The sequence below is a fragment of the Ruegeria sp. L12 genome, from assembly GCF_056531745.1.
Map to the genome: position 1 here is coordinate 57,254 of NZ_JBQFMH010000007.1, position 56,757 is coordinate 114,010.

Genomic DNA, 56,757 nt, shown 5'->3' on the forward strand with positions numbered 1-56,757 from the left:
ATCCGCGTCCACACCGGTGTCTTCAACCTTAACAGCCTGTGCAGGTTCAGGGGCCGCGGCCACTTCCGGTGCCTCGGCTGTCACTTCCGGTTTGCGTGACAAAGGCGTTGTCAGCGACAAGACGACACCCAAAGCCAGCACAGACACCGCCCCGGCGCTCAGTCCACCGTAAAATCCGCCCATCGAAATCTCGCCTCTCGCGTTGTTTCGTGCCTCAACCGCCCCTGCGCCATCTTCTGCGGCGCTCACCTGCAGGCCGCCAAGTTGGGTATGTCCTCTTGACGCTGCCGCACAAGCCTGAGCATGTATGTTCCGACATCATACCGTGGCTAAGGGTTGCATCGCCAGCCTGAAATGCCCTTAGGAAGATAAGTGCCCAAATGCTGCTGCTGATCGACAACTATGACTCGTTTACCTACAACCTCGTTCACTATCTGGGTGAGCTTGGGGCCGAGATGGTCGTGCGCCGCAATGACGCGCTGGATGTGCAGGAAGCGATGGCGATGAACCCGGCGGGAATCCTGCTCAGTCCCGGCCCCTGCGACCCGGATCAGGCAGGCATCTGCCTGGCCCTGACCGAGGCCGCTGCCGAGACTCAGACGCCGCTGATGGGAGTTTGCCTTGGCCATCAGACCATCGGTCAGGCCTTTGGCGGCAAGGTCGTGCGTTGCCATGAAATCGTGCATGGCAAGATGGGCACGATGAAACACATCGGAAAAGGCGTGTTCGCCGGTTTACCCTCGCCGTTCGAGGCCACCCGCTATCATTCGCTGGTTGTCGAGCGTGAAAGCCTGCCCGATTGTCTTGAGATTACGGCAGAGCTGGAAGATGGCACCATCATGGGCCTGCAGCACAAAGAACTGCCGATCCACGGTGTTCAGTTCCACCCGGAATCCATCGCCTCCGAACATGGGCATGCCCTGCTCAAGAATTTCCTGAATGAAATGAAAGTCCCCGCATGAGCGACGCTCTGAAACCGCTGATCGGTGCTGCGGCCGATCGACCTCTGACCCGTGCCGAGGCTGAAGAGGCCTTTGGTATCCTGTTTGACGGTGCCGCGACACCCAGCCAGATCGGCGGACTGCTGATGGCCATGCGCACGCGGGGCGAGACGGTGGATGAATACGCCGCCGCCGCCGCTGTGATGCGCGCAAAGTGTAATGCAGTGAAGGCCCCGGCAGGTGCGATGGATATCGTCGGCACCGGTGGCGACGGCAAGGGCACCCTGAACATCTCGACCGCGACGGCCTTTGTGACGGCAGGCGCCGGGGTAACGGTTGCCAAGCACGGAAACCGGAACCTGAGTTCGAAATCCGGCGCGGCAGATGCGCTTGGCCAGTTGGGTATCAACGTGATGGTCGGGCCGGAAGTGGTTGAAAAGGCGCTGCAAGAGGTCGGCATCGGTTTTATGATGGCCCCGATGCATCACCCGGCGGTTGCCCATGTCATGCCCTCGCGGCAAGAGCTTGGGACGCGCACGATTTTTAACATTCTGGGCCCGCTCACCAATCCGGCTGGCGTGAAACGCCAACTGACCGGCGCTTTCAGCCGCGATCTGATCCGCCCGATGGCCGAAACACTGGGCCTGCTGGGCGCGGAACACGCCTGGCTGGTGCATGGATCGGATGGCACTGATGAACTGACGATCACCGGCATCAGCTGGGTCGCCTCAGTCGAAGATGGTGTTGTAAAAGAGGTCGAGATTCACCCCGAAGACGCAGGGCTGCCGGTGCATCCGTTCGAGGCCATAATCGGTGGTACACCCGAAGAAAACGCAGTGGCATTCCGCGCCTTGCTGGATGGACAACCCTCGGCCTACCGTGACGCGGTGCTACTGAACTCTGCCGCCGCCCTTGTCGTCGCCGATGCAGCCAGCGATCTGCGTGAAGGCGTCGCCATGGCGCGCGACAGCATCGACAGCGGCAAGGCCCGTGAAAAGATCAACGCGCTGGCACGCATTACACAGGAAGCCGCATGACCGAGACCGTTCTGGACAGGATCAAAGCCTACAAACTGGAAGAAGTCGCATCAGACAAGGCCCACAAGTCTCTGGAAACATTGGAATCCGAGGCCCGGAATGCACCGGAAGTGCGCGGGTTCGCCAATGCTCTGCACGACGCCACGCGCAACGGTTATGGCCTGATCGCCGAGGTGAAGAAGGCAAGCCCCTCCAAAGGTTTGATCCGCGCCGATTTCAACCCGCCCGCTTTGGCACAGGCCTATGAAGAAGGCGGCGCAGCCTGTCTGTCGGTTCTGACCGATACACCCAGTTTTCAGGGCGCAAAAGAGTTTCTGACCGAAGCGCGCGCAGCCTGTTCGCTGCCCGCGTTGCGCAAGGACTTCATGTATGACCCCTATCAGGTGGTCGAGGCGCGTGCGTTGGGTGCGGACTGTATTCTGATCATCATGGCGTCGGTCGAGGATGCACAGGCAGCAGAGCTTGAGCAAACCGCCTTTGACTGGGGTATGGACGTGCTGATCGAGGTCCATGATGCCGATGAACTTGAGCGGGCGACGCAGCTCAAAAGCCCGCTGATCGGGATAAACAACCGCAATCTCAAGACCTTCGAGACCACTCTTGATACAACACGTCATCTGTCGAAATTGGTTCCCGCAGATCGCACCATCGTATGCGAAAGCGGTCTGAGCACCCCTGCCGATCTGGCCGATATCGCCCGCTATGGTGCGCGGTGCTTCCTGATCGGCGAAAGCCTGATGCGACAGGACGATGTGGCACACGCCACCCGAACCCTGCTGGCAAACCCGCTTATCCCCGGAGTGATGTGATGCCGCTGACTCATTTCGATGCCCAGGGTCAGGCGCATATGGTCGATGTCTCGGACAAGGCCGTCACCGACCGGGTGGCGGTCGCGGCGGGTCACATCAAGATGGCGCGGGAAACTTTTGATCTTATTTCAGAAGGTCGCGCCAAGAAGGGTGACGTTCTTGGCGTGGCGCGACTTGCAGGGATCATGGGCGCGAAGAAAACACCCGATCTGATCCCGCTCTGCCATCCGCTGCCGGTCACCAAAGTGGCGGTGGAATTGACACTGGACCCGGATCTGCCGGGTGTTCGGATTGAAGCAACTGTCAAAACCTCGGGCCAGACCGGGGTTGAGATGGAGGCGCTGACCGCTGTGTCTACCGCCGCCCTGACCGTGTATGACATGACCAAGGCCGTGGATAAGGCCATGGAGATCGGCGGCATTCGCGTTCTCCTGAAAGATGGCGGAAAATCAGGGCGTTACGAAGCGACATGATCTCAGTCGAAGACGCCCGCGCCCTTCTGTTCGGTCTGGTTTCGCCGTTGCCCGCTGAAACTGTTCCTCTGATCGAAGCCGCTGGACGTGTTCTGACGCAGGACGTCTCGGCCACGCGCGACCAACCGCCCTTTGCTGCCTCGTCTATGGATGGCTATGCGGTCAAGGCAGCCGAAGTCGAGCTGCATGCCATGTTCAAACTGGTTGGCGAAGCGGCCGCAGGCAGGCGTTTCGATGGTACTGTCGGGCCGGGTCAGGCTGTCCGCATCTTCACCGGCGCGCCCGTGCCTGAAGGCGCTGATTTTGTCGTCATACAGGAAGATGTCGACCGGCGCGGTGATCTGATCACCATTGCCGATACGCCCGGCCCCAAACCCAACATTCGCCCGGCTGGTGTGGATTTTTCTGTTGGCGCGCAAATCACAGCGCCACGACAGCTCCGCCCCGAAGATGTTGCGTTGATGGCGGCGATGAACATCGCCTCGGTCCCGGTGGCGCGGAAACCTGTGGTGGCGCTGATCTCGACCGGAGATGAACTGGTGATGCCCGGAGAAGACCCGGGCCCTGACCAGATTATTGCCTCAAACACCTTTGGTCTCAAGGCGTTACTGGAAGAAGCTGGCGCGCAGGTGCGGGTGCTTCCCATCGCGCAGGACACCGTCGCCTCGCTGCAAACGGCCTTTGGTCTGGCGCATGGCGCGGATCTGGTTGTGACAATCGGCGGTGCTTCGGTCGGAGAATACGATCTGGTTGCGGATGTGTCCGAGGCATTGGGGATGGAGCGGTCATTCTACAAAATCCGCATGCGACCCGGTAAGCCGCTGATGGCAGGTCGTCTGGGGGATGCAGCGATGGTCGGTCTGCCGGGAAATCCCGTCAGTGCCATGGTCTGCGGCTATCTGTTCCTGATCCCGATGGTGCGCCACATGTTGGGGATCGAACAGGTTCTGAACCCGTTCCAATCTGCCCGCCTCTCCGCGCCGCTGACCAAGAACGGCCCGCGCGAACACTATATGCGGGCGGTTCTGGATGACACCGGCATTCGCGCCTGTGACGATCAGGACAGCTCGCTTCTGAGTGTTCTGGCGCAGGCCAATGCCCTGCTGGTGCGACAACCGCATGATCCCGCGCGCGATGCAGGGGATGAGGTCCATTACCTGCCAATCCAGCAAATCCGTTGACACAAAACGTGAACATGCGTAGAACAAAAGAAAACGCATGAGCGATGAGGTGCGAGCGATGCTGACCAAGAAACAATTGGATTTGCTGGAATTCATCCATAAACGCGTTCAGGCGGACGGTGTTCCGCCCAGTTTTGATGAGATGAAGGCCGCGCTGGATTTGCGGTCGAAGTCCGGGATTCACCGGCTTATCACCGCACTCGAGGAACGCGGATTTATCCGTCGCCTCGCCCACCGGGCGCGTGCGATTGAGATTGTGAAACTGCCAGAAAGCCTGGGTGGAGAGCCGACTGCAGCCTTCAAACCCCGCGTGATCGAAGGCGACCGCCCCGAAGGCCCGCGCCCGGCCAATTTTGAACCGGTCACGGTGGATGCGATGGAACTGCCGGTCATGGGCCGCATCGCTGCCGGTGTGCCGATTGAAGCGATCAGCCATGTCTCGCACCGGGTTGCGGTGCCGGGCACGATGATTTCCGGCAAGGGTGAACACTATGCGCTTGAAGTGCGCGGGGATTCGATGATCGACGCGGGCATCAACGATGGCGATGTGGTGGTGATCCGGGAAACTTCGGCCGCAGACAATGGCGATATCGTGGTGGCCTTGGTCGAGGATCAGGAAGCGACCTTGAAACGCTTCTTCCGCCGGGGTCACGCCATTGCGCTTGAGGCTGCAAACCCGGCTTATGAGACACGCGTATTGCCCGAGGACAAGGTCAAGGTGCAGGGCCGGCTGGTCGGTCTGATCCGCAGCTACTGACGAAGATTGGGCGACCACAACCGGTCGCCCGTAACCTCGGCGCTGCTCAGCAGCCGACCGTTCAAAAACGCCAGGCTGCCGGTGACACCAAGCTTGTCCAGATCATAGACAACGCAGTCGCCACTAAGGTCCAGCGCAACCGGAGCAATGACGATCTGCCCGCGCCCGCATTCTTCAAACGCAAGCGCGGCGCGTTTTCCGGTGAGGTGAACCAGCTCTTTGTCTCCGATCAGGTACCGCTGCACGCCGCGCGAGGCATTTGGCCAGCGCCCTGCCGCTTTCGGCTGATCGGCAGAATCACCATCATTCTCCAACCAGACCGACGCCACAAAGCCGCCGCCCTTCTCTTTGCTCAGGGCGCGACCCTGTTCGGTCATCACGCCGACGAGCCCTCCGGTCTGGGCGATCAGGGCCTCGGGCCGATGCCCCTGCCCCCACATCGCCAATGCGACGCAAACCGGCGCAACACCCAGCCACCGCGCACGGCCTTGCCAGAGGATGAGCCATAGTAGCGACACAGCCAGAACCGGCAGCACCAGAACCGGTGGGCTGGCAATATGGCTTTGTGCTCCGTCCAGGTCCGAGACCCACTCAGCTACCCAAAGGATCCATCGCAATCCCAGCCCCATGGCCTGAAGCGGCAGAGCTTCCAACCCGAAGGGTGCCAAAAGCGCCGCGACAACTGCCGCCGGAACAACCAGCGTTCCCATGACCGGCACCGACAGAAGGTTTGCCAACAGGCCGTAATGGGACAGTGAATTGAAGTGAGCGGCTCCAATCGGGGACGTCGCTAACCCGGCCACACCGGACGAAATCAACAACGCCCAGACCAGTCCCAGCCATTTAGGCCCGGGAAGCGGACCATGGTCACGCAACGCGCCGAACACTGCCACAAGCGCCGCAGTGGCCGCGAAAGACATCTGGAATCCCGGCCCCAGAAGAGTTTCTGGCCGCAGCGCCAAAACGATCAGCGCGGCCACGGCGACCGCCCTCAACGAAATTGCGCGCCGGTCCAGCAGCACTGCGCCCAACATGACGCAGACCATCACGAAGGCACGCTCGGTCGCGACATTGCCGCCGGATAAAAACAGATAGATGGCTGCGGCGCACAAGGCACAAATCGCCGAAAGTTTGCGGACAGGCAATCGCAAGGCAATGGTGGGAACGCAGGAAAGCCCCATCCGACAGGCAACAAACACAAACCCTGTCAGCAACCCCATATGCAGCCCGGAAATCGCCAGCAGATGTGCCAGATTCGAAGCGCGCAGCCTATCCAGCGAAGCCTGCCCCATTCCGCTGCGGTCCCCGGTGGTGACAGCGGCTGCAAATCCACCAACCTCACCGGGCAGCACCCGGCGCACATGATCCGATATCGCCATGCGCCATGCGGTGATCCGAACGCCTTCTACACCCTGATTGGCGGGTGCGATTGTCAGAACCGGAACGCGGGTATAGCCAACGGCACCCAGCCTCTGAAACCAAGCGTGACGGCGGAAATCGAAGCCCCCGGGTTCGACCGGGCCTTGTGGTGGCGACAGATGCGCCGTGGTCATCACCCTTTGCCCCGGCGACAGATGCGCCGGATCGCCAAGCAAGGATAGCCGAACGCGCCGGGGCCTCTGATCCGCAGGAACGTCCCCGATCCGCACCTGATCCAGAGTGACCCTCGGCGCGTCCGACGCAGAGCGGTCCAGCGCCACGACCCTCCCCTCAACCGGGCCATAGTAGCGCCATTGCAGAACCGGCTCTGCAACGGTGTGTGCCCGCGCCCCCGCAAGCAGGAAACCTGCCGCCACAAGAGCAACACCAATAAGCAACGGCGACCAAGCCGCCTGCATCCACCGAGCGGTTGCCGTGCAAACCAGCACCAGAACCGCCAGCCCGGCATAAAGCCCGGCATCCGGTTCGAACCGCAGGCTGAAATACCAGCCGATCCCAACCGCCAGACAGACCGGAGCCCACGGAAACAGATACCCGCGCTGGGTCAGTAACGCGGCCTCGGCCGGTGCCAGAACACGCATGGTTGCCCCCGTCCTTCGGGCTGGGTAGATAGGCGCCAAACTATGCCCGCTACGGTTACCAAAAGGTTAATCCACACAATGTCCGATCAGGTCGTCACCCGTTTTGCCCCCTCTCCCACCGGTTTCCTGCATATCGGTGGCGCGCGCACCGCGTTGTTCAACTGGCTCTTTGCGCGCGGGCGTGGCGGTAAGTTCCTGCTGCGGATCGAGGATACGGACCGCGAACGCTCGACCCCCGAAGCGACGGCGGCGATTCTGCAGGGTATGGAATGGCTGAGGCTGGACCATGATGGCGACGTGATCAGCCAATTCGAAGGCGCCGCGCGCCACGCCGAGGTAGCGCATCAGTTGCTGGCCGAGGGCAAGGCCTACAAGTGTTTCTCGACCCAGGATGAGATTGCCGCATTCCGGGATCAGGCGCGGGCCGAGGGGAAATCGACCCTGTTCCGCAGCCCGTGGCGCGACGCCGATGCCTCGACCCAGCCGGACGCGCCTTTCGTGATCCGCATCAAGGCCCCGCAGGACGGCACCACCGTGATCCGTGATCAGGTGCAGGGCGACGTGACCATCCGCAACGATCAGTTGGACGACATGGTCCTGCTGCGCTCGGATGGCACTCCGGTCTACATGCTGGCCGTTGTGGTGGACGACCATGACATGGGCGTGACCCATGTGATCCGGGGTGACGATCACCTCAACAACGCCGCGCGCCAGATGATGATCTATGAGGCGATGGGCTGGGACGTTCCGGTCTGGGCCCATATTCCGCTGATTCACGGGCCGGATGGCAAGAAACTGTCGAAACGACACGGAGCGCTTGGCGCACAGGAATATCAGGCGATGGGCTATCCGGCTGCCGGTATGCGCAACTATCTGGCGCGACTGGGCTGGAGTCATGGCGACGATGAGTTCTTCACCGACGCCCAGGCGCTGGAATGGTTCGATCTGGGCGGGATCGGCAAAAGCCCGGCGCGGTTCGATTTGAAGAAGCTGGAAAACCTCTGCGGTCAGCATATTGTCATCTCGGATGATGCTGCGTTGCGGCAAGAGATCGAGGCATATCTGGCTGCGGCGGCTCTGCCCGCTCTCACTCAAGCACAATCAGGTGATCTGGAACGTGCGATGTATTGCCTCAAGGATCGGGCACGGACATTCCCGGAACTTCTTGAAAAAGCACATTTTGCACTCACATCGCGCCCGGTTGAACCCGATGAAAAAGCGGCAAAGGCACTGTCGACTGTATCCGACGGTATACTGGAAGAATTGACGCCGCAGCTGCAAAATGCTAGCTGGTCTCGGAACGAACTGGAGGAGACCCTGAATTCCTTTGCGGAAGCGAAAGGGATTAAGTTCGGCAAACTGGCAGGTCCGCTGCGCGCGGTGCTGGCAGGTCGGGCGGTCACACCTTCGGTTTTTGACATGATGCTTGTGCTTGGGCGGGATGAAACCCTTGCACGGCTTTCTGATGCAGCGACCTGATCCCGGCTTCACATTCGGGTAACGCTGCTCCGTTAAGACCCGGACTGCGCCACCGCGCGCAGCTGTTGCCCGATTTGTCGGACAGCGAGCCGGCAAACGCACGAATGAGGAAGGGACATAAATGACCGATAGCCAAAAAACAGCGACCCTGACTGTCCACGGCAACACCTACGAATTGCCGATCCACTCACCCACTGCTGGCCCCGATGTCATCGACATCCGCAAGCTTTATAGCCAGGCCGATGTGTTCACCTACGATCCCGGCTTCACCTCGACCGCCAGCTGCGACAGCACCATCACCTATATCGATGGCGAAAAGGGCGAATTGCTGCATCGCGGTTATCCGATCGATCAGCTGGCCGAAAAGTCCCATTTCCTCGAAGTGTGCTACCTGCTGCTGTACGGAGAGCTGCCGGCGGCGAAAGATCTGGAGCAGTTTGAAACCACGATCACGCGTCACACCATGCTGCACGAGCAGATGCAGTATTTCTATCGCGGTTTCCGCCGCGACGCCCATCCGATGGCAATTATGGTCGGTGTGGTTGGCGCGATGTCGGCCTTCTATCACGATTCGACCGATATTGCGGACCCGCATCAGCGCGAGGTCGCCTCGCATCGCCTGATCGCCAAGATGCCGACCATCGCGGCCTGGGCTTATAAGTACCACATCGGTCAGCCCTTCATCTATCCGCGCAACGATCTTGACTATGCCTCGAACTTCCTGCGCATGTGCTTTGCCGTGCCTGCGGAAGACTATGAGGTGAACCCGATCCTCAGCCGTGCAATGGACCGCATCTTTACCCTGCACGCCGATCACGAGCAGAACGCATCGACCTCGACCGTGCGTCTGGCCTCGTCTTCGGGGGCGAACCCGTTCGCCTGTATTGCCGCCGGCATTGCCTGCCTCTGGGGTCCGGCCCATGGCGGCGCGAACCAGGCGTGCCTTGAAATGCTGGAAGAGATCGGCAGCGTCGACCGTATCCCCGAATACATCGCGCGCGCCAAGGACAAGAACGATCCGTTCCGTCTGATGGGCTTTGGTCACCGCGTCTATAAGAACTTTGACCCGCGTGCGAAGGTGATGAAGCAGTCAGCGGACGAAGTTCTGGACCTGCTGGGGATCGAGAACAATCCAAAGCTGCAAGTCGCCAAGGCGCTGGAAAAGCAGGCTCTGGAAGATCCATATTTCGCCGAGAAAAAGCTGTTCCCGAACGTGGATTTCTATTCGGGCATCATCCTCGAGGCGATGGGCTTCCCGACCTCGATGTTCACTCCGATCTTCGCGCTGTCGCGCACCGTTGGCTGGGTCAGCCAGTGGAAAGAGATGATCGCCGATCCGCAGAACAAGATCGGTCGTCCGCGCCAATTGTATCTGGGCGAAACCACCCGGGATTACGTGGATATCGAAAAGCGCTGAGCCGTCCTGCGGCTTACACCACAGAAACATGCGACAAGGCCCCGGTTTTCGGGGCCTTTTTGCTGTGGTGTTACCGAAATGTAGCCCTCGACTCGAAACTCGCGCAAACGCGGTGCGCCTGCCTTTGCAGCGGGGATCACTCTGCCTAATGTCCAGCACAGCTTTTGATAGGCCGTTGGATTCATGCGCATACCCGTATTCTGTCTCGCTCTGCTGTTTGGCACCCCTGTGGCTGCGCAAACCCTGCTGGAAAACGCCTTCAAGAACGCCCAACGTGAATACGCGGCGGGCTCGCTGGCTGTTCTCAGCCTGGTGGGCATTCCCGATGACTCGGCCAGCGCGATCTCATTGCAATCCAACACCGGTGATCGCGAGTATGATTTCAAATCGGCGCAACTGGGCGGCGGGTTTCGCCTGAGCGAGGGTATCCCGCTCTATCTTGAGGGCTATATCGGGTATGCCCGCTATGACCCGGTGTTTACCTTCGGCGATACGGGCGAAACGACAGCCGTACCGCTGAAATGGACCAGTCTCGCCCTCACCGGCGGTATCGGCTATCAGTTCGATCTGGGCGAACGCTGGAAGCTTACGCCGATGGCACATATCTCGGTCGGGCGCACGCAGTCCGATGCCTCGGTCGGGGCGCAGGTCATTGCCAACCGGCTGGGACTGGAGCGTGATTTCGTCGAAAGCGGTGGTCTGTGGGCCGGCGGTGCCGGTGGCTCACTGACCGTGGATTATGACCTGCCACTTGAAAACGACCGCGAATTCGAGGCCAGCTTGCGATATACGCATATCGAGTACTGGCCCATCGGAGACGACGAGGACCTGCTGATCGAATCCACCGCGGCCAATGCGGTTCTATGGGCCCGGTATCGTTTTCCCACCGGCAAACAGATGTTCGGGCGTCCGGTGCGCTGGGTTGGCGATCTGTCCTTTTCCTATCTGCTGGGCGATCAGGCCATCGTGCTTGGCACCGACTGGCTGGCGCGTGTCGGCGGCGGGGTTGAGGTTGATCTGTCCGACACCTGGGTGCCGTGGGTTACCACAACCCGGCTTATGGTCCGTTATTATGGCAGCGATACGGTCAATGGCTTCACGGTTGGGCTGGGGATCAGTTTCTAGAACAGCGACAGCTGATCACCCGGCTGCGGTGGCGGCGCAAAATGTGCGGTACTGAGGGGCTGGGACTTGATCGCAAGGCCCAGTCTTTTGCAGGCGGCCTTGAACCGCTGGGCAATCATCTGGGCATAGGTGCCCTCGCCCCGCATCCGGTGCCCCCATCGCGGATCATAATCCCTGCCCCCGTGCATCTCACGCAGCCGCGCCATAACCTTCGCGGCGCGCGCTGGTTCATACTCGTCCAGCCAGTCTTGCCACAGGGCCGACACCTCGCGCGGCAGGCGCAGCATGATCCAACTGGCGGCATCCGCGCCAGCCTGCCGGCCTGCTTCAAGCAACTGCTCAAGCTCATGATCCGTCAGCCCGGGTATAATGGGCGAAGTCATGACCCGCACCGGCACCCCCGCTTCGGTCAACCGGCGGATCATCCGCAACCGGCGCAGCGGAGACGGCGCGCGCGGCTCCATCCTGCGCGACAACCCGGCATCCAGCGTGGTGAGGGAAATACCGACCCGCACCAGATTTTTGCGGGCCATAGGACCGAGTATGTCCAGATCACGTTCAATAAGCGCGCCTTTGGTGACGATCCCGACCGGGTGCTGAAAGTCGCTGAGAACCTGCAGACAGGCCCTTGTGATTTCTCGGTTTTTCTCGATTGGTTGGTAGGGATCGGTATTGGTCCCCAGCGCGATTGTCGCCACTTTGTAGCGACGCGCCGACAGCTCTCGCCGCAGGACTTCCGCAGCGTTCGGGCGAGCGACAAGGCGCGTTTCAAAATCAAGCCCCGGCGACAATCCCAGATAAGCGTGGCTCGGGCGGGCAAAGCAATAGACACATCCGTGCTCGCATCCGCGATAAGGGTTGATTGAGCGGTCGAATGGCAAATCCGGTGATTTGTTGTAGGTGATGAGAGTCCGCGCAACCTCGTCCCTGACCTCGGTTCGCAACGGCGGCAAATCCTCGGGCAGGTCCCAGCCATCATCCGTGGATTCGGTCGCAAACCGTTCGAACCGGCCAACGTCGTTTGACGCCACCCCTCGCCCCGGATGCTTTGGCTGAATCAACATTTGTTCACCTTATGTTCTCTTTCAATGATTAGCTGACCGCGCACGGGCTGGCAAGGCATACAAAGATCAGGGTTATGCGACCAATCCGGCTTCAACAGGGAACAATTCGGGACTTAGCCACCAGAAAATGAATGGACTGCAGGATGATCTTGCAAAAAAATCGGTCGCCCGGAGTCACATTTCAACATATAGGTCGGTCTCAGAACGGCCAAGGTCGCAATCGTCACAGTACATCTGCGACGAAATCGCCAAACAGGAAAAAATTGCCACCACGGGCCACAAGCCCGCCAAGCTCAGGGAAACGCCCCATGTCCGATGAAGAAGACATCGTACTGTCCGAACTCAACGACGACGAACTTGTCGAACAGATGTTCGATGACCTCTATGACGGTCTGAAAGAGGAAATCGAAGAAGGCACCAACATCCTTCTCGAGCGCGGCTGGACGCCTTACGACATCCTGACCAAAGCACTGGTCGGCGGTATGACCATCGTGGGCCACGACTTCCGCGACGGCATTCTGTTCGTGCCCGAGGTTCTGCTGGCCGCAAACGCGATGAAGGGCGGCATGGCCATCCTCAAGCCGCTGCTGGCCGAAACCGGCGCGCCGCGCGTTGGCAAGATGGTCATCGGCACCGTCAAAGGCGACATCCACGACATCGGTAAGAATCTTGTGTCGATGATGATGGAAGGCGCAGGCTTCGAGGTTGTCGATCTTGGCATCAACAACCCGGTCGAAAACTACCTGGAAGCGCTGGAAAACGAAAAGCCCGATATTCTGGGCATGTCCGCCCTGCTGACCACCACCATGCCTTACATGAAGGTCGTGATCGACACCATGGTCGAGCAAGGCCTGCGTGAAGAATACGTCGTTCTGGTCGGTGGCGCGCCGCTGAACGAAGAATTCGGCAAAGCCATTGGAGCAGACGGCTACTGCCGTGACGCCGCTGTGGCCGTGGAAATGGCCAAGGACTTCATGTCGCGTCGGCACAACCAACTGGCCGGCTAAGGCACAGACTATACTGTGAAGCAGGCCGTCCTAACCGGGGCGGCCTGCTTCGTCTCAAAGGTCGCGTACCTATATATCAGGTAGCCAGGTGGAGAGATCAGATGACCGACGCACCATTGCCAGATGATGACAGCCTGACCCGCGAAGGCTATGCCGCGCCGCGCGTGACCGAATCCATCCTTCTGATCGCCTGTGGCGCGTTGGCGCGCGAGATACTGGACCTGAAGGAGAGAAACGGCTGGGATCACATCGCGCTGACCTGCCTGCCCGCCATCCTGCACATCCACCCCGAAAGGATTACGCAAGCGGTTGAGGATGCCGTTGCCAAACATCGCGACAGCTACGACCGGATTTATGTCGTCTATGCCGATTGCGGCACCGGGGGCTTGCTGCAGGCCGCATGCGAAAAGCTGGGCGTCGAGATGATCCAGGGCCCCCACTGTTATTCTTTCCTCGAGGGTAATCAGGCCTTTGCCGCCCATGGCGATGACGAAACAACCGCGTTTTACCTGACCGACTTTCTCGCCCGGCAGTTCGACGCTTTTGTTTGGAAGCCTCTGGGTCTAGATCGTCACCCAGAGCTGCGGGATATGTATTTCGGCAACTATACCAAGCTGGTCTATCAGGCGCAGACCGACGATCCCGACCTGACGCGCCGCGCGCAGGACTGCGCCGACCGTATGGGGCTGGAGTTCGAACGCCGCCTGACCGGCTATGGCGATCTTGAAGTCACGTTGTCGGAATGGGCCGCGCGCGGGAAATCCGGCTGACGGTCAGGCGCTGGCCAGCGCAACCTCGCGAATACGCTCGATCATCGACCGTAGCCCGTTTGAGCGTTGTGCCGAAAGGTGATCGTGCAGACCCAGCCGCGCCAACTCACCACCTGCATCCACTTTGCTGACGTCTGCGACGGGCAGCCCGTTGTAAAGCTTGCGCAGCACCGCGATCAGGCCACGCACAATCAGCGCGTCGCTGTCACCGTCAAAGTGAAACTGGCCATTCGCGATGGTCGGGTGCAGCCAGACCTGACTGGCACACCCGGTCACTTTGGTCGCCGGCACTTTCAGCGCCTCGTCCAGAGGTTCCATCGCCTTGCCCTGCTCGATCACATGGCGATAGCGGTCTTCCCAGTCTTCCAGGAATTCGAAATCCTCGACAATCTCTTCAAAGGCGGGCGTTGCCATGGTGGGCTGTCCTTGCGTTACGCGATCACAAATGTGAACTATGCCCGGCTTTCCCCGCTGTCCAGTCCCTTGCGTGCCTTTTCAAGACACAGAATTTGCGCTAACCCCTTGGGTGTAAAGTTGCGCAAAGTGTTGGGTCCATGCACAAAACTCTGTCTGTACTATTGGTCGTTGCGATGTCTGTCTCTGCCTGCAGTGGTTGGAGCAATTCCCGGGCAAACCCGTCGAACTGGTTTGGCAGCAGCACCCCGGCCCCGACCGAGGTTTCAGCCGATGACGCAAACGCCCTTGTCCCGCAACAGAGCGATGCACGTGGGCTGTTCGCGCGGCCCGAAGCTGAAGACAACAGCGTACCAATCACCGTAATCGATGAACTGCGCATCGATCCTACCACAACGGGCGCGATCATCTACGCCTCGGGAACGGCGATCCGGCAAGGGGCTTTTAACGCTCAACTTGCACGCGTGCGGTCAGAAGAGCTGAGCAAAAATGGGGTGATGGAGTTCACCTTCCGCGTGGATTACCCGGAATACGCCACGGCTCAGGGCAGCGCGCGTTCGCGCATGGTGTCCGAGGCCGTCACCGTAAGCACGCAGGATCTGGAAGGTATTCGGTTGGTTCGGGTCGTGGGTGCGCAAAACGCGCTGGAATCGCGGCGCCGCTAAAGCGATACGACGCGCACCGTCTGACCTTTGGCGGCTAGGGCGATCTTGCCATCGCACAGTTTCAGCGCGTCTTCTCCGAACACCTCGAACCGCCAACCAGATAGCGCAGGCACTTCACGCTCACCCGCTGCGATCTGATCCAGATCCGCGCTCGAGGCGATCAGCTTCGCCGCAACCCCAGCACTTTCGGTCTTGGATTTCAGCAGCACCCGCAGCAGATCGGCCAGTGCCGGGTTGACCTTCAGCTTGTCGCGGCTGTTATCCACCTTGGGCAACTTGTCTGGCGGGCAATTCATACCGCGTTTCACCGCCGCCAGTATTCCATCCGCAATCGCACCCTTCCGCGCCTCGCGCAACAACATGCGTGAACCGCCCAGATCCGATGGGGTTTTGGGTTTGATCGAGGCCATCTCGATCAACGCGTCATCCTTGAACACCCGGCTGCGCGGGACGTTGTTCTGCTGCGCATAGGCTTCGCGGAACTCAGCCAATTCCCGCACCACCGCCAAAAACTTGGCCGAGTTGGTGCGCGTCTTGACCCGGCGCCAGGCTTCCTCGGGGCGGATATCGTAGGTCTCGACACGGGTCAGGATACGCAACTCTTCCGCCACCCAATGATCCCGCCGGGTCTTCTCCAGCTCAGCGGCCAGATATTCGTAGATCTTCCGCAGATGCGTCACGTCCGCCAGCGCATAGGATTTTTGCGCATCGGTCAGCGGACGCCGCGACCAGTCTGTGAACCGAGAGGTCTTGTCGACCCCCTCCTTGCAGATCTTGCGGACAAGCGTCTCGTATCCGACCTGCTCGCCAAATCCGCAGACCATGGCCGCCACCTGAGTATCGAACAGGGGCGTCGGGAAAACACCGGCATCGACCCAGAAAATCTCAAGATCCTGCCGGGCGGCGTGGAAAACCTTGACCACGTTTTCGTTGCGGAACAGCTCATAAAGTGGTTCCAGCGACAGGCCCTCGGCCAGCGGATCAACCAGCACCGCGCTGTCCTCGTCTTCGGACGGTACCGCAAGTTGCACCAGACAGAGTTTTGAATAGTAGGTCCGTTCGCGCAGAAATTCGGTATCTACGGTGACGTAGGGATAGTCCGCAGCAGCCGCACAGAATGCAGTCAGCTCTTGCGTCGTTGTCAGGGTTTTCATGCGCCGTACTATTCTTGCTTTTATGGTTCTTGTGACTGCCCGTTTGGTCCTCGTCCCGAGCGATATGCGACCATAAGACGAATATTCAGCGCATGTAAATCACCCCGGCAGGTCAGGGCAAAAGAACCGGTTCGGTGTTGCCCTGAGAATACCGCCGCAGAACTGCAGGATAAAGCTTGTGTTCCCATTCCAGCACACGCGTGGCCAGCGTTTCGGGCGTGTCACCGGCTTCGATTACGACGCGCGCCTGACCCAGAATCGGGCCGTCATCCAGCGCGGCGGTCACTTCGTGAACAGTGCATCCATGCTCGGAATCCCCCGCCTCGATGGCGCGGGCATGGGTGTTCAGACCCTTGTATTTGGGCAGCAGTGAGGGGTGGATGTTCAGCATCCGCCCCTGAAAGCGCGAGACGAAATCCCCGGTCAGAACCCGCATGAACCCGGCAAGACAGACGATATCGGGTTCGGCCTGCAACAAAGGTTTCAGCAATTCAGCCTCAAACGCCGCCCGATCCTTGCCAAAAGGCCGGTGATCAACGGCGGCAGTCGGAATTCCAAGGGCGGCCGCCTTTTTCAGGCCGCCTGCCTTGGCATCATTGGACATGACCAGACAGGGCCGCGCGGGATGGTCGCCGGTCATGCTGTCGACCAGAGACAGCATGTTCGAACCGCCACCGGAAATCAAGATGGCGACGCGCTTATGGCTCACAGCAGCTTGCCCGAATAAACGACGCCCGCCGCATCGGTGACGGTCCCGATCCGCGAGACGGTTTCACCTGCGTCTGCCAGCAATGCCTCCAGCGCTTCGGCCTGATCCGGCGCGCAAACAACGATCATGCCGATGCCGCAGTTGAAGGTCTTGAGCATCTCTGCCTCGGCAATCCCACCGGTTTCCGCCATCCAGCGGAAGACGGGCGGCAAATCCCATGCACTCAGATCGATCTGAGCGCCCAGCCCTTCGGACAGCACACGCGGCAGGTTTTCGGTCAGACCGCCGCCGGTGATATGTGCCAGCGCGTGAACGCCCCCTGCACGGATCGCGGCCAACGCGGGTTGTACATAAAGACGTGTTGGGGTCAGCAGTGCCTCACCCAGCGAGCCGCCACCGAAGGGTGACGCCGAATCCCAGCCAAGCCCGGACATCTCGACCAGCTTGCGCACCAGCGAATAACCGTTGGAATGCAGCCCGTTCGAGGCCAGCCCCAGCAGAACATCGCCCTGCTGCACCCCCTCTGGCAGTGCCGTTCCACGCTCCATCGCGCCGACCGAGAACCCGGCCAGGTCGAAATCTCCATCCGGGTACATGCCCGGCATCTCGGCGGTTTCGCCACCGATCAAGGCGCAGCCGGACTGCACGCAGCCCTCGGCGATCCCTTCGATGATCCGCGCAGCAGTGTCGGTGTCTAGCTTTCCGGTGGCGAAATAATCCAGAAAAAACAGCGGCTCGGCACCCTGACAGATCAGGTCGTTGACGCACATCGCCACCAGATCGATACCCACACCATCGACAACGCCAGTATCGATGGCAATCCGCAGCTTGGTACCGACACCATCGGTCGCGCCCACCAAAATCGGATCTTCGTACCCGGCCGCCTTGAGGTCGAACAGAGCGCCAAAACCGCCCAGACCACTCATCACCCCTGATCGGTTGGTGCGCTTGGCTGCAGGCTTGATCCGGTCGACCAATGCGTTCCCCGCATCGATATCGACACCCGCATCGGCGTAGGTGATTCCGTTCTTGCCCGCTGTCATGGTCAATCCCTCATGAGTGCTTTGCGCGCGGGTTATTCGATTGTGGCCGATGTTGCAACGGTCAGGCTTGACGCGGGCCCTGATCGTGGTACCCAAGGCGTCATGGCGGGCCTGTAGCTCAATTGGTTAGAGCAGAGCGCTCATAACGCTTTGGTTGCGGGTTCAAGTCCTGCCGGGCCTACCAAATCACCGCCCTATGACAATATCCGCGCATAACCCACCCAGCTTTTTGCTGCTGCCCAGCCGCAAGGTGCCGCCATGCACGCGGGCGATATCGGCGACGATGGCCAGGCCAAGACCGACGCCGCTGCCCTGATTCTGATTTCGCGCGGGGTCGAGCCGGGTAAAGGGCCGCACCGCTTCGGTGCGCTGTTCGGGCGGAATACCGGGGCCGTCATCCTCGACCCGGATGCGCAGGGATTTTGGTGTCAACGAAAGGCTGACTTCGGCCTTGCTCCCATAGCGGATCGCATTCCCGATCAGGTTTTCAACCGCCCGGCGCATAGCGGTCGGGCGCAGCATGGCACTGCCCTGCCCTTCGACGGACACCAGTTCAACCTGCTGACCAGCGCGCTGCGCGTCATCGACGATCTGGCTCAGCCAGGTTTCGGGCGTAACCGACTCGGGTGCGCTTTCAGCTGTCCCGCGCGAGAAATCAAGGAACGCATCCAGCAGGGATTGCATCTCATCGACGTCCTGCAGCAACGGCGCCGCCTCATCCTCGGGCAAGAAAGACAGGCCCAATTTGAGCCGCGTCAGCGGGGTGCGCAAGTCATGGCTGACCCCCGACAGCATCAGGGTACGCTGCTCGATTTGCCGCTCGATCCGGGCGCGCATGTCGACAAACGCGCTGCCTGCGGCCCGCACCTCGATGGCGCCGCCGGGGGTGTAGGGCACGCTGCGACCATGTCCAAAGGCCTGCGCCGCATCGGCCAGCCGCGTGATCGGCCGCAACTGATTGCGCATATAGAGGAACGAAATCGTCGTCATCAGACCGGCAAAGAACACCATCGTCACGATCAACTGATGCGGAGCAGTCGGCGACAACCGCCGCCTGTCAAAGCCCAGCTCGAGCGTCCCCAGATCGGTCGTCAGGTACAACCGGACCTCTTGTCCGTTGGGCAGCTCGATTTCCTCAACCTCGGGAATGCGCGCGTGCAGTTCGGCATCCACCTGCGACGCGACGAAATCATACCAGCGCCGGGTTCCATTCTGCGGCATTTCGTTAAGGTCCAGAAAACGGGCTGACATATCCAGAACCGATAGGTCCTTTCGCACTGCAGCCAAAGCCTGCTGCTGGGTTTCCGCCCCCTTCATTCCATCCACCACGAGCAAGACTTCGCGCGCGGTGGTGCGGGTCATCTGAGCGGTGACTTCCTCAAGATGTTTCTGCAGAAAGGCGATGGCGACCACCAACAAGACAACGATGACCGGGAGCACCAGAATCAATGCGGCGCGCGCATAAAGGCTGCGCGGCATATAAGGTTTGAGCCATTGCAACAACATGCGCTAAACCTAGCGGGCTGCCCGGGCAAGAGGAAGAGGTCACGATGCAAGCCCCCGACGATTTCAACCCTGCGCCAGGGCAAGTTCACGCGCTGTCACCGGGCCTGCGCCGGGTCCTTGCCCCCAACCCTTCGCCAATGACCTATCGCGGGACAAATACCTATCTGTTGGGGAACAGCGACATTGCCGTGATCGATCCGGGGCCGCTGAGCGATGCGCATCTGCAAGCCATCCTCGATGCCCTGCAGCCCGGCCAGCGGATAAGCCACATCTTTGTCACCCATACCCATCTGGATCATTCACCGCTGGCTGCGCCGCTTTCGGCCCGCACCGGTGCGCCCGTTCTGGCCTTTGGCGGCCCACAAGCCGGTCGTAGCGACGTTATGTCCATGTTGGCCCAGAACGGGCTGGCGGGCGGCGGCGAGGGAATCGATGCCGATTTCCGCCCTGATATCGAACTCGAAGACGGCGCGCATGTTTCGGCTGATGGCTGGCAGCTTGAGGTCATCCACACGCCCGGTCATCTGGGCAATCATATCGCGCTGGCATGGGGGGATATCTGCTTTACGGCTGATCACATCATGGGCTGGGCCAGTTCGCTGGTCTCGCCCCCCGACGGGGACCTGACCGATTTCATGGCCGCCTGCCACCGCCTGCGCGCGCGGGAGTGGTCGGTTTTTCACCCCGGCCACGGCGCGCCCGTCACCGATCCCGCCGGGCGTTTGGATTGGCTGATTGACCACAGATTGCAAAGAGAAGCGCAAATTCTGGGCGTCCTGGAACAAGGTCCTACGACACCGTCAGAGCTTGCGCAGCGAATCTATACCGAAACCCCCGCCGCCTTGCTGCGCGCGGCCGAGCGGAACGTCTTTGCTCATCTGGTCGACCTGACCGGTCGGTCCCGGGTTGCGCCCGAAGGTGACCTTTCCGAAAGCGCTCGTTTCAGGCGCATCGCTTGAACAAGAAATTTTTTGCAAGCCATGCGCTTCGCCTCTGGACGGCGAAAATCCGGGTTGTTATATGCGCGTCAGTTCCGGCGTAGCTCAGCGGTAGAGCAGTTGACTGTTAATCAATTGGTCGTAGGTTCGATCCCTACCGCCGGAGCCAAATCACCCTAAATTCAGCCAAATTCGCGCCTTGGGCGACCGTCGATTTTTGCGTGGAAATTTTCGATGAAAAAACTCCACGATCCCTCTGGACGTCGCAGAAACAGGTTGCTATACGGCGCGAACCGTTCCGGCGTAGCTCAGCGGTAGAGCAGTTGACTGTTAATCAATTGGTCGTAGGTTCGATCCCTACCGCCGGAGCCATTCTTCCCAGATTGGCACTTACCCCATCAGCGCATCGCTGAAATCAGCGCGCAGATTGCGTTTCAGGACCTTTCCGGTCGCGTTTAGCGGCAGCGCATCGACGAATACAACCTTGTCCGGCACCTGCCATTTGGCGATTTTGCCATCAAAGAATGACAACAAATCCTGTTCGGTCGGTTCTTCGCCTTCTGCCTTCACGGCAACCAGCAAGGGCCGTTCATCCCATTTCGGATGTGGCACCCCCACAACGGCAGCGGTCGCCAGTTGCGGATGCGCGACGGCGATATTCTCCAACTCGACCGAGCTGATCCATTCGCCGCCTGATTTGATGATGTCCTTCGACCGGTCGCGGATGGTCATGTACCCGTCCGGGTCCAATGTCGCCACGTCGCCGGTTGCGAACCAGCCCTCTTGCAGCAAGGCCTCATTCTGCATGTGGAAATAGCTGTCCAGCACCCAGTGGCCGCGCACCATCAGATCACCCTGTGTCTCTCCGTCATGGGGAAGATCGTTGCCGTCATCGTCAACGATTTTCAGTTCAACCCCAAAGGGCGGACGACCCTGGCTTTCACGCAGCTTGTGCTGGGCCTCGATGGGCATATCCAGATGTTTGGCCATCGGGTAGTTCGTTGTGCCAAGCGGACTCATCTCGCTCATCCCCCAGGCGTGGACAGTATCCACGCCATAGGTCTCGCGGAAGGTTTCGATCATCGAGGGTGGACATGCAGCACCGCCGATCACGGTACGATTAAGGCTTTCCAGCTTCGTTCCGCATTTCGCAGCATGGGCCAGCAGGCCCTGCCAGATCGTCGGCACGCCCATTGCCAGCGTCACACCATATGTATCGATCAGATTGACCAGCGCTTCGCCATGCAGGCCCGGCCCCGGCAACACCATGCGCGAGCCGGACATGGCACTAGCATAGGGCGAGCCCCAGGCGTTGACGTGGAACATCGGCACCACCGGCATCACCACATCCATGGCGGAATAGCCGATCACGTCGCGCGTGTTCGATGCGAAGCTGTGCAGAACTGTAGACCGATGCGAATAAAGAACACCCTTGGGGTTGCCCGTCGTGCCGGAGGTGTAGCAGAGGCTGGAGGCGGTGTTCTCATCAAAGCTGGGCCACGCGTAATCCACATCACCGGTTTCAATCAGCTCGTCATAGAAAAGAAGCCCCGGCACCTGAGACAGCGCGGCCTCATCCCGCGCGCCCATCAGCACGAAATGCTGCACCTCGGTCAGATGCTCTTGCAGCGCAACAACTAACGGCAGGAAAGTTGCATCAAAGAACAGAACCCGATCCTGTGCGTGGTTGATGATATAGGTCAGCTGTTCCGGGAACAGGCGGGGGTTGATCGTGTGGCAGACAAAGCCCGCGCCCGAAACCGCATAGTAGATCTCAAGATGGCGACGGTTGTTCCACGCCAGCGTGCCTACGCGATCCTGCGGCTGCAGCCCCAGCTTTTCCAGCGCTGAACCCATCCGATGGGCGTTCCGCGCAATCCCGGCCCAGTTGGTTTCGGTCACGGTTCCGTCGGTCTCGACCGAGATGATCTCGGTCTGGCCGTGATAGCGTTCGGCGTGATCAATCAGCGACGAAATCAGCAAAGGCTGCGTCATCATCTGTCCCAGCATGGACGTCCCTCCCATCGTCGGCGCCAGACTGCGCCTTTGTTTCTTGGCAACAACCCTGCCAAGAATTCAATTGTCTGACAATAAGAGAGTGCGACCGGGTGTCGCGTCAATCGCGATGACGCAAGGCGAATTCGACCAGCGCGGCGGTGGACCCGTCCTTGCCCTCGGTCCCGACCTCGCCATCGACGATCGGCCCCAGCGACGTCGCCAGTTCCTTGCCCAGCTCTACGCCCCATTGATCGAACGAGTTGATGCCCAGCAACACCCCTTCGACAAACACGCGATGTTCATAGAGCGCAATGATCTGGCCCAGCACGAAGGGCGTCAGTTGCGGGTAAATCAATGTGGTCGATGGCCGGTTGCCGGGAAAGACGCGGTGTCTTGCCTGACGTTCCAACTCACCTCCGGTCAGGCCCTTGTCTGCCATGCGCGACCGGGCTTCCTCAAGCGAACGACCCCGCATCAGCGCCTCGGACTGGGCCAGACAATTGGCCAGCAGCAGCCGGTGATGATGGGCCAGTTCGGGCTCGTGCCCTTCGGCAGCCACCATGAACTCGCACGGGATCACGTCGGTACCCTGATGGATCAGCTGATAGAACGCATGCTGCCCGTTGGTTCCGGGCTCCCCCCAGACCACCGGGCCTGATGGCAGGGTCAGATCGCTACCATCCATCGCGACGGATTTGCCGTTCGATTCCATCTCAAGCTGTTGGAAATAGGCCGGAAGGCGCAGCAGGCGTTGATCATAGGGCAGCACGGCGCGGCTGGCATGGCCCAGCACCTGACGATGCCAGACACCCACAAGCGCCAGCATCACCGGCATGTTCTCGGCCCATTCTGCCGCGCGGAAATGCAGGTCCATCGCCTGCCCGCCCCGCAAGAACGCATCGAACGCGTTCGAGCCGACGGCAATCATCACCGGCAGGCCGACCGGCCCCCAGACCGAATAGCGACCGCCTACCCAGTCGGCAAATCCGAACACGCGTGCCTCGGGGATGCCAAAGGCGGCGGTTTTGTCGACGGCGCTTGAGACGGCTGCGAATTGTTGCGACGAATCGCCCCCGCCCTCCGCCATCCATGCCCGCGCAGTGCGCGCGTTGGTCATGGTTTCGATCGTGGTGAAGGTTTTTGAAGCCACAATGATCAGCGTGCGCGTCGGATCAAGTGTGCGCAACGTATCCGCGATATGCGCGCCATCCACGTTCGAGACATAGTGCAACCGCGGCCCATCGTGATACGGCGACAGCGCATGGGTCGCCATGACGGGCCCCAGATCTGAGCCACCGATGCCGATATTCACCACATCGGTAAAACTGCCCCCTGCTCCCTGAATCGCGCCTCCGCGCACTTCCTCGGCGAAGACACGCATCCGCTGTAGCGTGGTGAGCACCTCGGGCATCACATCCTGCCCGTCAACCGCGACCGGCCCGCCATCGAGGTTGCGCAGCGCCGTGTGCAGAACGGCACGATCCTCGGTCTCGTTGATCTTCTGACCAGAGAACATGGCCTCGCGACGCGCGGCCAGCCCGGCCTGATCGCAAAGCGCAATCAACTCTGACCGGATCGACGCGTCGATCTGCGTTTTCGAATAGTCAAACAGCAGATCGCCCGTGGAGGCCGAAAAACTCTGCGCCCGCGCCGGATCAGTCTTGAACAGATCTTCGATGCGATGATCTCGTGTCAATGTGGCATAGGTTTTGAGGCTCTCCAATTCCATCGCCCCTACTCCGCCCAATGCACGGTCATGCCGCTCAGTACGGCGGCAATCGGGGCGTCTTCGGGGGGCAAGGTCATCGCCCGTTCCAGCGCGTCGCGTTTGGCGGTGCCAAAGATGATCAGGTGTTTTGACAAAGCCCCGTCCAGAACCGGGGCGGTCAGCGTGATGCGTGCTTCGGGCTGTACATCGGTGCGGGCGACGGCCAGCGTGGGCGCATGGCTGTTTAAGGCAGCCTCCAGTCCCGCCATTCCCGGAAACAGTGAGGCGGTGTGCATGTCCTCACCCATCCCAAGAACCAGAACCGAAAGCGGCAGAACCGGGTTTATCAGGCTTTCGATCTCGGGCAGAACGTCCTCGGGCTCGTGCCCCTCAACGTAAAGCGGTACGTATTGCGCGACCGAGGCGCGGCTGGTCAGCAAACGTTCCCGGATCAAACGTTCGTTCGAACGCTCGCTATCCCCGGGAACACAGCGCTCATCCGTGGGCAAAACACGCACCCGATCCCATTCCAGATCGGCAGCGCAAAGGCCATCAAAGACCGGCCCCGGCGTTGTGCCACCGGGAACCGCAAGCGAGACCATATCATGGTGCAGCAAGGCGGATTCGAGGTCTCCGGCCAGATCATTGGCGACATCGATCGCCAGCATGTCACGGTCGGCATATTCTTTGATATTCATGGGTTAATCCCTTGCCAGCGGCGACCATCTCGTTTCATCAGCAATTCGGCGTCGCCGGGGCCGGTGCTGCCACTTTCATAGGGTTTGGGCACATCGCCGCGCGCTTCCCACCCGGCGATGATCGGGTCGGTCCAGGCCCAGGCAGCCTCAACCTCATCGCCCCGCATGAAAAGGGTCTGGTTGCCGCGAATGACATCCATGACCAGCCGTTCATAAGCATCGGGCGGATTCTGGCTTTCGGGCCCCAGCGCCTCGGCAAAGCTCATGTCCAGCGGCACGTCGACCAGTCGCATGCCACCCTGACCGGGTTCCTTGATCGTCACTTTCAGCGTGATGCCTTCGTTGGGCTGAAGACGGATTGACAGCGCGTTGGCATGGCGCCCGGCCTCTTCCCCGAAGATCGAATGCGGCGCGTCCTTGAACATCACATTGATGACCGACGACCGCGCCACCAGTTCCTTGCCCGTGCGCAAATAGAACGGTGTGCCTGCCCATCGCCAATTGCTGATATGGGCGCGCAAAGCCACGTAGCTTTCCGTGGTCGAGCGCGGATTTCCAACTACCTCGCGATATCCCCGACCAGCAGCGCCTCCGGCAAACTGGCCGCGTACGATATGGTGCGGCTCCACCGAATCCAGCGCCCGGATCACCTTGAGCTTTTCATCCCGCACCGCGTCGGGATCGAATTTTGCGGGTGGCTCCATCGCGATCAGGCACAAAAGCTGCATCAGGTGGTTCTGCATCATGTCGCGCATGGCGCCTGCGCGCTCATAATATTCTTCACGCCCGTCAATACCGACCGTTTCGGCCACGGTGATCTGAATATGATCGACATACTGGCTGTTCCAGAGCGGCTCGAACAGCATATTGCCAAAGCGGACGGCCATCAGATTCTGAACCGTCTCTTTGCCCAGATAGTGATCGATCCGGTAAATCTGACCTTCGTCAAAATGTGCGGCCAGCGTTGCATTCAATGCCCAGGCACTCTCCAGATCGCGGCCAAACGGTTTCTCAACCACAATTCGCGTCTGATCGGTCGAAAGATCATGCGCCTTGATCTGCTCGGCCAGCGGACCGAACAGGCCCGGCCCGACCGAGAAATAGAAGGCCCGCACGCGATCCGTCTGCAACTTGCCAGCCAATTCTGCCCACCCGTCATCAGACAGGGCGTCCAGCGAGACATAGTCGACCCGCTGCATGAAACCTTGAAGCGCCTCGGCATCCCCGGCCTGCACCGGCACATGCTGATGCAGCGATTCGGAGATCATATTGCGAAACGCCTCACGCCGCAGATCCCCGCGCGCGGCACCGATGATCTGCGTGCCTTCCGGCCATTGACCGGCACAATAGCGTCGGAACAGCGCCGGAACGATCTTGCGCTGCGCCAGATCGCCGGTTGCACCGAATATGACCAGATCGAACGGGTCAACAGGTATGACACGAGAAACCATGGGTTTTCCTTACCTTGCCGCTCGGGTCATGTCCAATGTTAGCGCAATCATAAATCAACAATCTTTCATCATCAAAACTCCGTCAGCAACGGTCCATCGCACTTAACTCTCATGACGCAAGAGGTTAAGTCAGTTCGGCAATTGCACAGAACCGGATACCGGAATGAAAGACAACGCCCCTCAGGTCGCCAATATCGGCAAGTTTCAAAACAGCTTGGTGACAGCAGACGGTCAGACCCGCGCGTCGGTTGCGCTGACCCACCCCGAGACGTTGTGGTTCAACACCGGCACCTTGTGCAACATCGAATGCGTGAATTGTTACATCGCCAGTAGCCCCACCAACGATGCCCTGGTCTATATCTCCGCGGATGAGGTGCGCGACTATCTGGATCAGATTGACGCGCGCAACTGGCCCATCCGCGAAATCGGCTTTACCGGCGGCGAACCTTTCATGAACCCCGAGATGATCGACATGACGCGCGCCGCGCTGGAACGGGGGTATGAGGTTCTGATCCTGACCAATGCGATGCTCCCGATGATGCGCCGCAAGATGCGCGACGGGTTGCTGGAGCTGCAGCAAACCTATGGCGACAAGCTGACCCTACGCGTTTCGGTCGACCATTATCGACCCGAACTTCATGACGAGGAACGCGGCGCGGGCAGTTTTGACAAGACCGTCGCGGGGATGCGGTGGCTGCGCGATAATGGCTTCAGGATGGCCATCGCCGGTCGTACCGTCTGGGGCGATACCGACGCCGAAAGCCGCGCCGGGTATGCTGCATTCTTTGCCGAACACGGGTTTGACATTGATGCCGGGAACCCGGGTCAGACTGTCCTGTTCCCGGAAATGGACGAAACGGTTGAAGTGCCCGAAATCACCACCGCCTGCTGGGGTATTCTGGACAAGTCCCCCGATGCGGTGATGTGCGCCAGCTCGCGCATGGTGGTGAAACGCAAAGGCGCGCATAGCCCCGCCGTACTGGCCTGCACCCTGTTGCCCTATGCGCCGGAATTCGAATTGGGCACGACACTGGCCGAGGCCGAGGCCGAGGTGCACCTGAACCACCCGCACTGCGCCAAATTCTGTGTCTTGGGCGGGGCAAGCTGTTCAGCCTGAAGGTCAGTTGACCCGGAACTCCCCCACCATGTTGCGCCATTCCCCCGGCGCGATCATCTTGCGATGCGTGAAGCGGACCGAATGCAGCGGTCCCTCAATCTCTTTTTGCCAGAATTCCACGAACTCAAACAGCTTCGGATGATCCGGAGCGAGGTCGTAATCCTGCCAGATGAACGTGTTCAGAACGTGAATATAGTCGGGCATGTGATAGAAGAATTCCGCCGTCGTCAGCCCGTACCCTTTGAGCATCAATTCGGTTTCATTTTGCGTCATGCAGACCTCCAAACTTGTTGCAAGGTCTCTTCAGGGTAACACGGAACTCTCCTAATACTTAGATAACAATATGTTACCCTCGTGTTACCGCGGTATTTTTCGCGAAATGATCAGCTTGCTTGCACCTTATGTGCCGGGTCTGATAAGGTGCATCCACAAGATATAGACCCAAAACAAGATACGGGCAGTTCACGTGAGCGATACGCCAGAAACCCCAGAAAACATGGACGAAACCCCGCCCGAGCGCCCGGCATATGACGGCCCGACGGTCTCCATCGAATCCGAGATGCGCACATCGTATCTCGATTACGCGATGTCCGTCATCGTCAGCCGCGCGATCCCCGATCTGCGCGACGGGCTGAAGCCGGTGCACCGGCGGATTCTGTACGCCATGCACGAGACGGGGAATACCCACGACAAGGCCTACCGCAAATCGGCCCGCCCGGTCGGCGATGTGATGGGTAAATACCACCCGCATGGTGACTCAGCCATCTATGACGCGCTGGTGCGGATGGCGCAGGATTTCTCGATGTCGCTGCCACTGCTGGACGGTCAGGGCAACTTTGGCTCGATGGACGGGGATAACCCGGCGGCCATGCGGTATACCGAAGTGCGCATGGACAAGCCCGCCGCCGCCCTGCTGGCCGATATCGAAAAAGAAACGGTCGATTTTCAGGACAATTACGACGGCAAGGACAAGGAACCGACCGTCCTGCCCGCCCGGTTCCCGAACATGCTGGTCAATGGGGCCGGTGGTATCGCTGTGGGTATGGCCACGAACATCCCGCCGCACAATCTGGGCGAAGTCGTCGATGCCACGCTGGCGTTGATCGATGACCCGGACCTGACCTCAGAACAACTGATCGAATACGTCCCCGGCCCCGACTTCCCGACCGGCGGCGTGATGCTGGGTCGGTCTGGTGCGCGCAAAGCCTATCTGGAGGGTCGCGGCAGCGTCATCATTCGCGCCAAGACCCGAGTCGAAGAGATCCGCAAGGACCGATACGCGATTGTCGTGGACGAGATCCCCTATCAGGTAAACAAGGCCTCGATGATCGAAAAGATCGCCGAGGCAGTGCGTGAAAAGCGCATCGAAGGTGTAAGCCACGTGCAGGACGAATCCGACCGCAACGGCGTGCGTGTCGTGGTCGAACTGAAACGCGATGCAACGCCCGAAGTGGTGTTGAACCAGCTCTATCGCTTCTCGCCGATGCAGACGTCCTTCGGCTGCAACATGCTGGCCCTGAACGGTGGCCGACCCGAGCAGTTGACCCTGCGCCGATTCCTGACCTCGTTCATCGACTTCCGCGAGGATGTCGTGGCCCGCCGTACCGCATACGATCTGCGCAAAGCGCGCGAACGCAGCCACATCCTGTGTGGTCTGGCCGTGGCCGTCTCGAATGTGGATGAAGTGGTTGCCACCATCCGCTCATCGGCAGATGCTGCCGAGGCGCGTGAAAAGCTGATGACCCGCCGCTGGCCCGCCGCCGAGATCGAGGGCTATCTGCGCCTGATCGACGATCCTCTGTCCAAGATGAACGATGACGGCACCTATAACCTGACCGAAGTACAGGCCCGTGCCATCCTCGACCTGCGTCTGCAGCGCCTGACCCAACTGGGTGTCAAGGAGGTCACGGACGAGCTGGAAGAACTGGCCGCCAAGATCAAGGAATACCTGGATATTCTGTCCTCGCGCGAACGCATCATGTCGATCATCGGTGATGAACTGCGCGACGTCCGCGAAAAGTTCGCCGTCGACCGTCGCACCGAGATCGTCGACTGGTCCGGCGACATGGAAGACGAGGACCTGATCGAGCGTGAGGACATGGTCGTGACCGTCACCTCGGGCGGTTACATCAAGCGCACGCCGCTGGCCGATTTCCGCGCCCAGAAACGGGGCGGCAAGGGCCTGTCGGGGATGCAGACCAAAGAAGAGGACGTAGTCACCAACCTCTTCGTGGCCAACACCCACACGCAGCTGCTGTTCTTCACCACCGATGGCATGGTCTACAAGCTCAAGACCTGGCGCCTGCCGCAATCGGGGCGGACCGGCAAAGGCAAGGCGATCGTCAACATCCTGCCGATCCCCACGGGCGTTTCCATCGCGGCGATCATGCCGGTCGATGTGCCGGATGAAGAGTGGGAGAACCTGCAGATCGTCTTTGCCACCAGCGCAGGCACCGTGCGGCGCAACCGGCTGTCGGATTTCACCAACGTCAAGCGCAACGGCAAGATTGCGATGAAATTCGAGGATGAGCACGCCGACACCAAGCTGATCAACGCGCGCATCTGTTCCGAAGATGACGATGTGATGCTGGTCACCAAATCCGGTCGCGCAATCCGGTTCCCGACCACGGATGTACGGGTGTTCAACAGCCGCGCATCGGTCGGGGTGCGCGGTGTGCGCCTGAATGGCTCGGATGAGGTTGTGTCGATGTCGGTGATCCGCCATTTCGAGGCCACCTCGGACGAACGTGCCGCTTATCTCAAGATGCGCCGCCTGATGGCCGGCATCACCGACGAGACCGAGGCGGACGAGGACGAAGGCAACGCCGACAGTGTGCTGCCGCAGGAACGCTATGCCGAGATGTCGGCGGCCGAGAACCTGATCCTGACTATCACCGCAGGCGGCTCGGGCAAGCTGAGTTCGTCGCATGACTACCCCGTTCGCGGACGCGGTGGCATGGGTGTGGCCGCGATGGATAAGGCGATGCGCGGCGGCGAGCTGGTGGCGTCCTTCCCGGTAGAACTGGACGACCAGATCATGCTGGCCACCTCCAAGGGTCAGTCGATCCGGGTGCCGGTCGAGGGCATCTCATTCCGGTCCCGCAGCGCGGGCGGTGTGCGGGTCTTCAACACCGGCAAAGGCGAAGAAGTTGTCAGCGTTGCCTGGATCGCCGATCAGGGTGACGAAGAAGCCGAGGAATAACAAAGCACTACAGAAATGTAACAAAACGCCCGTTTCGCGGGCGTTTTTTACGTTCTGGCACACATTCCCGCCAACGGCCCGGAGGGCAAGCTTGCCCGGGACCGATCACAAGCCTAGCTTTTTATTATGTGGTCTTTCGCCCATATCCGCCCCGCCTACAGCCGTGCAGAACGCATAAGCGACGGTGTAATACATGTGCTGGGTGTATCTTCGGCAATTATCGCGGTTCCGGTGCTGATCGTCATGACGGTCTTTTACCGCTCCGATCCCGCGGCGGTATTGGGCGCTTCGATCTATGGGGTCACGCTGGTCCTGATGCTGACCTTCTCGGCGCTTTACAACATGATCGAACACGACGAGTGGGCAGATGTCCTGCGCCGTCTCGATCATTCCGGCATCTACGTGAAAATCGCCGGAACTTATACGCCCTTCCTGCTGCTCTCGGCCTCGCAACCACCGGGGTTGTTGCTGGGGTTGTGGTCGTCCGCAACGCTGGGTTCGGTTCTGAAGATGATCGACCCGAACCGGTTCCGCTGGTTCGGGCTGGTGCTTTATCTGCTGATGGGCTGGGCCGCTGTCTGGGCGGGTCAGTCCATGCTGGCCGAGCTGTCTCCAGGCACATTGACCCTGATGATTGCCGGGGGCCTCATCTATACCGCTGGCGTGGTCTTTTATCTTCTGGATTGGCTGCCCTATCACAACACGATCTGGCACGTATTCGTGCTGGCCGGAAGCGGCTTGTTCTTTGCCGCCGTCGCTCTGCGTATCGAAATGGTGCCTTCAGGGCCCGTCTGAAGCCGCGGGATGTACCAGAGTCAAAGACCGTAGAGCGCCCCGAATTTGTCCTCCAGATACGTCAACAGTGGCTCCGGCCCCGGCTCTACCCCGCTGGCGCGCCGAATGATCTCGCGCGGGGCGTAAAGCCCGCCATGTTGCTGCACGTGCTCGCGCAACCAGCTTGTGGCGCCTGAGGTATCCCCATTAGCCAGTTGCATATCCAGCCCCGGCACCGCGCCCCGCAGCGCCTGATACAGACACCCGGCATAGACATTGCCCAGCGAATAGGTCGGGAAATAGCCAAACAGGCCAACCGACCAGTGCACGTCCTGCAAACACCCGTTCGAAGGTTTGTCGACCGCATAACCGAAATCGGCTTTGAAGCGGTCATTCCAGGCGGCCTCAAGATCGCCAACCTGCAGATCACCGGCCATCAATGCGCGTTCCAGATCGAACCGCAGCATGATGTGAAGGTTATACTGCACCTCATCGGCCTCGGTGCGGATGTAACCGTTATGGACACGGTTGACGGTGGCATAGAACGCATCCGCATCGGCGATGCCAAAATCGCCAAACGCCTCTTTCATCTGCTCAAACAACCATCCGGTGAACGCGCGGGAACGGCCCAGCTGGTTTTCATAGATCCGGCTTTGGCTTTCATGCACACCCATCGAAACGCCGCTGCCCAGCGGGGTCAGCAGATAGTCAGGGTCGATGCCCTGTTCATAGGCGGCGTGGCCGACCTCGTGAATGGTGGAATAGAAACAGTTGAACGGGTCGGTCTCGCTGGTGCGGGTGGTGATCCGAACGTCCAGACCGCTGCCCGAACTGAACGGATGCACCGCCTTGTCGACGCGTCCGTTGTTCAAGTCATAGCCAAACGCCTCAGCCAGATTTTGCGACAGTCGCATCTGGGTCAGTTCATCGAAGCTGCCGGTCAGAGCCACAGGCTCGGGTCGATCCAGAACGGCGGCTCGCAAGGCAACCAGTCGCGGGCGCATTTCGTCAAAGATGGCGGCTATCTGGGCGCCGGTTGTATAGGGCTCATAATCCTCGACCATGGCGTCATAGACGTCGCCGCCCTGCGCCAGAGCTTCGCCTTCCTGACGTTTCAGGGAAACAACCTCGCTCAACACCGGAAGGAAGGCAGAGACGTGTTCGTCCGCGCGCGCCTGCGCCCATTGCCCTTGTGCCGCCGATGTCACACGCGCGATGGCCGTTGCCAAATCTGCGGGCACCTTCACCGCACGGTCATAAGCGCGGCGGATTTCACGCAGCTGCGCCTTGCCGATCTCATCCTGCGGTGCGGCCTGTTCCAGCCAATCGGCCACACGCGGGTCCGAGCGGCGGGCGTGCAGCACGGCCTCGATCGCGGCCATTTCCTCGGCCCGTTGCGGCGCGGCCCCGCGCGGCATCACGGTTTCCTGGTCCCAACCCAGCCGTCCGGCAATCTGGCCCAGGGCAGAGGTTTCGCGCTGAAAGGCCATCAGGTCGTTGAATGCTGTCATAGGATCAAACTCCGCGCACAGATGTTGCGATGGGATAAGCCGTCAGGAACCGCGCACGCAGGATCAGGGTCCAGACGACCACGGCCATGAACTGGTGGAAAATGGCGATCTGCCATGGCGCTGCATAGACAACGGTAACGATGCCCACGACCACCTGCAGCGACAGGGCTGCGAACATGGCGTTGAAGGCAAAGCGCGTCTGCGGATGCGCGCTGCTGCCGCCGCGCCGCCAGACGATGATGGCGAAAATGAACAGCAAATAACCTGTACACCGGTGGATGAACTGCACCAGACCGGGGCTTTCGAAGAAATTGCGCCAGATAGGCTCCAGCATGGTGGCATCCGGCGGCAGCAGCTGCCCGCCGATCAGCGGCCAGTCAGTGTATGATCTTCCGGCGTCGATCCCTGCCACCAGCGCGCCGATGAGTATTTGCAAAAAGGCAAAATGCATCAGGCCGGTCGACAGCGAGAACAGTTTAGCCTCTTTCGCGCGGCGAGCCTGCATCAGGTCACGTTCTTCGCGCCCCAGTTCAAAGATATACCACGCCAGAAACCCGAGGATGACAAAGGCCAGCCCCAGATGCACCGCCAGACGATAACTGGCCACAGCGGTCATGCCTTCGCCCTGCGTCACGCCCGAGGCGACCATCCACCAGCCGACCGCGCCTTGCACGCCGCCCAGAGCGCCGGGGATCAGCAGCTTGCCGGCCCATCCTGTCGGAATTTTGCGCGCCGCAAGGAAACCAAAGAAACCTAGGGCCCAAACGAGGCCGATCACACGGCCAAGCTGTCGATGGCCCCATTCCCACCAATAGATGGATTTGAAATCGTCCAGCTCCATCCACTGGTTCTGGATGCGCCACTGATCAATTTCTTTGTATTTGTCGAACTCGGATTGCCAGTCGGCCTCATTCATCGGCGGGATGGCCCCGGTAATTGGCCGCCATTCGGTGATCGAAAGTCCACTATCGGTCAGGCGCGTCAGGCCACCGACGGCAATCATGATCACCACAAGCGCAAACAGGATCATCAACCAGACACGGATCGCCCCGCGCGCACCACCGCGCCCACGGTCGATCATGCCGGGCTGAACCGCTTCCTGTTTCTGGTCGCCCGAGACCTCTTCGAAGATGCTGCGCTTGCCACTCATGCTGGCCTCATGTCTTTGATTTCGTCGCAAGCTAGGGCCAAGGCGGGCCGAGGTCCAGCCTCAGCCCTTATCCTTCCAGCGGACCATCTGCCGCATGATCCCGTGCAACATCTGCACGTCAGACCGCGTCATCCGCATCCGCGACCACAAATTCCGCAGATTGGTCTTCATGCCTTCGGCCTTTTCGGGCGGATAGAAGAACCCGGCCTCTTCCAGCCGGTCCTCGTAATGTTCGACCAGCTTTTCAACCTCGATGCCCGTCGCCCAGTCACCCTTGCCCAGATCGGTCGCTTCGTGAACAACGTCTCCGGTTTGGCGCATCCATTCATAGGCCGTCAGCAACACACACTGCCCAAGGTTCAATGAGGCATATTCCGGGTTCACCGGCACCGAGATGATGGCATTGGCCTTGGCGATATCCTCATTCTCAAGCCCGGCGCGTTCGGGGCCGAACAGCACGGCCACTTTCTCGCCCGCCGCCACCTTCTGCGCTGCAAGCTGCATCGCACGCTCCGGGCTGTAAACCGGCTTGGTCAGCCCGCGCTGCCGTGCCGTGGTGGCAAATACGAACGTCGAATCCTCCAGCGATGCGGCCAGATCGTCGAACAACTGCGCCTCGTCCAGCAATCGCCCGGCGCCGCTGGACATGGCGACCGCTTTGGGGTTGGGCCAGCCGTCGCGCGGGGACACGATCCGCATCCGATCCAGCCCGAAATTCCACATCGCCCGCGCCGCGGCACCGATGTTTTCGCCCATCTGCGGGCGCACCAGAACGAAGGAAGGCTGGGATGTGTCGCTGGGCATGGCTTACTCCAAAAAACTCCGCCTGCTCTAATGGCCGCGCCCGGCAAGGGCAAGCCGCCCCGGCTTGTTCCGCCGCCAAATAGACGCCCGGCAAGCATAAAAGTTTGCTTCCCCCGCCCAATCCGCTAAACCCCGCCAAAGAATGAACACCGAAGGATGCGCCATGGACACCCCCGAGCAGCCGCAGATTTACCTGATCACGCCTCCGACCATCGAGCTGAGTACGTTCACGAACAAGCTGGCAACCGTGCTGGACGGGGCCGAGATCGCCTGTATCCGTCTGGCCCTGGCTGGCAGTGACGAAGACACCATCGCGCGCGCCGCCGATGCCTGTCGCGAGGTGGCGCATGCGCGCGATGTGGCCATCGTGATTTCTAACCATGTTCTGCTTGCGCAGAGGCTGGGACTGGACGGGGTGCATCTGGATGACGGCGCGCGCTCCATCCGGGCAGCCCGTAAGGAACTGGGCGCGGACGCCATTGTCGGCAGCTTTTGCGGGGCCTCCAGCCATGACGGCATGACCGCAGGAGAAGGCGGTGCGGATTACGTTGCCTTCGGTCCGGTCGGTTCCGCCACCCTCGGTGATGGCACACAGGCCGAGAAAGACCTGTTCCAATGGTGGTCCGAGATGATCGAAGTCCCCGTTGTGGCCGAAGGCGGCCTGACCACTGATCTGGTCCGAGACCTTGCCGCCTGTACCGATTTCTTCGGCATCGGAGACGAAATCTGGTCGCAGGACAACCCGCTGGACGCGCTGAACTCTCTGATAGCCGCAATGCGCTGAGGGATGTGAGCGTTAACCCTTGCACCCGCGCCGGGGCTGCGGCATGACACGAGGCATGAACAAGAACAGCGAAATCCTGTGTATCGGCTCGGTCCTGTGGGACGTGATCGGCCGGTCGGCCAGCGCCATGCGTCAGGGCTCGGACGTGCCGGGCCGCATCACCCGCCTGCCCGGCGGCGTTGCTATGAACATCGCCATGACACTGGTGCGGTTCGGTATGACCCCTACGCTGCTGACGGCTATTGGCCGCGATGCCGAGGGCGACGAGCTGGTTCAATCCTGCGCGCGCCTCGGGATGGTCACCGATCACATCTATCGCTCGCAAGACCTGCCGACCGACAGATATATGGCCGTCGAAGGGGCCAACGGATTGATCGCCGCGATTGCGGACGCGCATTCGCTTGAAGCCGCCGGTGCCAAGATCCTGCGCCCCCTGATGTACGGGCCGCTGGGCTATGAGAACACGCCCTTTGAAGGCCCGATCGCATTGGATGGCAACCTGACGCTGACCCTGCTGGAAGAGATCGCCCAAAGCCCGGCCTTCGCCAAAGCCGATCTGCGCGTCGCGCCTGCCTCGCCCGGCAAGGCGGAACGCTTGTTGCCCTTCCTCAAACACGCCCGCGCGACGCTGTATGTAAACCTTGAAGAGGCCGGACTGCTGTGCCAGCGCGAATTCACCGATTCCGAGAGCGCTGCCAAGGGCCTGCTGGACCGCGGTGCACTGCGGGTGCTGGTGACCGATGGCGGCAGTTCAGCCTCTGTCGGGGATGCTGATGGCGTTCTGACCCAAACACCCCCATCCGTTCTGGTCACCCGCGTGACTGGCGCAGGGGATACTTTCATGGCGGCCCATATCGCGGCGGAGGCAAACGGCGCAGATAACGACTCGGCCCTCACCCGCGCCCTGCATGCCGCCGCAACCTATGTTTCCGGAGAAACCCCACTGTGATCACCCTGCACTATTCCGCCGAGGTCCGCGCCGCCAAAGACGCAGGCCAAGCCATCGTGGCGCTGGAAAGCACCATCATCACCCATGGCATGCCCTACCCTCAGAACATCGAGGTCGCGGCACAGGTCGAACAGGATATCCGCGATGCAGGCGCGGTTCCGGCCACAATCGCCGTGATCGACGGCGTTCTGAATATCGGCCTCGAAGCCGACCAGCTGAGCGCGCTGGGTCAGGCGCAAGGCGTCGCCAAACTGTCGCGCGCCGACATGGCCGCCTGCCTCGCCACTGGCGGCACCGGCGCCACCACGGTCGCGGCCACGATGATTGCCGCGCATTATGCTGGCATCGAGGTCTTCGCCACCGGCGGCATCGGTGGCGTCCATCAGGGGGCCGAAACCTCGTTCGATATCTCCGCCGACCTGCATGAGCTTGCCCAGACCCCGGTTACGGTCGTGGCGGCGGGGGCCAAAGCCATCCTCGACCTCGCCAAAACGCTTGAGGTTCTGGAAACGCTCGGCGTCCCTGTCATCGCGCATGGACAGGATGAATTCCCCGCCTTCTGGTCCGCGAAATCTCCGCTCGCGACCCCGCTGCGCATGGACGCCACCGCCGATATTGCCAAAGCTCATGCCACCCGCCGCGCGCTGGGTTTGCCCGGTGGTCAACTGGTGGCCAACCCGATCCCGGACGCCGATCAGATCCCGTCCGACGAACTGGCCCCGATCATCGCCTCGGCCCAGTCCGACGCCGAAGCGCACCGCATCACCGGCAAGGGCGTCACACCCTATCTGTTGCAACGTATCTATGAACAGACCGAGGGTCGCTCCCTCATCGCCAATATCGCGCTGGTCCGCAACAATGCCCGTCTGGCTGCCGCCATCGCGCGCGAGCTGGCCAAATCGGCACCGTGACCGGGGGCCTATTGCACCCGGGCCCTTGACTGCTTAACTAATCCGCAAAACCACTCAGGACCGCAATGAATACGCCGTTTGACGAAGAACCCCACCGCCGCTCTGGCCTGCTGAGCAGTCTGCGCGCGTCTTTCCTGACGGGTATCGTCGTCATTGCACCGGTCTGGTTGACGATCTGGCTAATCTGGTCGGTGGTCGGCTGGATCGACAGCGCGGTTCTGCCGCTGATCCCGCAGAAGTTCCAACCGTCAGAATATGTTGGCATCAATCTGCGCGGTGTCGGCGTGGTGATCTTCCTGATCTTCACCGTCATCGTCGGCTGGATCGCCAAGGGCATTCTGGGCCGCTCACTGATCCACTTCGCCGAAAGCGTCGTCGACCGGATGCCGGTGGTCCGTTCGGTTTATTCCGGGATCAAGCAAATATCAGAAACGGTATTCGCCCAGACTGAACGGTCCTTTGAAAAGGCCTGCCTGATCCAGTATCCGCGCCGGGGCATCTGGGCGATTGGCTTTGTCTCGACCACCGCCCGCGGTGAAGTGAGCGATCGCGCCGAAACCGGGGGCGAATTGCTGAGCGTGTTTGTCCCCACAACCCCGAACCCCACATCCGGTTTCCTGCTGTTCTTCCCCGCCGAAGACGTGATCCTGCTGGATATGACCATCGAGGACGCGGCGAAATTGGTGATTTCGGCGGGTCTGGTCTATCCCAACGAAAAAGACCCGACCGAACCGCCCGAATAATCAACCAAACATTGCGGGCAGATCGACGGTGCTGCGCTCACCCAGATCGTCCTTGTGCAGGCTTAGAAACTGATCCGCCGCAGCGCGCCCTGCGCGTTTCAACCGGTTCAGCACAACCGGATTCGGCACGATCTTGGTCGCCGCCGACAGATCGTTCATCAAGGCGTCATCGGCGATCATGTGAACAAGCACCCGGCTCATCTCGCCCGCCTTCAATTTGCCCTCGGCCAGCAGGCGCTGAACGAAATTGATTGCGCGCAACTCGCGAAACAGCGACGAGTTGAAGCTGATCTCGTTGACCCGGTTCTGGATCTGGTGTGGTGTTTTGGGAACCTCATCCCGTTCCAGCGGATTGATGTTCACGATCACCACGTCATCCGGAAAACCTGCATTGAACAGCGGATAAAGCGCCGGGTTGCCCGTATAACCGCCATCCCAGTATGCCTCGGTCCGACCGGATTTCGGATCATAGATTTCAACCGCCTGAAACAGGTTGGGCAAACAGGCCGAAGCCAGAATGGCATCGGTCGAAATCTCCTCGCCGGTGAATACCCGAATCTTTCCGCTGCGCACGCAAGTGGCGCAGACAAACAATTCCGGCCCCTCATCAGCACAAATCTCATCAAAGTTGAACCGGTCGACCACCGGCGTCAGCGGGTTGCGATAAAACGGCCCATAAGCATAGGGCGACACCAGCCGCGACCACGCCTCGGCCATCGAAAACGGAACCGAGTATTCCAGCGCCTGCGCGACATGAGCGGGCTCGATGCCGCGCATCCAATGGGCGATCCGCATATCTCCGACGGCCCCCATGCGCTTCCACAAACCGTTCAGGCTCTCACGTGCGCCGTCACGTCCTGCATGCACCATCCCGGATTTGAACGCCGCCCCGTTCAGCGCCCCGGCCGAGGTTCCGGTGATGGCCGCAACCTCGATATCCTCTTCATCCAGCAGCCGATCCAGAACTCCCCAGGTGAATGCTCCATGCGCGCCACCACCTTGCAAAGCCAGATTTATCTGTTTCACCGGATCCTCCCTTCATCTGGCCAAAAATATCCCGGGGGTGTGGGGGCAACGCCCCCACTGAAAGTCACAGCGCTGTCCAGCCCCCATCGACCGAAATCGTTGTCCCGGTAATCTGCGCCGCCGCATCCGAGCACAGGAAAATCGTGGTTCCACCCAACTGCTCGACCGTGGCAAACTCTTTCGATGGCTGCCGTTCCAGCAGAACGTTCTTCACCACATCCTCACGGCTCATGTTGTATTCTTTCATCGTGTTGGGAATCTGCGCCTCGACCAGCGGGGTCAGCACATAGCCCGGGCAGATCGCATTGCAGGTGATCGGTTCCTGCGCAGTTTCCAGCGCCACGGTCTTGGTCATCCCGACCACACCATGCTTGGCCGCAATATATGCCGCCTTAAAGGGCGAGGCCGTCAGACCATGGGCCGAGGCGATATTCACGATCCGCCCCCAGCCCGCCGCGCGCATCATCGGCAGCGCCGCTGCCATGGTGTGGAAGGTCGAGTTCATGTTGATCGCGATGATCGCATCCCACTTGTCAGCCGGAAACTGATCGATCGGGGCGACATGCTGAATGCCCGCATTGTTCACCAGAATGTCGCAAGCGCCCGCTTGCTCGATCAGGGCGCGGCATTCATCCCCCTTGGACATGTCCGCCTTGATATAGCGCGCGTTGGTTCCCGTCTCTTGCCCGATTTCGGCGGCCAGCGCGTGATCTTCCTCCCGGTCGGTGAATGAGTTCAGCACCACATTCGCCCCGGCCTTCGCCAGTTCGCGGGCGATGCCCAGCCCGATCCCTGAATTCGATCCCGTGATGACGGCTGTTTTGCCCGACAGACTCATGACACTTTCCCTTCTGGATTCCATTTCGTGGACACAGTGCCATGCTGCACCTGCAAAGAAAACGGGGAATGATGACGGGTTTGTTTCCCGGCCCGATTGGCCAAAAAAAACGCCCGCACGAAGCGGGCGTTAAGTTATTGAGGCAGGTTTCATACAGGCAAGAAACCTATCGAGCAGTGCATCCTTTATAAGCAATTCTGCGCCTTCGTCCAAGCTAAAAGTTTGAAAACAGGAAAAATCATGGCTACGATGAATCCCAAACAAAATAAGGCCAGAGCAGGATTGTTTCCAAAATGAGCCCCGATTATCTCCGCCCCGTCCGACCCCTTGTCGCGGGAATCACCTGCATTTTTGCGGCCTCTCTGGCGTCGGCAGAATCGGTCCATGGCATAGCTATGTATGGCGAACCGGCCCTACCACCGGATTTTGTGTCGCTGCCCTACGCAAATGCGGACGCACCCAAGGGCGGCAAAGTTGTGTTCGGAAATACCGGCGCCTTTAACAGCTTGAACCCGTTTGTGCAAAAAGGCACGTCACCCTGGCAGTTGCGATTTTGGACCCATGAAAGCCTGATGGGCCGGTCCTGGGACGAACCTTTCACTCTTTACGGGTTGTTAGCCGAATCAGTTGAAACGGCCAAGGACCGCTCCTGGGTCGAATTCACCCTCCGTGAGAATGCCGCATTTTCAGACGGATCACCCGTCACTGTTGATGATGTGATCTGGTCGTATGAGGTTTTGGGCACCGAAGGGCACCTGCGCTATCGCGGGCTCTGGGGCAAAATCGACAGTATCGAACAGACAGGCCCGCGAACGGTGCGCATCACCTTCAACGAGCCCGACCGCGAACTGGCGCTGATCGCCGGTCTGCGCCCGATCCTGCAAAAGGCGCAATGGGAAGGTAAGGATTTCGCCAATGCCTCGCTTCATGACATCCCGATCGGGTCGGCCCCCTATGTCGTGGATGACTATGAGGCCGGGCGCTATGTCACCCTGCGGCGGAATCCCGATTACTGGGGCGCGGATATTCCCTTCCGCAAAGGCACAATGAACCTCGATGAAATGCGGATCGAATTCTACGGCGATGCGACCGTACTGTTCGAGGCCTTCAAGGCCGGTGAACTGACCGCCGTGCGCGAATTCAACGCCGACAAGTGGGACACCCAATACAATTTTCCCGCCGTTCAGCGCGGCGATGTGATCAAGACGGAAATTCCGCACGGCAAACCTTCGGGCATGACGGGCTATGTCATGAACACACGCAAAGCGCCGTTCGATGACTGGCGCGTGCGCGAGGCGTTGACGCTGGCCTTCAACTTCGAGTTTATCAACGACACCATCACCGGCGGCGCACAGCCCCGGATCACCTCGTATTTCTCGGGTTCGGACCTTGCCATGCAACCGGGGCCGGCGACAGGCCGGGTGGCCGAGCTGCTGCAACCCTACGTCGCCGACCTGCCACCCGGTACACTCGAAGGCTACACACCACCCGAGGGCGACGGGTCGGCCCGCAACCGCGCCAACCTCCGCAAGGCCGCAAAACTGCTGGCCGAGGCGGGCTGGACCATTCAGGACGGCGTCTTGCGCAATGACAAAGGAGAGCCGTTCACTATCACGGTGCTGCTGCAACAGGGCGACAGCGACAATATGACGGCGATGGAGATCTATACCCGCGCGCTGGAACGTCTGGGTATTGAGGTGACCATCGAACAGGTCGACAGCGCGCAATACACCGGACGCACCGCCGAGCTGGATTTCGACATGACCATCTTTCGCCGAGCTCTGTCGCTGTCTCCGGGCAATGAGCAGCGCCTGTATTGGGGCAGCGAGAACGCTGACTCGCCGGGCACGCGAAACCTGATGGGTGTGGCCTCGCCTGCGGTCGACGGGCTGATCGATGCGATGCTGGCCTCGGAAAGTCATGAGGATTTTGTTGCCGCCACCCGCGCATTGGATCGCGTGCTGACCGCCGGTCGCTATGTCATCCCGATCTGGAGCTTCGATGTCGGGCGCATTGCCCACGCGAAACAGCTGAAGCAGCCCGAAACCTTGCCGATCTATGGTGACGGGCCGGAATATATGCCTCAGGTCTGGTGGTATCAGGATTGACGCACCCATTATATTTCCATATTTCATGAATTATGGAAATAGAGATTTATGTCAGACTGAGCGCCCTTGCGCACCCCAAACGGCTGGACCTGTTCCGGTTGCTGATGCGCCGCTATCCGGATTCCGTCCCGGCAGGTCAAATCGCCGAGGCACTGGCGCTGAAACCCAACACGACCTCAACCTATTTGGGCGCGCTCAAGGCTGCGGGTTTGATCGAACAAACCCGCGCTGGCACGTCGTTGCAATACACCGCCAACCTGTCCGCCGTGCGTGGTCTGTTCGACGGTCTGTTGGGGGACTGCTGTCAGAATCGCCCCGATATGTGTCTGCAACCTTCCAGTGAGCCTTTGGTGGTTCAGCCGAACCGAGTGATGAACGCCCTCTTCATCTGCAGCGGAAACTCCGCCCGCTCGATCATGGCTGAGGCCATTCTGAACCGTCAGGGCAACGGGTTGTTCCGTGCCTTTTCTGCCGGAACCAGCCCGTCAGAGGGGCCGAATCCGAACGTGCTGGAGCTGCTTCAACAGAAGGATTACGACATCTCCGATCTGCGCTCGAAATCGCTGGATGAGTTTGCATCCAAAGACGCGTCAAAGATGGATTTCGTCTTTACCGTCTGCGATCACGCCGCCAACGAGGCTTGCCCCGCTTGGCCGGGCCAGCCGATCAGCGCCCATTGGGGCCTGCCCGACCCGGTCAAGGCCCAGGGCACCGGGGCGCAAAAGCAACTGGCGTTTCAACGGGCCTATGGTTTGCTGCACAATCGTCTCACCGCGTTTGCCAGCCTGCCTTTTGAAACGCTCGATCGCATTTCATTGCAACACAAGGTGGACGATATCGGCCGCATGACTGGCTGATCCCCTCGCAAACTAAGGACATCCAAATGAACATACTGGTTCTCTGCACCGGTAATTCCGCCCGCTCAATCCTGCTGGAATCGATCTTCAACCACACCAGCGGCGGGCGCGTGCGCGCCTACTCTGCCGGATCGAATCCGACCGGCAAAGTGCATCCGCAATCGCTGACGCTGCTGGGCAGCGAAGGCCACGATGTCAGTGACGCCCGATCCAAAAGCTGGGATGAATTTGCTGCCGAAGGCGCACCCGAAATGGACATGGTGATCACCGTCTGCGGTTCGGCCGCCGAGGAAACCTGTCCCGTCTGGCCCGGTGCTCCGGTCCGCGCTCATTGGGGCGTCGAAGACCCTGCCGCCGCGTCCGAGGCCGATTGGGACGCGGCCTTCCGCACCGCCTATGATATTCTGGGTCGCCGCGCCGAGGCCCTGCTGGCCCTGCCCATCGAGACCATGGACAACGACGAGCTAACCGCTCAACTCAGTCGTATCGGAGAGATCACATGAATGCCCGTCAGTATTTTGCTGAATTCCTCGGCACCGCATTCCTGCTGATCGGGGTCGTCGGATCGGGCATCATGGCGCAGACGCTGGCGGGCGGGAACATCGCGCTGGCGCTTCTGGCGAATGCAATTGCGACCGGCTGCATGCTTTACGCCATCATCACCACGCTTGGCCCCGTCTCGGGCGCGCATTTCAACCCTGCAGTGACGCTGGCCTTCGCTTTGCGTGGTGAACATCCCTGGCGCGCGGTCGCGCCCTATATGCTGGTCCAGATCGCTGGCGGCATCGCCGGCGTGTTGGCCAGCCACTATATGTTCGACCTGCCGATTCTGCAGAGTTCAGAAACCCTGCACCGCACTGGATCGCACCAATGGTTCTCGGAGATCATCGCAACGCTGGGCCTGCTCTTTGTGATTTTCGGCGGAATTCGGCACAAACCGGACACGGTACCAGCGCTTGTGGGTCTCTATATCACCGGCGCCTATTGGTACACGTCTTCAACAAGTTTTGCGAATCCGGCTGTTACCATCGCAAGGGGCTTTACGGATACATTTGCCGGGATATACCCTGCGCATATCCCGATGTTTATCTTAATGCAGATAATTGCTGTATTTATCGGGTATGTATTGCTGAACTGGCTGTTTCAGCCAGAAGAATAACGGACCGGCCGCCACTCACTAAACAGCAGGTCCGTGCGCCCGTTGCGGTTTTGCCGCAGCGGGTTTTTGTCTCTGGTCGACCAATTGACACCCTGCGACATTTTGTCATGTCCGCAGCATCGCCCCCCGCTCCGTAAGCTGGCTTGGGGGAGAGCTATCCTGAAACACCAACAAAGGAAGGCTCGCAGATGCTAAACTGGGCTGATCTGGCGCAAAACTGGGACGCGTCGTATGAGCGCGCTAAACGCAGGTTTCCAAACCTGCGGGACACGGACATGGCGCGCGTTGGCGAAGACCGCAAACAGTTCGAGGCCTATCTGGCCGAGCGCCATCATTTGACCGTAAACGAAGCACGCGAAGAGCTTGAGGATTTCCTGTTCACCGAAGCGCTGAACCGCGAGGCGGCCCAATCCTTAAGTAAGTGACGTCACCCAAAGGATCGTGGCGTCCTCATCACTGACCGAGATGACATTGTGCCCCATGCTGCCATCGTAATAGGCACTGTCGCCCCGGCGCATCTCGACGGGTTCATAGAATTCGGTAAACAGGCGCACCACACCGGTCAGAACGTATAAGAATTCCTCACCATCATGACGCACCCAGCCGTCGAACTCCTCCATCGACCGTGCACGCACGCGGGCGCGATAGGGCAGCATCTGCTTTTTGGTCAGCGTTTCGGCCAGCAGCTCGTGTTCATAGGTTGCGGTCGCGTGTGCGGCACCTTCCCCCATCTTGGTCACGGACATACGGCCAATCACCTGATCCCGCTGCGGCGGCGTGAATAGCTGTGGCACCGAAATCTCCAGCCCCGTCGCCAGCTTTTTCAGCGCGTCATAGGTCGGGGACATCTGGCCGTTTTCGATCTTGCTGAGCGTCGACCGCGCCAGTCCCGCCTGCGTGGCCGCCTGTTCAAGCGTCCAATTCCGTGCCTTGCGCAGTTCGCGCACCCGCGCGCCCAGATCGACTGGCTCAAGCTCGGTGCTGATGCCGTTGTCGCGCGCGATGCGGACGATGGAGTTATGATCTTTCGTGGTCATGGCTCTTTCTATAGGCCCAGCCCGCGCCGCTTGCAACGCGCCGCAACCAGCGATAGCCGTGGGCCATGTTGTCGATCTTTGATCAGGGACCCTTCGCGCCCTGCCCCAGCCCGTTCAATCTGGCCGCGCATGTGCTGCGCCATGCCAATGACTGTGCCGACAAAACGGCTCTGTCCGTTCTCGGCCCGCACTCTGCCAGTGACTGGAGCTATGCAGAGCTGCAGGCTGCGATCCTTGGCACCGGAACCGGCCTGCTGGACGCGGGGCTGACGGCCGGAGATATCGTGCTCATGCGGCTGGGCAACACGGTCGATTTCCCGATTGCCTATCTGGGTGCCATCGCGGTGGGGCTGGTTCCGGTTCCGACCTCGTCGCAGCTGACCCAGACGGAAACGGCAGCCATCATCAAAGACCTGAACCCGGCTGCGATCCTGCGCGATCCCGACGTGCCCTGCGCCCCGCATCCGCGTCAGATCACCCTGTTCGATCTGACCGAGATGCGCAGCCTGCCCCCGGCGCAGTTCGAGATGGGAGACCCAGACCAGATGGCCTATGTGGTCTATACTTCGGGCACCTCGGGCAAACCTCGTGCGGTCGCCCATGCGCATCGGGCGATCTGGGCGCGGCAGATGATGGTTGAGGGCTGGTATGGGCTGACGCCATCCGACCGGCTGTGCCATGCGGGCGCGTTCAACTGGACCTATACGCTGGGCACCGGGTTGATGGACCCTTGGACTATTGGTGCAACTGCACTGATCCCTGAGCCCGGGACCGACACCTCGGATCTGGCTACATTGCTGAACACCCACAAGGCCACGATCTTCGCCGCCGCACCCGGCGTCTATCGCAAGATACTGCAGGACCCGGCACGCGTAACCCTGCCCAACTTGCGGCACGGCCTCAGCGCGGGCGAGAAACTGTCGCACCACCTGCATGAGCTTTGGCTGCAGACCACGGGCACCGAGCTTTATGAGGCTTATGGCATGTCCGAATGCTCGACCTTCATCTCCTCCAGCCCAAGCCACCCGGCACGCAGAGACGCTCTGGGCCAGCCGCAGCCCGGGCGCCGTGTCGCCATTGTCGGACCGGACGGCCCGGTCCCGCAGGGGCAAGAAGGCACAATTGCTATCCACCGTAATGATCCCGGCCTGATGCTGACCTACCTGAACGCCCCCGAAGAGGCACAGGCTCGTATGACCGGCAACTGGTTCTTGACCGGCGATCAGGGGGCGATGGCGGCGGACGGGCAGATCACCTATCTTGGGCGCGATGACGACATGATGAATGCGGGCGGCTATCGGGTGTCCCCGGTCGAGGTCGAGACCGCCCTGTCCACCCATCCCGGCATCACGCAGGTCGGCGCGGCGGCGGTCGAGGTGAAACAGGATGCTTCGATCATCGTTGCCTTCTACACCGGCCCCGAAGAACTGGACGCGGACGAGCTGCGCGCCTATGTGTCTGACAAGCTGGCGCGCTACAAACAGCCACGCGCCTTTGTCCACCTGCCTGCCCTGCCCACCGGAGGCAACGGCAAACTCCTGCGCCGCGCCCTGCCGGCCTATTTCAAGGCGACGCCCGAATGACACAGACCGTAAAGCTCGACATCATGTCCGACCCGATCTGCCCCTGGTGCTATATCGGCAAGACTCATCTGGACAAGGCGCTGGCCGAAGTGCCGAACCACCCGTTTGTAATCGAGTGGCACCCCTTCCAACTGAACCCGGACATGCCCGACGCAGGCATGGACCGGCGTGAATATCTGGAGCGTAAGTTCGGTGGCAAGGACGGGGCTGTCCGCGCCTATGCGCCCGTGGTCGAACATGCCGAAAACGCCGGTCTGAAGATCGATTTCGAGGGCATGAAACGCACCCCCAATACGCTGGACGCCCACCGCCTGATTCATTGGGCCGGGATCGAGGGCAAACAGAACGCAGTGGTCGACGCGCTGTTCAACGCCTATTTCGTCGAGGCGCGAGACATCGGCAACCATGAAGTTCTGGCCGATATCGCCGACAGCGCCGGTATGGATGCTGCCGTGGTGGCGAAACTGCTGAAATCGGACGCCGACCGAGAGGATATCCGCACCCGCGATTCGCATTCCCGCGAGATGGGCGTGAACTCGGTGCCCACCTATATCGTGGCCAATCAACATGCGGTTCCGGGCGCGCAACCGCCTGAACTGTGGGGCAAAGTGATCGCCGAGATCATGTCTCAGAATGAGGCTTCTCCTGCAGAATAGCACATACCTCTGTGCATTCCTGATCTAGTCCAACCCGCGGCAGCGTGATAGCGCTGCTGGGAAGGAGCTCCCCATGACCAATCGCATGTCCCGGGGCGAATTCATTGCGCTGGTCGCGATGATGTTCGCCACGATCGCCTTTTCGATCGATTCCATGCTGCCCGCCCTGCCCGAGATCGGGGCAGAGCTCAGCCCCGGTGACCTCAACAAAGCGCAACTGATCCTGACGTCTTTTGTTCTGGGTATGGGGATCGGCACCTTCTTCACCGGGCCGATATCCGACGCGGTCGGGCGCAAGCCGGTCATCTTTGGCGGTGCGGCATTGTATATTCTTGCCTCTGCCGTCGCCTGGGCCAGCTCGTCGCTGGAACTGGTGTTGGCTGCACGCGTGGCCCAAGGCCTGGGTGCCGCCGGCCCGCGCGTTGTCGCGATGGCTATCATCCGTGACCTCTTTGCCGGGCGCGAAATGGCCCGCATCATCTCAATCGCGATGATGATCTTCACGCTGGTTCCGGCAATCGCGCCGCTGCTGGGCGCGGGTGTTATCGCTCTGGTCGGGTGGCGCGGTATCTTTGCGTCCTTCATCCTGTTCGCGTCGATCATCATAATCTGGATGGCGCTGCGCCTGCCCGAATCCCTGGCCCCCGAAAACCGCCGCCCCTTCCGTCTGCCGCTGATGATCGCAGCTGTACAAGAGATGATAGCCCACCCCACCGTGCGCCTGTCGATCCTTGTGCAGACGCTGTGCATGGGGCTGCTGTTCACCATGCTGACCATGGTGCAGCCGATCTTTGATGTCATACATGACCGGGCCGAAAGCTTCCCGTTCTGGTTTGGTGTGGTGGCGCTGTTCTCTGGCTCGGCCAGTCTGCTGAACGCCGCGCTGGTTGTCCGTGTGGGCATGCGCCGGATGGTGACCTGGGCCCTTGGCGCACAAATCCTGATCACAAGCGGCGTCATCTTCCTGAACATGACCCCATTGTCGCCCGACACCTCGTTCGGCCTGTTCGTAGCCTGGCAGACGTCAATATTCTTTATGGCAGGCGTGACCATGGGCAACCTGAACGCGATCGCGATGGAGCCGATGGGCCATATCGCAGGCATGGCCGCATCAGTAATCGGCTCAATCGCAACGGTGCTGGCGGCAGCGATTGCGGCCCCGGTCGGATTGCTGTTCGATGGCTCGATCACACCACTGACGACCGCCGTTCTAATCATGTGCATCCTTGGCTTTGGATTGATGCTGCATATGGGACGGATCGAAAACAGACTGCCCGCCTGATCTGTGCAGAGCGTATGAATCGCGCTAACCTGCCTGCATTCTGTGGGGAGGGGATTCATGAGCGACTATTACAATCTGGGCACATATTCCTGTGCGGTCAGCACGTCATCACCTGAGGCGCAGCTCTGGTTCGATCGCGGGCTGGTCTGGACCTATGGTTATAACCATGACGAGGCGGTTGCCTGTTTCCAGAAAGCCGCCGAGCACGACCCCGACTGCGCCATGGCCCATTGGGGCGTCGCCTATGCGGCAGGGCCGAACTACAACCTGCCGTGGGAATTGCGCGACGAACAGGGCCAAACCAAAGCGTTGGCGACTGCCTATGACGCGATGCAATGCGCGATGACTTTGCTGGACAAATGCACGCCGGTCGAGGCGGCGCTGATCCGCGCGCTGCCTGCCCGGTACCCGCAGCGGGACCCGGCCGAGGATATGCACCGGTGGGACTATGATTATGCCGACGCCATGCGCTCGGCTTTCGCTGATCACCCGGACGATCTGGACCTGCGCACGATTTATGTGGAATCGCTTCTGAACCTGACCCCATGGCAGATGTGGAACCTGAAAACCGGGCAACCCGCCGAAGGCGCGGCCACGCTCGAGGCGCAAGAGGCGCTGGAAACGGCGATGGCCGAAGACCCGGCGGCGATGTCGCATCCCGGTCTTCTACACCTCTATGTCCATCTGATGGAGATGTCGCCGACGCCGGAAAAAGCCCTGAAGGCAGGGGATATCCTGCGCACTCTGGTGCCCGATGCGGGGCATCTGGTACATATGCCAACCCATATCGACGTGCTCTGCGGCCACTACCAAAACGTCGTCCATTGGAACGCGCAGGCCTCGGTCGCCGATCTGAAATATTACGAGCGTGAGGGCGCGTTCAACATTTACACCGGCTATCGCCAGCACAACTATCACTTCACCATCTATGGCGCTTTGTTCCTCGGCCAGATGGAACCGGCCCTGCGCGCCAATCAGGGCCTGTGGGACACAACCCCCGAAGATATGCTGCGGATCGAAAGCCCGCCCATGGCGGACTATTTCGAAAGCTACATGTCGATGGGCCCCCATATCCTGATCCGCTTTGGCCAATGGGAAGAGGCGAAGGCGCTGGCATTGCCCGAGGACCCTGATCTCTATCGCACGCTCACCGCGACCACGCATTACGCCCGCGCCATCGCCCATGCGGCCACCGGCGAAGTGACACAGGCCGAATCCGAAGAACAACTGTTCCTCGCCGCCAAGACCTGCGTGCCCGAGACCCGCCGCCTGCACAACAACCGTGTCATCGACCTGCTGGAGATCGCAGCCGAAATGCTGCGCGGCGAGATCGAGTATCGCAAAGGCAATTACGAGATCGCCTACGCTCATCTGCGCCGCTCGGTCGAGTTGGACGATACGCTGCCCTATGACGAGCCCTGGGGCTGGATGCAGCCCACCCGCCACGCGCTGGGCGCGCTGTTGTTTGAACAGGGCCACGTCGCCGAGGCCGAAGCTGCCTATCGCGAGGATCTGGGTCTTGGCGGAGCGCTCAGCCGTGCCTCGGTTCACCCGGACAATGTCTGGAGCCTTAAGGGGTTGCATGATTGCCTGAAGGCACGTGGTGAGACGGTGGAAATCCGCCAGATCAAGCAACGCCTGGATCTCGCGCTTGCCCGCGCGGATCGTGCCGTCGGTGCATCATGTTTCTGCGCCCAGGCCGCGATGAGGGCCGCTGAATGAAAGTGACCCTTCTGGTGGCAAGCCTGCTGATCGCTGGCCCGGCCCTTGCGCAGCGCCAGACCTTTCCGCCCGTCGATGAGGCGGACAAAAACCCTTCATTGGTCGCATTCCGCGCCGACCTGCTGGCGAAGATCATGGCGCGCGACACCGACGCCGTCACCGCCGCCGCCTGCCCCGACATTTATCTCAGCCATGGCAGCGCCGGTGGCCCGGAAGAGTTTCACACCAACCTCACCGTCCCCCCGGAAACGCTTGGCGAAGAATTTCAGGACGAAGCCGCAGAGCTTCGCGAATATTACTGGACGCAATTGCAGGAAACGCTTTCGCAACCGGGATATTTCGACGATCAGGGCGAATTCTGGATGCCGCATCACTGGCGGATCACCCTGCCCGCTTCGGTGGACCCGTTCACGGCCTTCTTTGTCTCGGGGGAAAACGTCACGCTGCGCCAGACCCCGTCGCGCGGTGCGGCTATCCTGGCGCTGGTCAGCCATGAGATAGTGATCGTGCCTGACTTTCAGCCCGATGCGGAATACCAGAAAATCCGGCTGACTGACGGAACACCGGGCTACCTGCTCAGCGATTTTCTGACATCAATGGTCGGTTACCGCGCCGCGTTGGTCCAATCCGACGCGGGCGAGTGGCAGCTTTGCACATTCGTGACCGGCGACTAGGCTTTGGCCTTCTTCTTCTCGGCCACGACCTTCTCGGCCAGATCGCGGGCGATCGCAAAGGCCCCCTTGATCTTGTCGCTGTCCTTTTTCCAATCGCGCCGGACAACGATTTTGTTGTCCTTGACCTTGGCCAGCCCGCGCTGGTTCTGGATGAACTCGACCAGCCCCTGAGGTGAAGCGAACTTGTCATTGTGGAACTGGATCGTCGCGCCCTTTGGCCCGCCATCCAGCTTGGCAATGCCTGCGCGTTTGCACATCGCCTTGATGCGCACCACCAGCATCAGGGTGTTGACCTCCTTCGGCAGCGTTCCGAAACGGTCGATCAGTTCGGCGGCGAAACCTTCCAACTCGACCTTGGTCGACAGCGACGACAGGCGACGATAAAGCCCCAGGCGCACATCCAGATCGGGCACGTAATCCTCGGGGATCAGCACCGGCACGCCCAGATTGATCTGCGGCGCCCATTGGTCATCGGCGTCCGACAGCCCCTCCATCTCACCGGCCTTGATCTTGGCAATCGCCTCTTCCAGCATGGACTGATAAAGCTCATAGCCTACATCGCGCATCTGGCCAGACTGTTCCTCACCCAGCAGGTTGCCCGCACCGCGAATGTCGAGATCCTGCGACGCCAGCGTGAACCCGGCCCCCAGCGTATCCAGTGATCCCAAGACCCGCAGGCGCTTTTCGGCAGTCGCCGTCAGCCGCTGGCGCGGCTTGGTGGTCAGATAGGCATAGGCACGGGTTTTCGAGCGCCCCACCCGGCCGCGAATTTGATACAGCTGCGCCAGCCCGAACATATCCGCCCGATGCACAACCATCGTGTTCGCGGTCGGGATATCCAGCCCGCTTTCGACAATCGTCGTGGCCAGCAGCACGTCATATTTACCGTCGTAGAACGCGTTCATCCGATCATCGAGCTCACCTGCCGCCATCTGCCCATGGGCGACCACATAGGTCAGCTCGGGCAACTGCTCTTTCAGGAATTCCTCGATCTCGGGCAGGTCCGAGATGCGCGGCACCACATAGAAGCTCTGTCCGCCGCGATAGTGTTCGCGCAGCAGCGCCTCGCGGATTGTGACGACATCGAACTCGCTGACATAGGTGCGGATCGCCAGACGGTCGATGGGCGGCGTGCCGATGATCGACAGGTCACGCACGCCGGTCAGCGACAGTTGCAGCGTGCGGGGGATCGGCGTTGCGGTCAGGGTCAGCACGTGGATGTCGCTGCGCAACTGTTTCAGGCGCTCTTTATGCCCCACTCCGAAATGCTGTTCCTCGTCGATGATCAGCAGTCCCAGATTGTTGAACCGTATCCCCTTGGCCAACAGCGCATGGGTGCCGATCACGATATCCACCGTACCGCGCGCCAGCCCGTCGCGGGTCTGCTGTGCCTCTTTCGCCGAGACGAAACGCGACAATTGCCGAACCTCCAGCGGAAAGCCGCGGAAGCGGTCCATGAACGAGGCAGCGTGCTGACGTGCCAGCAGCGTGGTGGGCGCGATCACCGCGACCTGTACGCCAGACATGGCGGCGACAAAGGCGGCGCGCATCGCGACCTCGGTCTTGCCAAAGCCCACATCGCCACAGATCAGACGATCCATCGGTGCGCCGGAATGCATATCCTCCATCACCTCGGATATGGCGCGCAGCTGATCGTCGGTTTCCTGATAGGGAAAGCGCGCGCTGAAATCCTCCCACGCGTGCGGCGGAGGGTCCATCACGGGCGCCTTGCGCAGGGCGCGCTCAGCGGCGATGCGGATCAGCTTGTCCGCCATTTCGCGGATGCGCTCTTTCAGCTTTGCCTTCTTGGCCTGCCACGCGCCACCGCCCAGCCGGTCCAGCAGCCCCTCGTCATGGCCGTATTTCGACAGCAGCTCGATGTTTTCCACCGGCAGGTAAAGCTTGGACTGTTCAGCATATTCCAGCAGCAGGCATTCATGCGCGGCACCGGCGGCGGTGACCACTTCCATCCCCCGATAGCGGCCGATGCCGTGATCCACATGCACCACAAGATCACCGGGGGACAGCGATTGGGTCTCGGTCAGGAAATTCTCGGCTTTGCGGCGCTTCTTGGGTTGGCGGATCAGCCGGTCACCCAACACGTCCTGTTCCGCAATCACTGTCAGGTCCGGGGTTTCGAACCCGTGTTCCAGCGCCCAGACGGCCAGATGCAGACCGCGCTTGCCAACGCGGGTGCCGTTGGCCACAGGGATTGCCTCGGCCAGACCTTCATCCTCGATCAGCCCGGTCAGACGTTCGCGCGCGCCTTCGGAATAGGACGCGATCAGCACCGGCCCCTTGGCCATCTTGTCGGTGATGTGACTGGCCAGAGCGCCAAACAGGCTGATGCTTTCCTGCTGCCGTTCGGGGGCAAAGTTGCGCCCGATACGTCCGCCCGCGTCGATCACACCCGGGCCGCTGGCTTGCGGCAGCGGGCTGAACTGCAGCACCCGCCGGTCGCCCACGGCCAGTTCCCAAGCCGCATCATCCAGATACAGCAGACCCGGTGGCGTCGGTTTATAGACCGTATCCATGCGCGTACGGTTCTCGAGCGCCAGCTTGCGCGTCTCGTACTGATCGGCAATCGTATCCCAGCGCGCCAACCGCGCCGGGGTTACCTGATCGTCGAGCGAGATCGTCGCGCCCGGCAGATAGTCGAACAGCGTTTCCAGCTTTTCATGGAAGAACGGCAACCAATGCTCGATGCCCTGATGCTTGCGGCCTGCGCTGACCGCCTCGTATAACGTGTCATCGGTACCGGCCGCGCCAAATTCGATGCGATAGTTCTGGCGGAACCGGGTGATCGCGGCGTCATCCAGAATGACCTCGGACACCGGCGCAAGCTCGACCACCTCAAGCTTTTCCGTGGTGCGCTGCGAGACAGGATCGAACCGGCGCGCACCGTCCAGAACGTCTCCGAACAGGTCCAGCCGCACGGGGCCGGATTCGCCCGGCGGAAAAATGTCGATAATACCGCCCCGGATGGCATAATCACCGGGCTCCATCACCGTGGGGCTTTGGGTGAACCCCATACGGACCAGAAACTTGCGCAGTGCGTCCTCATCCACCCGACGATCGACCCGCGCAGTAAAGGCCGCCTCGCGCAACACGTCACGTGCGGGCACGCGTTGTGTTACGGCATTCAGCGTGGTCAGCAACACGAATCGATCCGGCATCTGGTGCACCAGCGCGGCCAGAGTCGCCACCCGCGCCGCCGCGATATCGGCATTGGGCGAAACCCGGTCAAACGGCAAACAATCCCAGCCCGGAAACACGAAAACCGGCATGTCGGGCGCAAAGAAGGCCAGCGCGGCCCGCATCGCCTCCATCCGCTTGTCGTCGCGCGCAATATGGCACACCGGCCCGCCCGAACGATCGATTTCCTTCAGGACAAGCTGTGCGTCAAACCCCTCGGGGGCGCCGCCAACCGTTACTTGGTTCGGAGCCGTCATCGCCTTGCCCTTCCTCGCGGTTACCAGCCCAAAAGGCCGATCGAGAAATTCTGGTACATCCCCCAAAGGGAGGTGATCAAGATTGAAATCATGCCGATGATCTGTGTGTAGACCCGGCATCGCGTCAGTGTTTTGGAAATCGCCTCAAGCGTCTTCTCTTGCCGACGCAATCGCCGCGCCGCCGCGATATTCACCAGCATGACGAAGCTCAGCGGAAAAAGCAGCAGGAACACGGCCTGCGCAAATTCGACACCATAGAAAAAACCCAGTGTCGCCAGACCGGTAAAGAAAAAACAACTCAACGCCAGAATGACCAGCCCGGATACGTCGACAATATACAACAAGCGGTTCACATTGATGCGCACGATGTCCAGCAGGTCCTGCTCGGTCTGGCCGCCCACCCGGCGCGCGCGCACCACCAGATCATAAGGAATGCCCATGGTCCAATGGCTGGCGGTTGACCACAGAACAGCCAACCCGATCCAATACCACAGATTCGAGAAGCTGCGCATGTCGATGAGTTCGAAGATCGAAGAGTATATGTCCAAGCACCAGCCCCTTATTCACTGTCTGCAGGGACCCTCATCGCAGTGACGCGTCCATTGTTACCCTTGAGACCACGCGCAATTCATGCCACCCAATGCGCAATTGATCAAGGAGAGTGCGCCATGAAACCCACCATCGCCCCCTATCCGCAGACCCGGTTCCGCAGGGCACGTCAATCCGAGGCGATCCGGGGGCTGGTGCGCGAGAACACATTGACGGTGGATGACTTCATCTGGCCGGTCTTTGTGCGCGATGGTGAAGGCATCGAAGAGCCCGTGCCGTCCATGCCCGGCGTCATGCGCCGCTCGGTCGATCTGATTGCCAAAGCTGCAATTGAGGCACGGGCACTGGGTATTCCGGCGATCTGCATCTTTCCCTACACCGATCCAAGCCTGAAAACCGAAGACTGCGCCGAGGCCTGGAACCCTGACAACCTGTCGAACCGCGCCATCCGAGCGATCAAGGCTGCCGCCCCTGATATCGCGGTGATGACTGATGTGGCGCTGGATCCCTATAACATCAACGGCCATGACGGCTATGTCGTCGATGGCGAGATCGTGAACGATCAGACCGTCGAGGCGCTGGTGAAAATGACGCTGGCGCAGGCTGAGACCGGGGCTGACATCATCGGCCCGTCGGACATGATGGATGGCCGCATCGGTGCCATGCGCAGCGCGCTTGAAGCGGCGGGGCATCAGAATGTGATGATCCTCAGCTATGCCGCCAAATACGCCAGTGCTTTCTACGGCCCGTTCCGCGATGCGGTTGGGGCCTCGGGCGCGCTGACCGGCGACAAGAAGACCTATCAGATGGACCCGGCGAATTCGAACGAAGCGTTGCGTCTGATCGAACGCGATCTGACCGAAGGCGCGGATATGGTGATGATCAAACCCGGCATGCCCTATCTGGACATCTGCCGCCGGGTGAAGGACAGCTTTGGCGCGCCGACCTATGCCTATCAGGTGTCGGGCGAATACGCGATGATTCAGGCCGCCGCACAGAACGGATGGATCGATGGCGAAAAGGTGATGCTGGAAAGCCTGCTGGCCTTCAAACGCGCCGGATGCGACGGCATCCTGACCTATTTCGCGCCCGAGGCCGCGCGTATCCTCCAGAGCTAACACCTCTGATTTTCGCAATTTTTCGCCGATTTGCTGCCGTTGCAGCACAGCTTTCCCGTGACAGACGGGCGCAATCGGCGTATCCTTGCGTACAAGATCGGGAATACCCGACATTTCAGGCATATATACAGAGACAGAGAAACATGAGCAGTTCCAATCTTCCCCGACTCAGCCGTCGTGGCTTTGCCTTTGGCATGGCCGGACTGACCCTGACCGCGGCTTGCGGCAACGGTGTCGGCAACTCGAACGCAGCCACCATCGACGCGCGCGTCGATGCGACGCTGACCGAGATGTACAACAAATACCCCAACACGCGTGAGATCGCCAACAAGGCCAATGGGATGCTGGTCATGCCGCTGATCACCGAGGCCGGGTTTATCTTTGGC

At 60.5% G+C, this 56,757-nt stretch carries 53 protein-coding genes and 3 tRNA genes (2 of these 56 only partly in view); 35 read left to right on the forward strand and 21 right to left on the reverse strand.

Translation table 11 applies throughout. The annotated features are described in order from the left end of the window. Window positions 1-249, reverse strand: the 5' portion of a protein-coding gene (locus ACR0K9_RS12420) for a divergent polysaccharide deacetylase family protein (RefSeq protein WP_480823615.1). It extends 1,272 nt beyond the left edge of the window; only the first 249 of its 1,521 coding nucleotides appear in the window; it begins with the start codon at window positions 247-249; the stop codon falls past the left edge of the window. 131 nt (window positions 250-380) lie between these two features. Here ACR0K9_RS12420 and ACR0K9_RS12425 point away from each other — a divergent pair, with 131 nt between their 5' ends. Genes ACR0K9_RS12425 through lexA form a run of 6 tightly spaced genes read left to right on the forward strand, consistent with a single transcriptional unit; the run spans window position 381 to window position 5,198 of the window. Continuing rightward, the gene (locus tag ACR0K9_RS12425) at window positions 381-962 is read left to right on the forward strand and encodes an anthranilate synthase component II (RefSeq protein WP_480823617.1); all 582 of its coding nucleotides are present in this window, start codon (window positions 381-383) and stop codon (window positions 960-962) included. Further along, entirely contained in the window at window positions 959-1,978 is a 1,020-nt protein-coding gene (trpD, locus tag ACR0K9_RS12430; protein WP_480823619.1) for an anthranilate phosphoribosyltransferase, read from the forward strand. The genes ACR0K9_RS12425 and trpD overlap by 4 nt, the downstream gene beginning before the upstream one ends. Continuing rightward, window positions 1,975-2,787, forward strand: a complete 813-nt coding sequence (gene trpC / locus ACR0K9_RS12435; protein WP_480823621.1) for an indole-3-glycerol phosphate synthase TrpC — start codon at window positions 1,975-1,977, stop codon at window positions 2,785-2,787. Before trpD ends, trpC begins: the two co-directional genes overlap by 4 nt. After that, the gene (gene moaC / locus ACR0K9_RS12440) at window positions 2,787-3,260 is read left to right on the forward strand and encodes a cyclic pyranopterin monophosphate synthase MoaC (protein WP_480823623.1); all 474 of its coding nucleotides are present in this window, start codon (window positions 2,787-2,789) and stop codon (window positions 3,258-3,260) included. Before trpC ends, moaC begins: the two co-directional genes overlap by 1 nt. Beyond that, entirely contained in the window at window positions 3,257-4,441 is a 1,185-nt protein-coding gene (locus ACR0K9_RS12445; protein WP_480823625.1) for a molybdopterin molybdotransferase MoeA, read from the forward strand. The genes moaC and ACR0K9_RS12445 overlap by 4 nt, the downstream gene beginning before the upstream one ends. 58 nt (window positions 4,442-4,499) lie before the next feature. After that, a complete protein-coding gene (gene lexA, locus ACR0K9_RS12450) occupies window positions 4,500-5,198 on the forward strand; it encodes a transcriptional repressor LexA (protein ID WP_480532363.1) in 699 nt (232 codons plus the stop codon). Here the strand turns inward: lexA and ACR0K9_RS12455 are convergent. Beyond that, complete coding sequence (locus ACR0K9_RS12455) at window positions 5,192-7,219, reverse strand: ComEC/Rec2 family competence protein (RefSeq protein WP_480823627.1); 2,028 nt, start codon at window positions 7,217-7,219, stop codon at window positions 5,192-5,194. The genes lexA and ACR0K9_RS12455 overlap by 7 nt on opposite strands. A 78-nt stretch (window positions 7,220-7,297) precedes the next feature. On the opposite strand from ACR0K9_RS12455, the gene gltX reads away from it, so the two are divergent. From gltX to ACR0K9_RS12470, 3 genes are all read left to right on the forward strand, one after another. Further along, window positions 7,298-8,698: a glutamate--tRNA ligase gene (gene gltX / locus ACR0K9_RS12460; RefSeq protein WP_480823629.1), complete on the forward strand. Its 1,401-nt coding sequence runs from the start codon at window positions 7,298-7,300 to the stop codon at window positions 8,696-8,698. Between the two features lie 121 nt (window positions 8,699-8,819). Next, window positions 8,820-10,115 carry a citrate synthase gene (gltA, locus tag ACR0K9_RS12465; RefSeq protein ID WP_480532224.1) on the forward strand — a complete coding sequence of 432 codons (1,296 nt, stop codon included), beginning with the start codon at window positions 8,820-8,822 and terminating at the stop codon, window positions 10,113-10,115. Between the two features lie 183 nt (window positions 10,116-10,298). Further along, the gene (locus ACR0K9_RS12470; protein WP_480823631.1) at window positions 10,299-11,240 is read left to right on the forward strand and encodes an autotransporter outer membrane beta-barrel domain-containing protein; all 942 of its coding nucleotides are present in this window, start codon (window positions 10,299-10,301) and stop codon (window positions 11,238-11,240) included. On the opposite strand, the gene ACR0K9_RS12475 is transcribed toward ACR0K9_RS12470, so the two are convergent. Then, a complete protein-coding gene (locus ACR0K9_RS12475; RefSeq protein WP_480823633.1) occupies window positions 11,237-12,304 on the reverse strand; it encodes a PA0069 family radical SAM protein in 1,068 nt (355 codons plus the stop codon). The two genes, ACR0K9_RS12470 and ACR0K9_RS12475, sit on opposite strands and share 4 nt — an antisense overlap. A gap of 308 nt (window positions 12,305-12,612) precedes the next feature. On the opposite strand from ACR0K9_RS12475, the gene ACR0K9_RS12480 reads away from it, so the two are divergent. Next, complete coding sequence (locus tag ACR0K9_RS12480) at window positions 12,613-13,311, forward strand: corrinoid protein (RefSeq protein ID WP_480532218.1); 699 nt, start codon at window positions 12,613-12,615, stop codon at window positions 13,309-13,311. Window positions 13,312-13,412: 101 nt separating this feature from the next. After that, on the forward strand, window positions 13,413-14,081 hold the full coding sequence (locus ACR0K9_RS12485; protein WP_480823635.1) for a DUF1638 domain-containing protein: 669 nt from the start codon (window positions 13,413-13,415) through the stop codon (window positions 14,079-14,081). A 3-nt stretch (window positions 14,082-14,084) separates the two neighbouring features. On the opposite strand, the gene ACR0K9_RS12490 is transcribed toward ACR0K9_RS12485, so the two are convergent. Beyond that, window positions 14,085-14,495 carry a SufE family protein gene (locus tag ACR0K9_RS12490; RefSeq protein WP_480532214.1) on the reverse strand — a complete coding sequence of 137 codons (411 nt, stop codon included), beginning with the start codon at window positions 14,493-14,495 and terminating at the stop codon, window positions 14,085-14,087. Between the two features lie 140 nt (window positions 14,496-14,635). Between ACR0K9_RS12490 and ACR0K9_RS12495 the strand changes: the two genes are divergently transcribed. Then, window positions 14,636-15,160, forward strand: a complete 525-nt coding sequence (locus tag ACR0K9_RS12495; RefSeq protein WP_480823637.1) for a hypothetical protein — start codon at window positions 14,636-14,638, stop codon at window positions 15,158-15,160. On the opposite strand, the gene rnd is transcribed toward ACR0K9_RS12495, so the two are convergent. From rnd to purM, 3 genes are all read right to left on the reverse strand, one after another. Next, window positions 15,157-16,314, reverse strand: coding sequence for a ribonuclease D (rnd, locus tag ACR0K9_RS12500; RefSeq protein ID WP_480823639.1), 1,158 nt, complete (start codon window positions 16,312-16,314; stop codon window positions 15,157-15,159). The two genes, ACR0K9_RS12495 and rnd, sit on opposite strands and share 4 nt — an antisense overlap. Window positions 16,315-16,426: 112 nt before the next feature. Then, window positions 16,427-17,023 (reverse strand): phosphoribosylglycinamide formyltransferase, encoded by a 597-nt coding sequence (purN, locus tag ACR0K9_RS12505; protein WP_480532208.1) that lies wholly within the window; start codon window positions 17,021-17,023, stop codon window positions 16,427-16,429. Continuing rightward, window positions 17,020-18,066, reverse strand: coding sequence for a phosphoribosylformylglycinamidine cyclo-ligase (gene purM / locus ACR0K9_RS12510; RefSeq protein WP_480823641.1), 1,047 nt, complete (start codon window positions 18,064-18,066; stop codon window positions 17,020-17,022). Before purM ends, purN begins: the two co-directional genes overlap by 4 nt. Before the next feature lie 107 nt (window positions 18,067-18,173). On the opposite strand from purM, the gene ACR0K9_RS12515 reads away from it, so the two are divergent. Further along, window positions 18,174-18,250, forward strand: a tRNA-Ile gene (locus ACR0K9_RS12515). A 2-nt stretch (window positions 18,251-18,252) separates the two neighbouring features. Here the strand turns inward: ACR0K9_RS12515 and ACR0K9_RS12520 are convergent. Next, window positions 18,253-19,572 carry an ATP-binding protein gene (locus tag ACR0K9_RS12520; RefSeq protein WP_480823642.1) on the reverse strand — a complete coding sequence of 440 codons (1,320 nt, stop codon included), beginning with the start codon at window positions 19,570-19,572 and terminating at the stop codon, window positions 18,253-18,255. A 44-nt stretch (window positions 19,573-19,616) separates the two neighbouring features. Here ACR0K9_RS12520 and ACR0K9_RS12525 point away from each other — a divergent pair, with 44 nt between their 5' ends. The 3 genes from ACR0K9_RS12525 to ACR0K9_RS12535 all read left to right on the forward strand — a co-directional run bounded on the left by ACR0K9_RS12525 (window position 19,617) and on the right by ACR0K9_RS12535 (window position 20,882). Then, window positions 19,617-20,531 carry an MBL fold metallo-hydrolase gene (locus ACR0K9_RS12525; RefSeq protein WP_480823645.1) on the forward strand — a complete coding sequence of 305 codons (915 nt, stop codon included), beginning with the start codon at window positions 19,617-19,619 and terminating at the stop codon, window positions 20,529-20,531. A 73-nt stretch (window positions 20,532-20,604) separates the two neighbouring features. Further along, window positions 20,605-20,679: transfer RNA gene (locus ACR0K9_RS12530), tRNA-Asn, on the forward strand. A gap of 128 nt (window positions 20,680-20,807) precedes the next feature. Beyond that, a tRNA-Asn gene (locus ACR0K9_RS12535) sits at window positions 20,808-20,882 on the forward strand. A gap of 18 nt (window positions 20,883-20,900) precedes the next feature. Here the strand turns inward: ACR0K9_RS12535 and ACR0K9_RS12540 are convergent. From ACR0K9_RS12540 to zwf, 4 genes are all read right to left on the reverse strand, one after another. Further along, on the reverse strand, window positions 20,901-22,520 hold the full coding sequence (locus tag ACR0K9_RS12540; protein WP_480823647.1) for a long-chain-fatty-acid--CoA ligase: 1,620 nt from the start codon (window positions 22,518-22,520) through the stop codon (window positions 20,901-20,903). A gap of 106 nt (window positions 22,521-22,626) precedes the next feature. Then, the gene (gene pgi / locus ACR0K9_RS12545; protein WP_480823649.1) at window positions 22,627-24,237 is read right to left on the reverse strand and encodes a glucose-6-phosphate isomerase; all 1,611 of its coding nucleotides are present in this window, start codon (window positions 24,235-24,237) and stop codon (window positions 22,627-22,629) included. Window positions 24,238-24,242: 5 nt separating this feature from the next. Beyond that, a complete protein-coding gene (pgl, locus tag ACR0K9_RS12550; protein WP_480532196.1) occupies window positions 24,243-24,914 on the reverse strand; it encodes a 6-phosphogluconolactonase in 672 nt (223 codons plus the stop codon). Then, complete coding sequence (gene zwf, locus ACR0K9_RS12555; protein WP_480823651.1) at window positions 24,911-26,365, reverse strand: glucose-6-phosphate dehydrogenase; 1,455 nt, start codon at window positions 26,363-26,365, stop codon at window positions 24,911-24,913. Before zwf ends, pgl begins: the two co-directional genes overlap by 4 nt. A 163-nt stretch (window positions 26,366-26,528) precedes the next feature. Between zwf and ACR0K9_RS12560 the strand changes: the two genes are divergently transcribed. Beyond that, entirely contained in the window at window positions 26,529-27,482 is a 954-nt protein-coding gene (locus ACR0K9_RS12560) for a radical SAM protein (protein WP_480823653.1), read from the forward strand. A 3-nt stretch (window positions 27,483-27,485) separates the two neighbouring features. Here the strand turns inward: ACR0K9_RS12560 and ACR0K9_RS12565 are convergent, their stop codons facing one another. Further along, window positions 27,486-27,755, reverse strand: a complete 270-nt coding sequence (locus ACR0K9_RS12565; RefSeq protein WP_480532190.1) for an usg protein — start codon at window positions 27,753-27,755, stop codon at window positions 27,486-27,488. Window positions 27,756-27,978: 223 nt separating this feature from the next. On the opposite strand from ACR0K9_RS12565, the gene gyrA reads away from it, so the two are divergent. Together gyrA and trhA are read left to right on the forward strand one after the other, a co-directional pair. Further along, on the forward strand, window positions 27,979-30,684 hold the full coding sequence (gene gyrA / locus ACR0K9_RS12570; RefSeq protein WP_480532361.1) for a DNA gyrase subunit A: 2,706 nt from the start codon (window positions 27,979-27,981) through the stop codon (window positions 30,682-30,684). A 126-nt stretch (window positions 30,685-30,810) separates the two neighbouring features. Further along, the gene (gene trhA / locus ACR0K9_RS12575) at window positions 30,811-31,479 is read left to right on the forward strand and encodes a PAQR family membrane homeostasis protein TrhA (RefSeq protein ID WP_480823655.1); all 669 of its coding nucleotides are present in this window, start codon (window positions 30,811-30,813) and stop codon (window positions 31,477-31,479) included. Between the two features lie 20 nt (window positions 31,480-31,499). Here the strand turns inward: trhA and ACR0K9_RS12580 are convergent, their stop codons facing one another. Genes ACR0K9_RS12580 through ACR0K9_RS12590 form a run of 3 tightly spaced genes read right to left on the reverse strand, consistent with a single transcriptional unit; the run spans window position 31,500 to window position 34,923 of the window. Next, complete coding sequence (locus ACR0K9_RS12580) at window positions 31,500-32,969, reverse strand: carboxypeptidase M32 (RefSeq protein WP_480823657.1); 1,470 nt, start codon at window positions 32,967-32,969, stop codon at window positions 31,500-31,502. A gap of 4 nt (window positions 32,970-32,973) precedes the next feature. Then, window positions 32,974-34,119 carry a heme A synthase gene (ctaA, locus tag ACR0K9_RS12585; protein WP_480823659.1) on the reverse strand — a complete coding sequence of 382 codons (1,146 nt, stop codon included), beginning with the start codon at window positions 34,117-34,119 and terminating at the stop codon, window positions 32,974-32,976. A 60-nt stretch (window positions 34,120-34,179) separates the two neighbouring features. Continuing rightward, the gene (locus ACR0K9_RS12590) at window positions 34,180-34,923 is read right to left on the reverse strand and encodes an RNA methyltransferase (RefSeq protein WP_480532182.1); all 744 of its coding nucleotides are present in this window, start codon (window positions 34,921-34,923) and stop codon (window positions 34,180-34,182) included. Between the two features lie 163 nt (window positions 34,924-35,086). Between ACR0K9_RS12590 and ACR0K9_RS12595 the strand changes: the two genes are divergently transcribed. The 4 genes from ACR0K9_RS12595 (at window position 35,087) to ACR0K9_RS12610 (ending at window position 38,310) form a co-directional block, all read left to right on the forward strand. After that, the gene (locus ACR0K9_RS12595; protein ID WP_480823661.1) at window positions 35,087-35,707 is read left to right on the forward strand and encodes a thiamine phosphate synthase; all 621 of its coding nucleotides are present in this window, start codon (window positions 35,087-35,089) and stop codon (window positions 35,705-35,707) included. Between the two features lie 55 nt (window positions 35,708-35,762). After that, window positions 35,763-36,656, forward strand: coding sequence for a PfkB family carbohydrate kinase (locus ACR0K9_RS12600; RefSeq protein ID WP_480823663.1), 894 nt, complete (start codon window positions 35,763-35,765; stop codon window positions 36,654-36,656). Then, window positions 36,653-37,567 carry a pseudouridine-5'-phosphate glycosidase gene (locus ACR0K9_RS12605; RefSeq protein WP_480823665.1) on the forward strand — a complete coding sequence of 305 codons (915 nt, stop codon included), beginning with the start codon at window positions 36,653-36,655 and terminating at the stop codon, window positions 37,565-37,567. The genes ACR0K9_RS12600 and ACR0K9_RS12605 overlap by 4 nt, the downstream gene beginning before the upstream one ends. A 65-nt stretch (window positions 37,568-37,632) precedes the next feature. Continuing rightward, a complete protein-coding gene (locus tag ACR0K9_RS12610; protein WP_480532174.1) occupies window positions 37,633-38,310 on the forward strand; it encodes a DUF502 domain-containing protein in 678 nt (225 codons plus the stop codon). On the opposite strand, the gene ACR0K9_RS12615 is transcribed toward ACR0K9_RS12610, so the two are convergent. Continuing rightward, window positions 38,311-39,336: a patatin-like phospholipase family protein gene (locus ACR0K9_RS12615; protein ID WP_480823667.1), complete on the reverse strand. Its 1,026-nt coding sequence runs from the start codon at window positions 39,334-39,336 to the stop codon at window positions 38,311-38,313. A 64-nt stretch (window positions 39,337-39,400) separates the two neighbouring features. Beyond that, entirely contained in the window at window positions 39,401-40,174 is a 774-nt protein-coding gene (locus tag ACR0K9_RS12620) for a 3-hydroxybutyrate dehydrogenase (RefSeq protein WP_480823669.1), read from the reverse strand. A 293-nt stretch (window positions 40,175-40,467) separates the two neighbouring features. On the opposite strand from ACR0K9_RS12620, the gene ACR0K9_RS12625 reads away from it, so the two are divergent. The 5 genes from ACR0K9_RS12625 (at window position 40,468) to ACR0K9_RS12645 (ending at window position 44,723) form a co-directional block, all read left to right on the forward strand. Further along, entirely contained in the window at window positions 40,468-42,282 is a 1,815-nt protein-coding gene (locus ACR0K9_RS12625) for an extracellular solute-binding protein (RefSeq protein ID WP_480823671.1), read from the forward strand. A gap of 32 nt (window positions 42,283-42,314) precedes the next feature. Next, a complete protein-coding gene (locus ACR0K9_RS12630; RefSeq protein ID WP_480823673.1) occupies window positions 42,315-43,139 on the forward strand; it encodes an arsenate reductase/protein-tyrosine-phosphatase family protein in 825 nt (274 codons plus the stop codon). A gap of 26 nt (window positions 43,140-43,165) precedes the next feature. Next, a complete protein-coding gene (locus ACR0K9_RS12635) occupies window positions 43,166-43,642 on the forward strand; it encodes an arsenate reductase ArsC (RefSeq protein ID WP_480823675.1) in 477 nt (158 codons plus the stop codon). After that, window positions 43,639-44,298 (forward strand): aquaporin, encoded by a 660-nt coding sequence (locus ACR0K9_RS12640; protein ID WP_480823677.1) that lies wholly within the window; start codon window positions 43,639-43,641, stop codon window positions 44,296-44,298. Before ACR0K9_RS12635 ends, ACR0K9_RS12640 begins: the two co-directional genes overlap by 4 nt. A gap of 188 nt (window positions 44,299-44,486) precedes the next feature. Further along, window positions 44,487-44,723, forward strand: a complete 237-nt coding sequence (locus tag ACR0K9_RS12645) for a hypothetical protein (RefSeq protein WP_480823679.1) — start codon at window positions 44,487-44,489, stop codon at window positions 44,721-44,723. Here ACR0K9_RS12645 and ACR0K9_RS12650 read toward each other — a convergent pair. Next, on the reverse strand, window positions 44,712-45,335 hold the full coding sequence (locus tag ACR0K9_RS12650) for a helix-turn-helix domain-containing protein (RefSeq protein WP_480532158.1): 624 nt from the start codon (window positions 45,333-45,335) through the stop codon (window positions 44,712-44,714). The genes ACR0K9_RS12645 and ACR0K9_RS12650 overlap by 12 nt on opposite strands. A gap of 65 nt (window positions 45,336-45,400) precedes the next feature. Here ACR0K9_RS12650 and ACR0K9_RS12655 point away from each other — a divergent pair, with 65 nt between their 5' ends. The 5 genes from ACR0K9_RS12655 (at window position 45,401) to ACR0K9_RS12675 (ending at window position 51,252) form a co-directional block, all read left to right on the forward strand. Next, on the forward strand, window positions 45,401-46,918 hold the full coding sequence (locus ACR0K9_RS12655) for a class I adenylate-forming enzyme family protein (protein ID WP_480823681.1): 1,518 nt from the start codon (window positions 45,401-45,403) through the stop codon (window positions 46,916-46,918). After that, complete coding sequence (locus ACR0K9_RS12660; RefSeq protein ID WP_480823683.1) at window positions 46,915-47,574, forward strand: DsbA family oxidoreductase; 660 nt, start codon at window positions 46,915-46,917, stop codon at window positions 47,572-47,574. Before ACR0K9_RS12655 ends, ACR0K9_RS12660 begins: the two co-directional genes overlap by 4 nt. Before the next feature lie 73 nt (window positions 47,575-47,647). Next, window positions 47,648-48,856, forward strand: coding sequence for an MFS transporter (locus ACR0K9_RS12665; RefSeq protein ID WP_480823685.1), 1,209 nt, complete (start codon window positions 47,648-47,650; stop codon window positions 48,854-48,856). Between the two features lie 57 nt (window positions 48,857-48,913). Then, window positions 48,914-50,578, forward strand: coding sequence for a tetratricopeptide repeat protein (locus ACR0K9_RS12670; protein ID WP_480823687.1), 1,665 nt, complete (start codon window positions 48,914-48,916; stop codon window positions 50,576-50,578). Then, window positions 50,575-51,252: an SH3 domain-containing protein gene (locus ACR0K9_RS12675; RefSeq protein ID WP_480823689.1), complete on the forward strand. Its 678-nt coding sequence runs from the start codon at window positions 50,575-50,577 to the stop codon at window positions 51,250-51,252. Before ACR0K9_RS12670 ends, ACR0K9_RS12675 begins: the two co-directional genes overlap by 4 nt. On the opposite strand, the gene mfd is transcribed toward ACR0K9_RS12675, so the two are convergent. Together mfd and ACR0K9_RS12685 are read right to left on the reverse strand one after the other, a co-directional pair. Further along, on the reverse strand, window positions 51,249-54,704 hold the full coding sequence (gene mfd / locus ACR0K9_RS12680; RefSeq protein WP_480823691.1) for a transcription-repair coupling factor: 3,456 nt from the start codon (window positions 54,702-54,704) through the stop codon (window positions 51,249-51,251). The genes ACR0K9_RS12675 and mfd overlap by 4 nt on opposite strands. Before the next feature lie 20 nt (window positions 54,705-54,724). Beyond that, complete coding sequence (locus ACR0K9_RS12685; protein ID WP_480532144.1) at window positions 54,725-55,252, reverse strand: component of SufBCD complex; 528 nt, start codon at window positions 55,250-55,252, stop codon at window positions 54,725-54,727. A 120-nt stretch (window positions 55,253-55,372) separates the two neighbouring features. Here ACR0K9_RS12685 and hemB point away from each other — a divergent pair, with 120 nt between their 5' ends. Both hemB and ACR0K9_RS12695 read left to right on the forward strand, forming a co-directional pair. Next, complete coding sequence (gene hemB / locus ACR0K9_RS12690) at window positions 55,373-56,371, forward strand: porphobilinogen synthase (protein ID WP_480823692.1); 999 nt, start codon at window positions 55,373-55,375, stop codon at window positions 56,369-56,371. A 143-nt stretch (window positions 56,372-56,514) separates the two neighbouring features. Continuing rightward, on the forward strand, window positions 56,515-56,757 hold the start of the coding sequence (locus tag ACR0K9_RS12695) for a lipid-binding SYLF domain-containing protein (protein WP_480532140.1). 330 nt of this gene lie beyond the right edge of the window; only the first 243 of its 573 coding nucleotides appear in the window; it begins with the start codon at window positions 56,515-56,517; its stop codon lies off the right edge, out of view.

Bases quoted from the DNA above. Each gene is read 5' to 3' on its own strand.
- mfd (WP_480823691.1), bottom strand. From the start codon at position 54,704: ATGACGGCTCCGAACCAAGTAACGGTTGGCGGCGCCCCCGAGGGGTTT.
- lexA (WP_480532363.1), top strand. From the start codon at position 4,500: ATGCTGACCAAGAAACAATTGGATTTGCTGGAATTCATCCATAAACGC.
- rnd (WP_480823639.1), bottom strand. From the start codon at position 16,314: ATGAAAACCCTGACAACGACGCAAGAGCTGACTGCATTCTGTGCGGCT.
- pgl (WP_480532196.1), bottom strand. From the start codon at position 24,914: ATGAATATCAAAGAATATGCCGACCGTGACATGCTGGCGATCGATGTC.
- ACR0K9_RS12425 (WP_480823617.1), top strand. From the start codon at position 381: ATGCTGCTGCTGATCGACAACTATGACTCGTTTACCTACAACCTCGTT.
- ACR0K9_RS12670 (WP_480823687.1), top strand. From the start codon at position 48,914: ATGAGCGACTATTACAATCTGGGCACATATTCCTGTGCGGTCAGCACG.
- ACR0K9_RS12640 (WP_480823677.1), top strand. From the start codon at position 43,639: ATGAATGCCCGTCAGTATTTTGCTGAATTCCTCGGCACCGCATTCCTG.
- ACR0K9_RS12655 (WP_480823681.1), top strand. From the start codon at position 45,401: ATGTTGTCGATCTTTGATCAGGGACCCTTCGCGCCCTGCCCCAGCCCG.
- ACR0K9_RS12665 (WP_480823685.1), top strand. From the start codon at position 47,648: ATGACCAATCGCATGTCCCGGGGCGAATTCATTGCGCTGGTCGCGATG.
- ACR0K9_RS12610 (WP_480532174.1), top strand. From the start codon at position 37,633: ATGAATACGCCGTTTGACGAAGAACCCCACCGCCGCTCTGGCCTGCTG.
- gltA (WP_480532224.1), top strand. From the start codon at position 8,820: ATGACCGATAGCCAAAAAACAGCGACCCTGACTGTCCACGGCAACACC.
- ACR0K9_RS12520 (WP_480823642.1), bottom strand. From the start codon at position 19,572: ATGTTGTTGCAATGGCTCAAACCTTATATGCCGCGCAGCCTTTATGCG.
- ACR0K9_RS12525 (WP_480823645.1), top strand. From the start codon at position 19,617: ATGCAAGCCCCCGACGATTTCAACCCTGCGCCAGGGCAAGTTCACGCG.
- trpC (WP_480823621.1), top strand. From the start codon at position 1,975: ATGACCGAGACCGTTCTGGACAGGATCAAAGCCTACAAACTGGAAGAA.
- ACR0K9_RS12560 (WP_480823653.1), top strand. From the start codon at position 26,529: ATGAAAGACAACGCCCCTCAGGTCGCCAATATCGGCAAGTTTCAAAAC.
- trhA (WP_480823655.1), top strand. From the start codon at position 30,811: ATGTGGTCTTTCGCCCATATCCGCCCCGCCTACAGCCGTGCAGAACGC.
- purM (WP_480823641.1), bottom strand. From the start codon at position 18,066: ATGACAGCGGGCAAGAACGGAATCACCTACGCCGATGCGGGTGTCGAT.
- ACR0K9_RS12625 (WP_480823671.1), top strand. From the start codon at position 40,468: ATGAGCCCCGATTATCTCCGCCCCGTCCGACCCCTTGTCGCGGGAATC.
- gltX (WP_480823629.1), top strand. From the start codon at position 7,298: ATGTCCGATCAGGTCGTCACCCGTTTTGCCCCCTCTCCCACCGGTTTC.
- ACR0K9_RS12495 (WP_480823637.1), top strand. From the start codon at position 14,636: ATGCACAAAACTCTGTCTGTACTATTGGTCGTTGCGATGTCTGTCTCT.
- ACR0K9_RS12485 (WP_480823635.1), top strand. From the start codon at position 13,413: ATGACCGACGCACCATTGCCAGATGATGACAGCCTGACCCGCGAAGGC.
- ACR0K9_RS12675 (WP_480823689.1), top strand. From the start codon at position 50,575: ATGAAAGTGACCCTTCTGGTGGCAAGCCTGCTGATCGCTGGCCCGGCC.
- ACR0K9_RS12490 (WP_480532214.1), bottom strand. From the start codon at position 14,495: ATGGCAACGCCCGCCTTTGAAGAGATTGTCGAGGATTTCGAATTCCTG.
- ACR0K9_RS12455 (WP_480823627.1), bottom strand. From the start codon at position 7,219: ATGCGTGTTCTGGCACCGGCCGAGGCCGCGTTACTGACCCAGCGCGGG.
- ACR0K9_RS12470 (WP_480823631.1), top strand. From the start codon at position 10,299: ATGCGCATACCCGTATTCTGTCTCGCTCTGCTGTTTGGCACCCCTGTG.
- ACR0K9_RS12565 (WP_480532190.1), bottom strand. From the start codon at position 27,755: ATGACGCAAAATGAAACCGAATTGATGCTCAAAGGGTACGGGCTGACG.
- ACR0K9_RS12645 (WP_480823679.1), top strand. From the start codon at position 44,487: ATGCTAAACTGGGCTGATCTGGCGCAAAACTGGGACGCGTCGTATGAG.
- ACR0K9_RS12590 (WP_480532182.1), bottom strand. From the start codon at position 34,923: ATGCCCAGCGACACATCCCAGCCTTCCTTCGTTCTGGTGCGCCCGCAG.
- zwf (WP_480823651.1), bottom strand. From the start codon at position 26,365: ATGGTTTCTCGTGTCATACCTGTTGACCCGTTCGATCTGGTCATATTC.
- moaC (WP_480823623.1), top strand. From the start codon at position 2,787: ATGCCGCTGACTCATTTCGATGCCCAGGGTCAGGCGCATATGGTCGAT.
- ACR0K9_RS12635 (WP_480823675.1), top strand. From the start codon at position 43,166: ATGAACATACTGGTTCTCTGCACCGGTAATTCCGCCCGCTCAATCCTG.
- ACR0K9_RS12475 (WP_480823633.1), bottom strand. From the start codon at position 12,304: ATGTTGATTCAGCCAAAGCATCCGGGGCGAGGGGTGGCGTCAAACGAC.
- ACR0K9_RS12650 (WP_480532158.1), bottom strand. From the start codon at position 45,335: ATGACCACGAAAGATCATAACTCCATCGTCCGCATCGCGCGCGACAAC.
- ACR0K9_RS12595 (WP_480823661.1), top strand. From the start codon at position 35,087: ATGGACACCCCCGAGCAGCCGCAGATTTACCTGATCACGCCTCCGACC.
- ACR0K9_RS12480 (WP_480532218.1), top strand. From the start codon at position 12,613: ATGTCCGATGAAGAAGACATCGTACTGTCCGAACTCAACGACGACGAA.
- hemB (WP_480823692.1), top strand. From the start codon at position 55,373: ATGAAACCCACCATCGCCCCCTATCCGCAGACCCGGTTCCGCAGGGCA.
- ACR0K9_RS12630 (WP_480823673.1), top strand. From the start codon at position 42,315: ATGGAAATAGAGATTTATGTCAGACTGAGCGCCCTTGCGCACCCCAAA.
- ctaA (WP_480823659.1), bottom strand. From the start codon at position 34,119: ATGAGTGGCAAGCGCAGCATCTTCGAAGAGGTCTCGGGCGACCAGAAA.
- ACR0K9_RS12660 (WP_480823683.1), top strand. From the start codon at position 46,915: ATGACACAGACCGTAAAGCTCGACATCATGTCCGACCCGATCTGCCCC.
- ACR0K9_RS12620 (WP_480823669.1), bottom strand. From the start codon at position 40,174: ATGAGTCTGTCGGGCAAAACAGCCGTCATCACGGGATCGAATTCAGGG.
- ACR0K9_RS12600 (WP_480823663.1), top strand. From the start codon at position 35,763: ATGAACAAGAACAGCGAAATCCTGTGTATCGGCTCGGTCCTGTGGGAC.
- ACR0K9_RS12540 (WP_480823647.1), bottom strand. From the start codon at position 22,520: ATGCTGGGACAGATGATGACGCAGCCTTTGCTGATTTCGTCGCTGATT.
- trpD (WP_480823619.1), top strand. From the start codon at position 959: ATGAGCGACGCTCTGAAACCGCTGATCGGTGCTGCGGCCGATCGACCT.
- ACR0K9_RS12445 (WP_480823625.1), top strand. From the start codon at position 3,257: ATGATCTCAGTCGAAGACGCCCGCGCCCTTCTGTTCGGTCTGGTTTCG.
- gyrA (WP_480532361.1), top strand. From the start codon at position 27,979: ATGGACGAAACCCCGCCCGAGCGCCCGGCATATGACGGCCCGACGGTC.
- ACR0K9_RS12580 (WP_480823657.1), bottom strand. From the start codon at position 32,969: ATGACAGCATTCAACGACCTGATGGCCTTTCAGCGCGAAACCTCTGCC.
- pgi (WP_480823649.1), bottom strand. From the start codon at position 24,237: ATGGAATTGGAGAGCCTCAAAACCTATGCCACATTGACACGAGATCAT.